This window comes from Streptomyces sp. NPDC018031 (assembly GCF_044327625.1).
Taxonomy (GTDB): Bacteria; Actinomycetota; Actinomycetes; order Streptomycetales; family Streptomycetaceae; genus Streptomyces.
Window position 1 is genome coordinate 224,206 of sequence record NZ_JBIRFT010000008.1, and the last position, 52,261, is coordinate 276,466.

General features: G+C 73.3%; 44 protein-coding genes, 3 tRNA genes, 1 other RNA gene and 1 pseudogene (1 of these 49 cut by a window edge). 25 read left to right on the top strand and 24 right to left on the bottom strand.

Going from position 1 to position 52,261, the window contains the following annotated elements:
* Positions 1–226 carry the end of a metallophosphoesterase gene (locus tag ACH4B3_RS20575; RefSeq protein WP_398464555.1) on the top strand. The gene continues 701 nt to the left of window position 1, outside the view, so only the last 226 of its 927 coding nucleotides appear in the window; its start codon lies beyond the left edge, outside the window; the stop codon is at positions 224–226.
* Between the two features lie 683 nt (positions 227–909).
* A tRNA-Pro gene (locus ACH4B3_RS20580) sits at positions 910–983 on the top strand.
* A gap of 269 nt (positions 984–1,252) precedes the next feature.
* Here the strand turns inward: ACH4B3_RS20580 and ACH4B3_RS20585 are convergent.
* A complete protein-coding gene (locus ACH4B3_RS20585; protein ID WP_398464557.1) occupies positions 1,253–2,254 on the bottom strand; it encodes a hypothetical protein in 1,002 nt (333 codons plus the stop codon).
* Entirely contained in the window at positions 2,238–2,813 is a 576-nt protein-coding gene (locus ACH4B3_RS20590; protein ID WP_398464559.1) for a sigma-70 family RNA polymerase sigma factor, read from the bottom strand. Before ACH4B3_RS20590 ends, ACH4B3_RS20585 begins: the two co-directional genes overlap by 17 nt.
* An 820-nt stretch (positions 2,814–3,633) precedes the next feature.
* On the opposite strand from ACH4B3_RS20590, the gene ACH4B3_RS20595 reads away from it, so the two are divergent.
* On the top strand, positions 3,634–4,908 hold the full coding sequence (locus tag ACH4B3_RS20595; RefSeq protein WP_398464561.1) for a cytochrome P450: 1,275 nt from the start codon (positions 3,634–3,636) through the stop codon (positions 4,906–4,908).
* Between the two features lie 251 nt (positions 4,909–5,159).
* On the opposite strand, the gene ACH4B3_RS20600 is transcribed toward ACH4B3_RS20595, so the two are convergent.
* The gene (locus tag ACH4B3_RS20600) at positions 5,160–6,068 is read right to left on the bottom strand and encodes a class I SAM-dependent methyltransferase (protein ID WP_398464563.1); all 909 of its coding nucleotides are present in this window, start codon (positions 6,066–6,068) and stop codon (positions 5,160–5,162) included.
* Positions 6,069–6,139: 71 nt separating this feature from the next.
* Here ACH4B3_RS20600 and ACH4B3_RS20605 point away from each other — a divergent pair, with 71 nt between their 5' ends.
* A complete protein-coding gene (locus ACH4B3_RS20605) occupies positions 6,140–8,116 on the top strand; it encodes a prolyl oligopeptidase family serine peptidase (protein WP_398464565.1) in 1,977 nt (658 codons plus the stop codon).
* Between the two features lie 130 nt (positions 8,117–8,246).
* Here ACH4B3_RS20605 and ACH4B3_RS20610 read toward each other — a convergent pair.
* From ACH4B3_RS20610 to ffs, 10 genes and pseudogenes are all read right to left on the bottom strand, one after another.
* Positions 8,247–9,227: pseudogene (locus ACH4B3_RS20610) on the bottom strand (SURF1 family cytochrome oxidase biogenesis protein); the annotation flags it as partial.
* A 435-nt stretch (positions 9,228–9,662) separates the two neighbouring features.
* Positions 9,663–11,321: a DUF4232 domain-containing protein gene (locus tag ACH4B3_RS20615; RefSeq protein ID WP_398464567.1), complete on the bottom strand. Its 1,659-nt coding sequence runs from the start codon at positions 11,319–11,321 to the stop codon at positions 9,663–9,665.
* A complete protein-coding gene (locus ACH4B3_RS20620; RefSeq protein WP_398464569.1) occupies positions 11,318–11,977 on the bottom strand; it encodes a SigE family RNA polymerase sigma factor in 660 nt (219 codons plus the stop codon). Before ACH4B3_RS20620 ends, ACH4B3_RS20615 begins: the two co-directional genes overlap by 4 nt.
* Before the next feature lie 655 nt (positions 11,978–12,632).
* On the bottom strand, positions 12,633–13,706 hold the full coding sequence (locus ACH4B3_RS20625) for an aspartate-semialdehyde dehydrogenase (RefSeq protein ID WP_398464571.1): 1,074 nt from the start codon (positions 13,704–13,706) through the stop codon (positions 12,633–12,635).
* Positions 13,703–14,974: an aspartate kinase gene (locus ACH4B3_RS20630; RefSeq protein WP_398464573.1), complete on the bottom strand. Its 1,272-nt coding sequence runs from the start codon at positions 14,972–14,974 to the stop codon at positions 13,703–13,705. Before ACH4B3_RS20630 ends, ACH4B3_RS20625 begins: the two co-directional genes overlap by 4 nt.
* Before the next feature lie 323 nt (positions 14,975–15,297).
* The gene (locus ACH4B3_RS20635) at positions 15,298–15,972 is read right to left on the bottom strand and encodes a DUF5063 domain-containing protein (protein WP_398464575.1); all 675 of its coding nucleotides are present in this window, start codon (positions 15,970–15,972) and stop codon (positions 15,298–15,300) included.
* Positions 15,965–16,564 (bottom strand): recombination mediator RecR, encoded by a 600-nt coding sequence (recR, locus tag ACH4B3_RS20640; RefSeq protein ID WP_398464577.1) that lies wholly within the window; start codon positions 16,562–16,564, stop codon positions 15,965–15,967. The genes ACH4B3_RS20635 and recR overlap by 8 nt, the downstream gene beginning before the upstream one ends.
* Before the next feature lie 82 nt (positions 16,565–16,646).
* Positions 16,647–16,982 carry a YbaB/EbfC family nucleoid-associated protein gene (locus ACH4B3_RS20645; protein WP_398464579.1) on the bottom strand — a complete coding sequence of 112 codons (336 nt, stop codon included), beginning with the start codon at positions 16,980–16,982 and terminating at the stop codon, positions 16,647–16,649.
* A gap of 642 nt (positions 16,983–17,624) precedes the next feature.
* Entirely contained in the window at positions 17,625–20,084 is a 2,460-nt protein-coding gene (locus tag ACH4B3_RS20650) for a DNA polymerase III subunit gamma and tau (RefSeq protein ID WP_398464581.1), read from the bottom strand.
* A 96-nt stretch (positions 20,085–20,180) separates the two neighbouring features.
* Positions 20,181–20,275, bottom strand: an RNA gene (gene ffs, locus ACH4B3_RS20655) — signal recognition particle sRNA small type.
* A 121-nt stretch (positions 20,276–20,396) separates the two neighbouring features.
* On the opposite strand from ffs, the gene ACH4B3_RS20660 reads away from it, so the two are divergent.
* A tRNA-Ser gene (locus ACH4B3_RS20660) sits at positions 20,397–20,481 on the top strand.
* 325 nt (positions 20,482–20,806) lie between these two features.
* Here the strand turns inward: ACH4B3_RS20660 and ACH4B3_RS20665 are convergent.
* From ACH4B3_RS20665 to ACH4B3_RS20680, 4 genes are all read right to left on the bottom strand, one after another.
* Positions 20,807–22,135, bottom strand: coding sequence for a hypothetical protein (locus ACH4B3_RS20665; RefSeq protein WP_398464583.1), 1,329 nt, complete (start codon positions 22,133–22,135; stop codon positions 20,807–20,809).
* On the bottom strand, positions 22,132–24,069 hold the full coding sequence (locus tag ACH4B3_RS20670) for a hypothetical protein (protein ID WP_398464585.1): 1,938 nt from the start codon (positions 24,067–24,069) through the stop codon (positions 22,132–22,134). The genes ACH4B3_RS20665 and ACH4B3_RS20670 overlap by 4 nt, the downstream gene beginning before the upstream one ends.
* A 41-nt stretch (positions 24,070–24,110) precedes the next feature.
* Positions 24,111–24,926 carry a toll/interleukin-1 receptor domain-containing protein gene (locus ACH4B3_RS20675; protein ID WP_398464587.1) on the bottom strand — a complete coding sequence of 272 codons (816 nt, stop codon included), beginning with the start codon at positions 24,924–24,926 and terminating at the stop codon, positions 24,111–24,113.
* Between the two features lie 215 nt (positions 24,927–25,141).
* Positions 25,142–26,386 (bottom strand): helix-turn-helix domain-containing protein, encoded by a 1,245-nt coding sequence (locus tag ACH4B3_RS20680; RefSeq protein ID WP_398464589.1) that lies wholly within the window; start codon positions 26,384–26,386, stop codon positions 25,142–25,144.
* Between the two features lie 398 nt (positions 26,387–26,784).
* Here ACH4B3_RS20680 and ACH4B3_RS20685 point away from each other — a divergent pair, with 398 nt between their 5' ends.
* Complete coding sequence (locus ACH4B3_RS20685; protein ID WP_398464591.1) at positions 26,785–27,426, top strand: TetR/AcrR family transcriptional regulator; 642 nt, start codon at positions 26,785–26,787, stop codon at positions 27,424–27,426.
* A 295-nt stretch (positions 27,427–27,721) separates the two neighbouring features.
* Here ACH4B3_RS20685 and ACH4B3_RS20690 read toward each other — a convergent pair whose 3' ends face one another.
* Together ACH4B3_RS20690 and ACH4B3_RS20695 are read right to left on the bottom strand one after the other, a co-directional pair.
* Positions 27,722–28,849 carry an RNA polymerase sigma factor gene (locus ACH4B3_RS20690; RefSeq protein ID WP_398464593.1) on the bottom strand — a complete coding sequence of 376 codons (1,128 nt, stop codon included), beginning with the start codon at positions 28,847–28,849 and terminating at the stop codon, positions 27,722–27,724.
* The gene (locus ACH4B3_RS20695; RefSeq protein WP_398464595.1) at positions 28,846–29,766 is read right to left on the bottom strand and encodes a haloalkane dehalogenase; all 921 of its coding nucleotides are present in this window, start codon (positions 29,764–29,766) and stop codon (positions 28,846–28,848) included. The genes ACH4B3_RS20690 and ACH4B3_RS20695 overlap by 4 nt, the downstream gene beginning before the upstream one ends.
* A 394-nt stretch (positions 29,767–30,160) precedes the next feature.
* Between ACH4B3_RS20695 and ACH4B3_RS20700 the strand changes: the two genes are divergently transcribed.
* From ACH4B3_RS20700 to ACH4B3_RS20725, 6 genes are all read left to right on the top strand, one after another.
* A complete protein-coding gene (locus ACH4B3_RS20700) occupies positions 30,161–31,054 on the top strand; it encodes an ABC transporter ATP-binding protein (protein ID WP_398464597.1) in 894 nt (297 codons plus the stop codon).
* Between the two features lie 3 nt (positions 31,055–31,057).
* Entirely contained in the window at positions 31,058–32,395 is a 1,338-nt protein-coding gene (locus ACH4B3_RS20705; RefSeq protein WP_398464599.1) for an FtsX-like permease family protein, read from the top strand.
* 211 nt (positions 32,396–32,606) lie between these two features.
* Positions 32,607–33,050 carry an RrF2 family transcriptional regulator gene (locus tag ACH4B3_RS20710; protein WP_398464601.1) on the top strand — a complete coding sequence of 148 codons (444 nt, stop codon included), beginning with the start codon at positions 32,607–32,609 and terminating at the stop codon, positions 33,048–33,050.
* A gap of 214 nt (positions 33,051–33,264) precedes the next feature.
* Entirely contained in the window at positions 33,265–34,512 is a 1,248-nt protein-coding gene (locus ACH4B3_RS20715) for a globin domain-containing protein (RefSeq protein ID WP_398464603.1), read from the top strand.
* 83 nt (positions 34,513–34,595) lie between these two features.
* The gene (locus ACH4B3_RS20720; RefSeq protein ID WP_398464605.1) at positions 34,596–35,447 is read left to right on the top strand and encodes an isocitrate lyase/phosphoenolpyruvate mutase family protein; all 852 of its coding nucleotides are present in this window, start codon (positions 34,596–34,598) and stop codon (positions 35,445–35,447) included.
* A gap of 318 nt (positions 35,448–35,765) precedes the next feature.
* On the top strand, positions 35,766–36,167 hold the full coding sequence (locus ACH4B3_RS20725; RefSeq protein ID WP_398464606.1) for a DUF1992 domain-containing protein: 402 nt from the start codon (positions 35,766–35,768) through the stop codon (positions 36,165–36,167).
* On the opposite strand, the gene ACH4B3_RS20730 is transcribed toward ACH4B3_RS20725, so the two are convergent.
* Positions 36,136–38,400: a family 2 encapsulin nanocompartment cargo protein terpene cyclase gene (locus ACH4B3_RS20730; protein ID WP_398464608.1), complete on the bottom strand. Its 2,265-nt coding sequence runs from the start codon at positions 38,398–38,400 to the stop codon at positions 36,136–36,138. The two genes, ACH4B3_RS20725 and ACH4B3_RS20730, sit on opposite strands and share 32 nt — an antisense overlap.
* Before the next feature lie 221 nt (positions 38,401–38,621).
* Positions 38,622–39,038, bottom strand: a complete 417-nt coding sequence (locus tag ACH4B3_RS20735; protein ID WP_398464610.1) for a VOC family protein — start codon at positions 39,036–39,038, stop codon at positions 38,622–38,624.
* Positions 39,039–39,235: 197 nt separating this feature from the next.
* Between ACH4B3_RS20735 and ACH4B3_RS20740 the strand changes: the two genes are divergently transcribed.
* The 3 genes from ACH4B3_RS20740 (at position 39,236) to ACH4B3_RS20750 (ending at position 42,580) form a co-directional block, all read left to right on the top strand.
* Positions 39,236–39,889, top strand: a complete 654-nt coding sequence (locus ACH4B3_RS20740) for a TetR/AcrR family transcriptional regulator (protein ID WP_398464611.1) — start codon at positions 39,236–39,238, stop codon at positions 39,887–39,889.
* A 273-nt stretch (positions 39,890–40,162) separates the two neighbouring features.
* Complete coding sequence (locus ACH4B3_RS20745) at positions 40,163–40,756, top strand: HhH-GPD-type base excision DNA repair protein (RefSeq protein WP_398464613.1); 594 nt, start codon at positions 40,163–40,165, stop codon at positions 40,754–40,756.
* A 291-nt stretch (positions 40,757–41,047) separates the two neighbouring features.
* A complete protein-coding gene (locus ACH4B3_RS20750) occupies positions 41,048–42,580 on the top strand; it encodes a M28 family metallopeptidase (protein ID WP_398464658.1) in 1,533 nt (510 codons plus the stop codon).
* Positions 42,581–43,013: 433 nt separating this feature from the next.
* On the opposite strand, the gene ACH4B3_RS20755 is transcribed toward ACH4B3_RS20750, so the two are convergent.
* Complete coding sequence (locus ACH4B3_RS20755; RefSeq protein WP_398464615.1) at positions 43,014–44,336, bottom strand: helicase HerA-like domain-containing protein; 1,323 nt, start codon at positions 44,334–44,336, stop codon at positions 43,014–43,016.
* Positions 44,337–44,424: 88 nt separating this feature from the next.
* Between ACH4B3_RS20755 and ACH4B3_RS20760 the strand changes: the two genes are divergently transcribed.
* Both ACH4B3_RS20760 and ACH4B3_RS20765 read left to right on the top strand, forming a co-directional pair.
* A complete protein-coding gene (locus ACH4B3_RS20760) occupies positions 44,425–44,721 on the top strand; it encodes a type II toxin-antitoxin system VapB family antitoxin (RefSeq protein ID WP_003986294.1) in 297 nt (98 codons plus the stop codon).
* A 217-nt stretch (positions 44,722–44,938) separates the two neighbouring features.
* Positions 44,939–45,595 carry a LytR C-terminal domain-containing protein gene (locus ACH4B3_RS20765; protein WP_398464617.1) on the top strand — a complete coding sequence of 219 codons (657 nt, stop codon included), beginning with the start codon at positions 44,939–44,941 and terminating at the stop codon, positions 45,593–45,595.
* Between the two features lie 141 nt (positions 45,596–45,736).
* Here the strand turns inward: ACH4B3_RS20765 and upp are convergent, their stop codons facing one another.
* A complete protein-coding gene (gene upp, locus ACH4B3_RS20770; RefSeq protein ID WP_398464619.1) occupies positions 45,737–46,372 on the bottom strand; it encodes a uracil phosphoribosyltransferase in 636 nt (211 codons plus the stop codon).
* Positions 46,373–46,691: 319 nt separating this feature from the next.
* On the opposite strand from upp, the gene ACH4B3_RS20775 reads away from it, so the two are divergent.
* From ACH4B3_RS20775 to ACH4B3_RS20790, 4 genes are all read left to right on the top strand, one after another.
* Positions 46,692–46,874, top strand: coding sequence for a hypothetical protein (locus ACH4B3_RS20775; RefSeq protein WP_398464621.1), 183 nt, complete (start codon positions 46,692–46,694; stop codon positions 46,872–46,874).
* A gap of 138 nt (positions 46,875–47,012) precedes the next feature.
* Positions 47,013–47,534 (top strand): hypothetical protein, encoded by a 522-nt coding sequence (locus ACH4B3_RS20780; protein ID WP_398464623.1) that lies wholly within the window; start codon positions 47,013–47,015, stop codon positions 47,532–47,534.
* Between the two features lie 365 nt (positions 47,535–47,899).
* Positions 47,900–48,466: a nucleoside deaminase gene (locus ACH4B3_RS20785; protein WP_398464625.1), complete on the top strand. Its 567-nt coding sequence runs from the start codon at positions 47,900–47,902 to the stop codon at positions 48,464–48,466.
* Positions 48,467–48,516: 50 nt separating this feature from the next.
* A tRNA-Ser gene (locus ACH4B3_RS20790) sits at positions 48,517–48,603 on the top strand.
* Between the two features lie 123 nt (positions 48,604–48,726).
* Here the strand turns inward: ACH4B3_RS20790 and ACH4B3_RS20795 are convergent.
* Positions 48,727–49,413 carry an alpha/beta hydrolase gene (locus ACH4B3_RS20795; RefSeq protein ID WP_398464660.1) on the bottom strand — a complete coding sequence of 229 codons (687 nt, stop codon included), beginning with the start codon at positions 49,411–49,413 and terminating at the stop codon, positions 48,727–48,729.
* Positions 49,414–49,588: 175 nt separating this feature from the next.
* On the opposite strand from ACH4B3_RS20795, the gene ACH4B3_RS20800 reads away from it, so the two are divergent.
* The 4 genes from ACH4B3_RS20800 to ACH4B3_RS20815 all read left to right on the top strand — a co-directional run bounded on the left by ACH4B3_RS20800 (position 49,589) and on the right by ACH4B3_RS20815 (position 52,154).
* Positions 49,589–49,753, top strand: coding sequence for a hypothetical protein (locus tag ACH4B3_RS20800; protein ID WP_398464627.1), 165 nt, complete (start codon positions 49,589–49,591; stop codon positions 49,751–49,753).
* Between the two features lie 83 nt (positions 49,754–49,836).
* Positions 49,837–50,130 carry a Dabb family protein gene (locus ACH4B3_RS20805; protein ID WP_398464629.1) on the top strand — a complete coding sequence of 98 codons (294 nt, stop codon included), beginning with the start codon at positions 49,837–49,839 and terminating at the stop codon, positions 50,128–50,130.
* A gap of 171 nt (positions 50,131–50,301) precedes the next feature.
* The gene (locus tag ACH4B3_RS20810) at positions 50,302–51,135 is read left to right on the top strand and encodes an RNA polymerase sigma factor SigF (protein ID WP_398464631.1); all 834 of its coding nucleotides are present in this window, start codon (positions 50,302–50,304) and stop codon (positions 51,133–51,135) included.
* A gap of 188 nt (positions 51,136–51,323) precedes the next feature.
* Positions 51,324–52,154: an RNA polymerase sigma factor SigF gene (locus tag ACH4B3_RS20815; RefSeq protein WP_398464633.1), complete on the top strand. Its 831-nt coding sequence runs from the start codon at positions 51,324–51,326 to the stop codon at positions 52,152–52,154.
* The last annotated feature ends 107 nt before the right edge of the window (positions 52,155–52,261 follow it).

The following is a 52,261-nucleotide window of genomic DNA, read 5'->3' on the forward strand; positions in this document are numbered from 1 at the left end:
CGCCGGGCACACCCACGGCGGGCAGCTGTGCATCCCCTTCTACGGGGCGCTCGTCACCAACTGCGACATCGACACCGACCGGGTCAAGGGCCTCTCCACCCACCAGGCCGGGGGCCACACCTCGTACCTGCACGTCTCGGCGGGCTGCGGCACCAACCGGTACACCCCGATCCGCTTCGCCTGCCCGCCCGAGGCGACCCTGCTGACCCTGACCCCCAGGGACTGACTCCACGGCGCCTGACTCCACGGCGCCGACCCCTGCGACCGGCCGCTGCGGGACCGGCCGCTGCCGCTGGCTCCGCGGGATGGTCTCGGGCCTCCCGCGGGACCGGCCTTCCGTCCCGCAGGACAGCACCCCTCCCGCGGGCCGACGCGCTCGCTCCCGTGGGGCCGACGCGCTCGCTCCCGTGGGACCGACGTTCGCCACGGCCGGCCTTCGCCCGACCGCTGCGGGCCGACCTTCACCGGACCGCTGCGGGCTGACCTTCGCTCCCACGAGTGGATCACCCCGCCCCCGGGCCCGTGCGCCTCCCCCAGGCCCGACCCACGCCCCGGCCGGACCGCGCGCAACCGGGGCGGTACCAGGACGCACGCCCCGCACTCCGTCCGACGCCTCGACCCCGCCCACGCCAACCGTTCTCCAGGCCGCCCTTCCCGACGCCGCTCGGACCCGGCCCGGCGCCGGCCCGGCCCCGCATCCCCCGTCCGGGCCGACGGCTCATGGCCGACCGCACGTTCACCCGTCCGGCCCGCCCACGGTGCGCGGCGGGGCGGGGCGCCCGCCCCGTGGCGGCTCCGTGACGGCTCCCGCGACCAGGCCCCGGCAGGGGCGGCTGACCTGCGAGAGCGTCCCCGCGAAACCGGATTTCGTCTCCAGCGCCTCGTGGGCTAAAGTAGAGCTCGTTGCTTCGGGGTGTAGCGCAGCTTGGCAGCGCGCTTCGTTCGGGACGAAGAGGTCGTGGGTTCAAATCCCGCCACCCCGACTGAAGGAACACCAGGTCAGGGGCCTGATCCGCGAGAGCGGGTCAGGCCCCTGACGCATTCCCCGGAAGATCGCCCGGACGCACCACGGCACCGGCTTTCGTGCCCGGTCCGGATCGGATCGATCCCGGGCCGGTCCGGACCAGGTCGGGATCGGACCAGGTCGGGATCGGACCGGGTCGGCCCGGACTGGCGGTGAACCCGCGGGCCTTGGGGCGCCCGGCCGACCGAGGCTCGCATCCCGGCCGGCCGGCAGGGCCGCACCGGACCCTCAGACGGTGGTGGTGGAGCACCAGTCCCAGCTCACCTCGACGTTCTTCCGCTGTGTGGGAGGACGGTGGCAGGTGCGGCGTTCCGGCAGCAGTTCATGCCGGGGCCGAGCCGCGCCGCCGCCGGCGGTCGCGAGCACCGGACCGGCGAGGTGTTCGATCCGGGCGGCGAAACCGGGTTCCGGCAGCGGCAGGTCGAGTTCCAGGTCGTCCCGGTAGTCCACGGCCTGCGGCACGTACGCGAGCACCGCCTGGACCGAGGGTGACAGGTCCCGTCCCTTGTTGAACCCGCGCAGCACCCGCAGGGCGATCGCCATCTCGTGGTCGGTGGGGGCGTCCTCGTGGAGCGGGTCGGTGACCGGTGGGGCCTGGGCGCATGCCTCCTCGTGCCACCAGTTGAGCCAGCCGTGCGCCTGGGCGTCCTCGCCGAGGGCCATGTGGTGGAGGTAGAGGCAGTAGGCGGCCGCGGGGTCGCCCGCGCCGGCGGCGAACTGCCACCAGAACTGTGCGCAGTCCGGGTGTGACGCGAGCCGCAGCACGCAGCCCAGCACACGGGCACCCGGCGGTTCGAGGATGCGCCGGGCGAAGAGGTCCTGGAGCAGCGTCAGGGCACCGGGGCGGGCGATGATCGCCTCGCACAGCGTGTGCAGATCGCTCGCCATGCGGCCGGCCGCTTCGGCCTGCCGTGCGTCCGCCGGCTCCTGCGCATCGCCGACGCGGCGGGCGCCCGGGCTCGGTGCGCTCTCGCCTGGGGGAGGCGGCGCCGGCTCGCCGCGCGGTAGCCGTTCCGGGACCCGCGGGCCGTACGGGACGGGTGCCTGTGCCGGGGCCGCGGGCACCGCCGACGGTTCACCGGCCGCGGCGTCGTCGCCGCACTCGACACGGCCCCGCGGGTGGCCGGCGGCCAGGCGGGCGGCGATACGGGTCTCCGCGGCGGGTATGTCGGTCGGCGGTGCGGTGCCGACCAGCGCGCGGGCCAGGAGGCGGTCAATGTGCGCGGTCATCAGCACTTCCTTTGCAGTCCAGGGCCTCGTGCAGGGCCCGGCGGGCCGATCGGGCGATGGAGCGGACACCGGCCGGGGTGATACCCAGGTGCAGGGCGGTCTCAGCGGGGCTGTAGCCGCGGAAGTACAGCAGGATGATCACGTCCTGCTGGCGTTCGGGAAGCTCCCGGACGGCCTGGCAGAGGCTGAGGCTCTCCTCGAACTGCCCGATGGGATCGATCGCGTCGCGCAGCGCGATGGTCTCGAACGCGGCGGCCTCCAGGACGTACGGACGCCGCCCGCGCGCCCGGGCGAGGTCCAGCGCCCGGTTCTTCATCACCGTCCAGGCGTACGCGGCGGGGTTCTCCATCCGCAGCACCCGGGGCCAGCAGAGGGCGAGCTGCTCGAAGGCGGCGTCCACGGCCTCCTCCGCGTCGGCCCGGTTGTTCAGGATGGTCTGGGCACGGTGGACATAGGCGCCTCGGTGGATCTCGTGGAACGCGCGGAAGTCCGCGGGGAGTTCGGCCGGCTCTCCGGCCGGCGGTCGCACGGCGCGGCGGTGCAGATGGTCCCGGGTCACCGAGCCTCCTCACCTCGACCACCGCGCGGCCCGGAGGTTCCGCCGCGCGCTCCGGCGGTCGCGCCGGGGCGCGGCAGGGGAAGAAGGTCACTCCCGAACACCCGCACGGCGAGCGCGGCGGCGACGAGGGTCCCTACGAGTTCACAATTCACCGGACTTCGCTGTCCTTCTGATCGTCACGCGGGGCCGCCCCGTCCCGGCCCCGAGGGGACGCTGTTTACGTCCTCTGCCCATCTAGCGTTCGCGGACGTCGATTTGTGCGTCAGATGGTCTGATTTTCTTATGGAAACTGACGCTCCGCCAGGCAGCGGCGGAGGTCCGCCACACGGGGCGCCCGCCGCCAGGCCGGCCCGCCCCGCGCACGCCGTGGGCACCGCAGGGGCGTCCGTCGAGGTCACCGCCGCCGGAGCCGCCAGGGCCACCCCCAGGGGCGCCGCCCGGCGTCCGTCGACGTCGCCGGAGCCGCCGTCCACCGACGCCGCCCCCTCGCCGAGCGCCCGGCCGGGGCTCCGGGCCGGGTGCCCCCCCCCCCCCGCAGCCGATCCGTGGGATGGACGGGCACCGGCGGCGGAGACCCGGGTGCGGGATCGGGTGGGCGCCGACGGCGGCGCGGGCGCGGGCATGAGGCCGAGCCCCACGCGCGGGGGTGTGCGGGGTGGAACAGCCGTGGCAGAAGGGCGGGCGAGCGGGCCGGGACTGGCGGCCGATGGAGCCCCGGCGACGCACCAGGACGGGCCCCTGGGGCACATGTGGCGTATAACACCTGATCGCAACCGGGCCGTGTCACGACCCGCGACCCACGGCAGGCAGTATTGCGCCCATGTCGAATCTCCGCTCAAACATCGTCGCCTGGCTCGGGCGCAAGTATTTTTCGCGCATTCAGCGAAACGGCCTGGACCTGTCCAAGATGTCGTTTCTGCCGGAGTCCACGCTGATGCCGCTGCGCCGCGAAGGCGTGGATCCGGTGCCCGCGCTCGCCAAGCGCCGCGCCAAGGAACCGATCAGCAAGCTGTCACTGCCCTTCGGCATGACCGGATGGCTCGTCCTCGGGCACGCGGAAGCGAAAGCCGTGCTCGGCAAGGCCACCGATTTCAGTACTGACTTCACCAATATCGCCGGTAATGCCGGGATTTCCGCGCAACAGAATCCCGGCGGCCTCGGCTTCAGCGATCCACCGACGCATACCCGATTGCGGCGCCTGCTGACCCCGGAGTTCACCATGCGCCGCCTCAACCGGCTGACTCCGCGGATCCACACCCTGGTGGAGGAACGGCTCGACGCCATGGCCGCGGCCGACGGCCCGGTGGACCTGGTGCAGGAGTACGCCTTCCCGATCCCCTCGCTGGTCATATGCGAGCTGCTCGGCGTGCCCTACGAGGACCGGGAGGAGTTCCAGCGCCTGAGCACCGCGCGCTTCGACCTGTTCGACGGCGCCGGGGCCCCCTTCGGCGTCATCTCGGACTCGCTGTCGTACCTCCGCGACATCGTCAAGAAGCAGCGCGAGAACCCCGGCGACGGGCTGCTGGGGATGATCGTCCGCGAGCACGGGGACGACATCGAGGACGAGGAACTGACCGGCCTGGCCGACGGCGTGCTGACCGGCGGACTGGAGACCACCGCCAGCATGATCGCGCTGGGCACGCTGGTCCTCCTGCAGCACCCGGAGCACTTCGCCGCGCTCCGCGACGACGAAACGGCGGTCGACGGTTTCGTGGAGGAGCTGCTGCGCTACCTGACCGTGGTCCAGGTGGCGTTCCCGCGGTTCGCCAAGGAGGACATGGAGATATCCGGCACGAAGATCTCCCGCGGCGACTTCGTGCTCTGCTCGCTCAGCGGCGCCAACCGCGACGACGCGCTCGGCCCGGACATGGAGCGATTCGACCCCTACCGGGAGGGCCCGTCCCATCTCGCCTTCGGCCACGGCATCCACCGCTGCATCGGCGCCGAACTGGCCCGGATGGAACTGCGCGCCGCGCTGCCCGCCCTCGTCCGCCGATTCCCCGAGATGCGGCTGGCGGTCGCGCCCGAGGAGCTGTCGTTCCGCAAGCTGTCCATCGTCTACGGCGTGGACGCGCTGCCGCTGCTGCTGAAGTGACCGGCCGTACCGGGTCGCCCGGCGGCGCGCGCCCGGGAGACCTCCGGGAACCACCCGGGACGACGGAGTCCCGGGGCGGCCGCCACCGCGCCACACGGCGGACCGTGACCTCTCCCCGCCGAAGCTCCTGCCACCGGCGGTGGAGCGGACGGCGGACGCCCCGCCGACGGGCAGCGGAGGCCGCCTGACCGGTAGGAAGCGGGTCGCTGCGAGCGGCAGCGGACCCGCGGTGCGCTGCCCGCGGTCCACGGCTACGGGCGGGTGGCCTTCAGCGAGTACATCAGAGGGACCCGCGGCCGGTCCGGCGGCAGGCGGTAATACCCGTCGCCGCCGTGCCACAAGCAGGCGAAACGCTGGAACAGCGTGACGTCGTGCTCGTGCAGGAACTCGACGCGCAGCCCGGCGCCCGCCACCGCGGACACCACGTCGCCGAGCGGATGCTGCCACCGGTGGTCCCGGCTTCCGGCCGTCACCGCGTCGAGGTCGGTGTCCGGGCCCGGACTCTCGTCGACCCACGGTTCACGGCTGAAGTAGTCGTGGACGATCCGCGCGCCGCTCTCGTCGTCGAGGACGTCGGTGACCGGGTGGAACTCGGCGAGGTAGAGGAAGCCGCCGGGCGCCACCAGATGGGCCGCGGTCTCGGCCCAGCGCCGGAGGTCGGGGAGCCGGCCCAGCCCGCCCGCGCCCATGTAGACGATGTCGTAACGGGAGTCCGGCACCGCCTCCGCGGCGTCGTGGACGTCCGCGGCCACGAACGAGGCGCGGTCCGGGCCCAGTCCGAGGTCGGCCGCGAGATCGCGGGCCGCCTCGACGGCCGGCTCGGAGACGTCGAGACCGACGACCTGCGCGGCGCCGTGCCGGACCCAGGAGAGGGTGCCGACCCCGGTGTGGCACTGGAGGTGGAGGAGCGTACGGCCGGTGACGTCGCCCACCTCGGCGCGCTCGAAGTCATGAAGGCCGTCCTCGCCGCGGCGGAAGGCCTCCGGGGCACAAGGCTCGCGAGGGTCACCAGGGACGTGGGGGTCGCCGGGGTCGTCGGGGTTGCCGGCGGGGTGTGCGGGGCCTCTCCGCCGAGGCTCGAAGGGTCCGGGAGGCACCCGTGTGTCCCACTGCGCTCGGTCCGGGTCGCGCCGGTCGTCGGGGGGCCCAGGTCGGTGCATGTGCCGGAGGTTATCCACAGGTATCGGGCGACACCAGCGGGTTGTGCGCGCGTCGGCGCAGAATGGGGGGCATGGCTGAGTTCACGGAGTCCATGCCGGACTGGGAGAAGCGCTTCCGGGCGCCGCGGGTGGGGCTGCCCGAATGGGCGGAGGACGCCCCGGACCGCTCGCTGTTCGTATCGAACGCCACGGGCACGTACGAGCTGTACGCGTGGGACCGGGCGACCGGTGAGCAGTGGCAGGTGACGGACCGCCCCAACGGCACCACCAGTGGTGTGCTGTCCCCGGACGGCGAGTGGATCTGGTGGTTCTCGGACACCGACGGCGACGAGTTCGGGATATGGATGCGGCAGCCGTTCCGCGGCCGCCGGGACACCGGTGCCGGTGCCGGTGCCGGTGCCGGGACGGGGACGGGGCACGACAGCCTCGCCGGGACGGGGACGGAGCACGGCAACGTCGCCGGGACCCGGACCGCCGAGAGCGTCGACGGGCACGCCGGCGGGGGCCCCGGGGCTGCTTCCGGCGGGGAGAAGGGCGGCGGGGACGAACCGGCCACCCCCGGCCTGGCGCCCTCCTACCCGGCCGGCCTCGCCCTGGGACACGACGGTACGGCGGTCGTCGGCCGGTCCACCGACGAGCACGGGTCCACGATCCACGTGGTGCCGCCCGGCGGCGAGCCCCGCGAGATCTACCGGCACCGCGAGTCGGCGGGGGTCGGCGACCTCTCCCGGGACGCCACGCTCATCGCGATAGAGCACACCGAGCACGGTGACGCGATGCACTCGGCGGTCCGGGTGGTGCGCCTGGACGGGACCCCCGTCGCCGAGCTGGACGACACCAAGGGCGGCAGCGAGGAACTGGGGCTGTCGGTCATGGGGTTCGCGCCGTCCGCGGGGGACGCGCGGCTGCTCATCGGCCACCAGCGGCGCGGACGCTGGGAGCCGATGGTGTGGAACCCGCTGACCGGCGAGGAGACCGCGCTCGCCATCGACCTGCCCGGCGACGTCGGCGCCGAGTGGTACCCGGACGGCTCGGCGCTGCTGATCGAGCACGGTTACCAGGCGCGCAGCGAACTGTGGCGGTACGACCTGGCCACCGCCGCACTCTCCCGCGTCGAGACCCCGGTGGGGACCGTGTCGGGGGCGACCGCCCGGCCGGACGGCACGGTGGAGTTCCTCTGGTCCTCGGCCGCCGAGCCGCCGCAGGTCCGGTCGACCACCGGCCGGGTGGTGCTGGATCCCCCCGGGTTCACGGCGCCGCGCTCGGTCCCGGTGGAGGACGTCTGGGTGGAAGGGCCCGGCGGGCGGGTGCACGCGCTGGTGCAGCGTCCGGCCGGTACGGGGCCGTTCCCGACCGTCTTCGACATCCACGGTGGCCCGACCTGGCACGACAGCGACGCGTTCGCCGCGGGACCGGCGGCCTGGGTCGACCACGGCTTCGCGGTGGTGCGGGTCAACTACCGCGGCTCCACGGGGTACGGGCGGGCGTGGACGGACGCGCTCAAGCACCGGGTCGGCCTGATCGAGCTGGAGGACATCGCGGCCGTCCGGGAGTGGGCGGTGGAGTCGGGGCTGGCCGATCCGGCGCGCCTGGTGCTCGCGGGCGGCTCCTGGGGCGGCTATCTCACCCTGCTCGGGCTGGGCACCCAGCCGGAGGCCTGGGCGGCCGGCCTGGCGGCGGTGCCGGTGGCCGACTACGTCACGGCCTACCACGACGAGATGGAGGCGCTGAAGGCGATGGACCGCACGCTCCTCGGCGGGACCCCGGAGGAGGTGCCGGAGCGGTTCGAGGCGTCCTCTCCGCTGACCTACGTGGACCAGGTGCGGGCGCCGGTCTACATCTCCGCCGGAGTGAACGACCCCCGCTGCCCCATACGCCAGATCGACAACTACGTCGCCCGGCTGGAGCGGCGCGGCGCCCCGCACGAGGTGTACCGCTACGACGCGGGGCACGGCTCCCTCGTGGTCGAGGAACGGATCAAGCAGCTCCGGCTGGAGATCGCGTTCGCCCAGCGCCATCTGGGTCATCCGGACCCTGCTCGGGGGTGAGGCCGGGACGCTCGCCCCGCGGCTCCTGACTCCGGCGGTCCTCCGGCCCGGGCTCCGGACCCGGGCCGGCCCCGGACGGGTCCGACCCGGATCCGGAAGGACCCTGATCGGTCCCGGCCGGGCCCGGGTCGGTCTGGGACGGAGCCTGGTCGGACCCGGACGGATCCTGGTCGGACTCGGACTCGGACGGGCCTTGGTCGGACTCGGACGGACCTGGGTCGGACTCGGACGGGCCTTGGTCGGACTCGGACGGACCCGGGCTGGCCCCAGACGGACCCGGGTCGGATCCGGACGGGCTCTCCGGCATGATCCCGAGCGCCAGGTCCCGCGCCACCTCCGCCTCCCGGCGGAACAGCCGGAACCACATGAAGATCACGAAGCCGGAGAAGACGAACCACTCACCGGTGTAGCCCAGGTTCTGGAACGCCTTCAGGTCCAGCCCGGTGCCCTCGGCCGCGGTCGGGGGTACCGGGGTCAGCCCCCCGGACGCCGACGACGCGGTGATCCAGGCGTCGTGCACCTCGTACGGCACCAGGTTGACCAGCGAGGCCGCGCTGATCACACCGAGCTGCCCGGCCGGCAGTCCGCCTCCGGGGCGCGCCCCCTGGCTGCCCTGGTGCTCGGACGCCTGGAGCGCCCCGGTCACCGTCACCTCACCGCCCGGCGGGGCGGGCACCTTCGCGGCGTCGGTCCGGGAGTCGGCATCGCCGGGGAGCCACCCCCGGACCACCGGTACCGCCGCCCCTCCGTCGGTGCCCGGTCGGTCATCACCGCCGGGACCGTCCTCGGTACGCAGCAGGTTCAGCACGTAGAACCCGTCGCGTCCGTCGAGTCGGCGGTCGGGCACCAGCAGTTGGTGACCGGTGTCGAAGCGACCGGTCACCGTGGCCAGCCGCCCGGAGGTCTCCTTGGTGACCGGCAGCAGGTCACCCAGCGGTGTCGCGGGCTCCTCGTCGACGTGCTCGGCGTGTTCCTTCTGCTCCTGGTGCGAGTCGACGCGCGCCTCGAAGCGGCTGAGCTGCCAGCTGCCCATGAACAGGCACACGGGGACGGAGAGCGCGACGAAGACGTTGATCGCCCACCAGCGGGGGGTCAGCAGAAATCGATACACACCACCACGGTACGGGCCGCCGCAGGCACCCTCGGCACGGCCCCCCGACGCGGGGAGGGACACCTGGTGGCGGAGGCACGGCACGGGACCCTGGCGGCACCGGCGCCGGGTCACAGCGGACGAGAGCGAGCCACTGGTGCCGGCCGGGCACGGGGCAGAGCCGGGCGGGGCGGGCGGTCGGTACCGGCGGGAGGGACGGTGTGGAGCTGGGCAGGGGCAGGGCCGGTGCCGGCGCGGGCACGGGCGGAGCCGGGCCGGGCCGAGCCCCCGAGCACCGGGGCGGGACGGCCGGAGCCGGGCGGGGCCGGGCGGGGCAGGGCCAGAGCCGGCCGGAGCCGGCTTCCGAGTGCCGGGCGGGCACGAACCTGGTGGTGGGGCCGCACCGCCCCCTCTGCGGTACGGCCCCACCACGAGGGGCCCTGGTCGGCAGGCCGGTCAGCCCGCCAGCACTCCGGTGCGGTAGACCGTCCCGGCACAGGCGTTCGACACCGTGGTGCCGGCGGCAACCGGGTCACCCGCCGCCGGGGTGTAGTTGATCTGGACGCTCGCCTCCGGCGGCTCCTCGCCGCCACCGCCGGCGTCGCCGCCCGGCTCCCCCGAGCTGGGCTGCTCCTCGGGGACCGAGTCCGGGCCGCCGTCCTGAGTGGGCTCCGGGGTGGGCGTCGCTCCGGTGGAGGTGCATCCCGACGGTCCGCCGCCGGACGCGGGGATCCAGGCGAACCTGACCTCGAACGCCTGGCCCGGCTGGATGATCAGCTGCGTCGGCGTGGTGGGGGCGTCGGGCAGCTGGGTGGCCGCGTCCCCGGGGGTGTGGTCGACCACCGCGATCTGGGTGGCGTCGGCACTGCCCTGGGCGACCGCGCTGACCACACCCGAGCCGTCGATGGTGCAGGCACTGGTGGAGATGTTCACGACCTGGAAGGAGCCGTAGACATGGCCGTTGGCGTCGGCCGGACCGGCGGAGGCACTGCTGCCGCCGAGCTGGGCGCGGGTGCAGATAGGCGAGGTGGCGTTCAGCGTGCTGGACGGATCCGGACCCGGTACGTAGGTCGGGCTCTTGGAGTGCTTCTCCTTGTCCCCCTTGCCCTTCTCGTCCTTCTCCTTGTCCTTCTTGTCCTTGTCACCGGGCTCGGACGGCTTGCCGCTCTGCTTGCCGTCGCTGCCTTCGCCGTGCGAGCCGCCGTGCACACCGGGGGTGCGCTCACTGCTGGCGGCGTTGGCCGGGCGGTCGTTGGATCCGCTGCTGGTGGTGGCCACATGGAACAGCGCGGGCAGCGCCGCGCCACCGAGGAGCACCGCGGCGGCCGCGCCGACCAGCGCCTGACGCCTGCGTGCCCGGCGTGCGGGCACGGCACGGCGCAGGTGGTCCAGGGCGTCACGGGACGGCTCCAGGTCGTCGACGGCCACCCGGAGCAGCTGCCGCAGCGCCTCTTCGTCGATGTCGCCGTCCGTACCGTCGGCGCCCAACGCGGATCCCGGGCCGAAGGGCGCACCGGAACCGAACGGAGACCCCTTGCCGAACGGAGACTCCTTGCCGAACAGGGACTCCAAGCCGGGCGGGGACTCCGGGGTGGCACCGCCGGCCAGGGGGTCGGCCTCCGGGGCGCTCTCGCCCCGCTCCTCCTCGCCGCCCCGCGCCGGGCCGGGCTCGCGCCCCCGGTCGTCTCCGTGTCCCCGGTCCGCGGCCGCACGGGCCGCGTCACTCACATCAAACCCGTCACGCTCACCGACCGCGCCACTCTCGTCGGCCCCGTCACGCTCGCCGACGACGCCACTCTCGTCGGTCGCGTCACGCACACCGGTTGCGTCGCGCACATCGGCCGCGTCGCTCTCGCGAGGCTCGGCGCCCCCGCGGGGGGCTTCGCCGTCCTCGGGCGCCCCGTCCTCAAGCACCCCGCCGCCCTCAGACGCCTCGTCGCCCTCTCGCATCGCGTCGTCCCGTCGCGTCACATCGTCGTCAGACCGGGCTTCGGGAGCCGCGGGGGTCTCGGACGCGTCAGGGGCGGCGGACGTCTCGGGGCGCCGGGACGCCTCGGTATCGGATGAGCGGTGGTCGGGTTCTTCCTGGCCCGGATCGACGTTCTCGTGGTTCATACCGGAGCCTCCATGGCGACGCGCAGCGCCGCGATGCCACGCGACCCGTACGCCTTGACCGAACCGAGCGATATGCCGAGAGTCTCGGCCACCTGTGCCTCGGTCATGTCGGCGAAGTAGCGCAGCACCAGGACCTCACGCTGGCGGCGCTGCAGTCCCCTCATCGCCTTGATCAGTTGGTCGCGTTCCAGTTGCTCGTAGGCGCCTTCCTCGGCGCTCGCCATGTCGGGCATGGGCTTGGAGAGCAGCTTGAGTCCCAGGATGCGGCGGCGCAGCGCGGAACGGGACAGGTTGACGACGGTCTGCCGCAGGTACGCCAGGGTCTTCTCGGGGTCGCGGACCCGGCTCCGCGCGGAGTGGACCCGGATGAACGCCTCTTGGACGACGTCCTCGCAGGAAGCGGTGTCGTCGAGCAGCAGCGCCGCGAGACCGAGCAGCGACCGGTAGTGGGCGCGGTAGGTCTCGGTCAGGTGATCGACTGTGGTGCCCACTGCCATCGCGTCGTCAGTTTCCCCGCGTTGTGACGGTACCTGCGCAGGGCGGGCAGCAGGCCACGGCGCGATCACCGGCATGCCGCCTGACGTGCGGGAACGCGACGGATGCAATGCTGTACGGCCCCGCCTCGGGGCCGTTGCGATGCCGAATACCTCTGCCACGCCTGTTGGACACGCCTCCCCCTGCCAGGGTTGTACGCGAGAGGCACCGCTTTTGACGATGCATCAAATGCCCCCATGCGCACCCGCTCTTCCCTTATGCACCGATTTGACCAGGGCCCCCGAGGGGCGGTTACGAAGACGCTCTCCACTTACCGCCGGTTGCAGCGGAACAGGGAGCGTTTGGTCGAACAGAACGTCCGCCCAGTTCGATTGGCCTATGCCATCGTAGTGGCCACAGAACCTTCACAGACCCCGGCCCGGTCCCCGTACCGGGACCGCCACCGGCGGCCGGCAGGCCGGGGCACCGGGCCGCGCCCCGCACGATCACGGTTCCGGCCGACTCCCCCGCGCCGGCCGGCGGTCCACCACACCCGGAGGCGGCCCACCGCTCCCGGGGCCGACGATCCACCATTCCCGGACCGACGGTTCATCGCTTCCCGGGCGGCCGGTTCATCGCCCCGGCCGGCCGCCCGCGGGGGCCACGGGTCCACCCGGTCCACGGGGGCCCACCCGGTCCACGGGGTCCACGGGCGGGGTGCGGTCCGCGCCCAAGGGGCTGCCGCACCCGGCCACGGCCACGAAAGGCCCCGGGGTGTGCTCACCCCGGGGCCGCGACTACGAGGTGCCCGGGGCGTTCCGCACCCGGGGACCGCGGCTAGGAGACCGGCAGTTCCGCGGCCACGACCTCCGCGATCTGCACGGTGTTGAGTGCCGCGCCCTTGCGCAGGTTGTCACCGCAGACGAACAGTTCCAGGGCGCACGGGTCGTCCAGCGAGCGCCGGACCCGCCCCACCCAGGTCGGATCGGTGCCCGCCACGTCCGCTGGGGTCGGGAACTCGCCCACCGCCGGGTCGTCGCAGAGCACCACGCCCGGCGCCGCCGCCAGGATCCCGTGCGCCGCGTCGACCGTGACCTCGTTCTCGAAGCGCGCGTGCACCGCCAGCGAGTGCGTGGTGATCACGGGTACCCGTACGCAGGTCGCGGTGACCCGCAACTGCGGCAGCCCCAGGATCTTCCGCGACTCGTTCCGTACCTTCAGCTCCTCCGACGTCCAGCCGTCCGCCTCCAGTGACCCGGCGAACGGCACCACGTTGAGGGCGAGCGGCGCGGGGAACGGGCCGGTGTCCCCGATCGCCCGGCGCACATCGCCGGGCTGGGTACCCAGTTCGGCACCGGCGATCTTGACGGTCTGGTCGCGCAGGGCGTCGATGCCGGCCTTCCCCACCCCGGAGGCCGCCTGGTACGAGGAGACGATCAACTCGGTCAGCCCGAACTCGGCGTGCAGCGCGCCGACCGCGACGATCATGGCCAGGGTGGTGCAGTCGGGGTTGGCGATGATGCCCCGGGGCCGCACCCGGGCGGCGTGTGCGTTCAGCTCGGGGACCACCAGCGGGACGTCCGGGTCCATCCGGAACGCGCCGGAGTTGTCGACCACGACCGCGCCCTTGCTCGCCGCGATCGGCGCCCACTGGGCGGACACCTCGTCCGGCACGTCGAACATGGCGAGGTCGACGCCGTCGAAGGCGTCCTCGCTCAGCGCCACGACCTCGACCTGCTCGCCGCGCACGGTCAGCTTCCGCCCGGCCGAGCGGGCCGACGCGACCAGCCGGATCTCTCCCCAGATGTCGGCGTGCTCGGACAGGATGCCGAGCAGTACGGTGCCGACCGCGCCGGTCGCCCCGACCACCGCGAGTGTGGGGCGACCGGCGCGGCCGGCATCCGGAGTCATCGCCCGGTCCCTCCGTAGACGACGGCCTCGTCGCTGTCGGAGTCCAGCCCGAAGGCGGTGTGCACGGCGCGCACCGCGCCGTTGACGTCGTCGGCGCGGGTGACGACCGAGATGCGGATCTCGGAGGTGGAGATCAGCTCGATGTTCACCCCGGCGTCGGACAGCGCCTCGAAGAACGACGCGGTGACTCCCGGGTTGGTCTTCATACCGGCGCCGACCAGCGAGATCTTGCCGATCTGGTCGTCGTAGCGGAGGGAGTCGAAGCCGATCGCCGCCTGCGCCTTGGTCAGCGACTCCATCGCCCGGTGGCCGTCGGTCTTCGGCAGCGTGAAGGAGATGTCGGTCAGCCCGGTCGACGCGGCGGAGACGTTCTGCACCACCATGTCGATGTTGATCTCGGCGTCGGAGATCGTCCGGAAGATGGCCGCGGCCTCGCCCGGCTTGTCCGGGACCCCGACGACCGTGATCTTCGCCTCGGAGGTGTCGTGGGCGACACCGGAGATGATGGCCTGCTCCACCTTCTGATCCCCTTGCGGCTCGTTGCTGACCCAGGTGCCGCGCAGTCCGGAGAAGGACGAACGGACGTGGATCGGAATGTTGTAACGGCGTGCGTACTCCACACAGCGGTGGAGCAGCACCTTGGAACCGGAGCTGGCCAGCTCCAGCATGTCCTCGGACGAGATCCAGTCGATCTTGCGGGCCTTCTTCACCACCCGCGGGTCGGCGGTGAACACGCCGTCCACGTCGGTGTAGATCTCGCAGACCTCGGCCTCCAGCGCGGCGGCGAGCGCCACGGCGGTGGTGTCGGACCCGCCACGCCCCAGCGTGGTGATGTCCTTCTTGTCCTGGGACACACCCTGGAAACCGGCCACGATCGCGATGTTGCCCTCGTCGAGGGCGGTACGGATCCGGCCCGGCGTGACATCGATGATGCGCGCTTTGTTGTGGACCGAGTCGGTGATGACTCCGGCCTGGCTCCCGGTGAACGACTGCGCCTCGTGGCCGAGGTTTTTGATCGCCATCGCCAGCAGGGCCATGGAGATACGCTCTCCGGCGGTCAGCAGCATGTCGAACTCGCGACCGGCAGGGATCGGGGATACCTGCTCGGCGAGATCGATCAGCTCGTCCGTCGTGTCGCCCATCGCGGAAACCACCACGACGACCTTGTGGCCGTTCTTCTTGGCTTCCACGATCCGCTTGGCGACGCGCTTGATGCCTTCGGCATCGGCAACGGATGAGCCTCCGTACTTCTGCACGACAAGGCCCACGTGCGCTCCTCGCAACTGTTAGTAAAACGGTCGACTCAGTCTATCGAGCAAGCGGAATGCGCCATCCGGATATCACATGGCGAGACGATCCGCTCACCATGCACAGCCGTCGGGCCACACCCCGTACATCCCGGGTGCGGCCCGCGCGTCCGGCGCCTCCCGCTCCTGCTCAGCCAGCACCCTGCCCCCGGAACAGCACAGCACACGGGAACGTAAGCCAGCTCACACGGTGGTGTGGTCGCCGGGCCCCGCGGTGGCGGCCCGCCCGGTCCGCGGTGCGCGGCCCGCCGGGCCCGGGCCGGAGTGGCCGGAAGCGACGAGGATCAGTGTTCGGGTGCGGCGGACCGCAGCCCCAGCGGCCCGGCGATCTCCGCCGCCATCACCCGCCCGGCCTCCTCCGCCAGCGCCTCGTCGCCGCCGTCCCCGCCGTTGTCGGTGTCCAGACCGTCGAGCTCGTCCAGGGGGCTGTTCAGCCGCACGTGTGCCACCAGCGACTGCAGCGCGCGCAGCGCGGCGGAGGCCGTCGGCCCCCAGTTGGACAGGTACGAGAACTGCCACCACCACAGGGCCTCGCTGACCCGTCCGTTGCGGTAGTGCGCCATGCCGTGCCGCAGGTCGGTGACGATGTCGGCCAGGTCGTCGGAGATCCGGCAGGCGACGGGCGCGCTGCGCGGCACGTACGGGTCGAAGACCTCCGAGTAGACGTCGATCGGGTCGAGCAGGCGGGCGAACCGTTCCCGCAGTTCGTCCACGTCCGGCTCGGGGCCGACGTCCGGCTCGTACCGCTCGTCCGGAACGATGTCCTCATGCGCGCCGAGACGGCCGCCCGCGAGCAGCAGTTGCGAGACCTCCAGGAGCAGGAACGGCACCGCGCTGTCCGGCTCGTCCCCCTTCGCGACCTCGGTGACCGCGACGAGGAAGCTTTCGATCTGATCGGAGATCTGTACCGCGAAGTCGTCCGGGTTCTGGTGGCTGTCGTGCAGCGTTGCGTCAGACATCGAGAAGTCTTCTCCCTTCGAAGGCCCGCCCCAAGGTGACCTCGTCGGCATACTCCAGATCGCCCCCGACCGGCAGCCCGCTGGCCAGACGCGTGACCTTCAGCCCCATGGGCTTGACCATCCGCGCGAGATACGTGGCGGTGGCCTCCCCTTCCAGATTGGGGTCCGTCGCCAGGATCAGCTCGGTGACCGTGCCGTCGGCGAGCCGGGCGAGCAGCTCCCGGATGCGCAGATCGTCCGGCCCCACGCCCTCGATCGGGCTGATCGCCCCGCCGAGCACGTGGTACCGGCCACGGAACTCACGCGTCCGCTCGATCGCGACGACGTCCTTCGGTTCCTCCACCACGCAGACGACCGCCGGGTCGCGGCGCGGGTCCAGACAGACCCGGCACTGCTCGGCCTCGGCGACGTTCCCGCAGACCGAGCAGAACCGGACCTTCGCCTTCACCTCGGTGAGCGCGTGTGCCAGGCGCCGGACGTCGGCGGGTTCGGCCTGCAGGATGTGGAAAGCGATCCGCTGCGCGCTCTTGGGACCGACGCCGGGCAGCCTGCCCAGCTCGTCGATGAGGTCCTGGACCACGCCTTCGTACACGGAACGCTCTCTCCTTCTTCGATTGACCTCCGGCGCCGCGCCGGCCGCCGGTCGTTACTGCTCCATGCCGCCCGGGTGCGCCTCAGAAGGGCAGACCGGGCATGCCGCCGAGTCCCTGGGCGAGCGGGCCGAGCTTGCGCTGCTGCAGCTCCTGCGCGGACTGGTTCGCGTCCCGGACCGCCGCGACGATCAGGTCGGCGAGGGTCTCGGTGTCCTCGGGGTCCACCGCCTTGGGGTCGATGACCAGGCCCTGGAGCTCTCCGGCACCGGTCACGGTCACCTTCACCAGCCCACCGCCGGCCGAACCCTCCACCGGCGTCCTGGCGAGCTCCTCCTGGGCCGCGGCGAGGTCCTGCTGCATCTTCTGGGCCTGCTGAAGCAGCTGCTGCATATTGGGCTGGCCACCACCGGGGATCACGAGCGCGCTCCTGGCTGTCGAGTGTGTCGGGCTTTCGTTTTTCCGATAGCCCGAGCCTACGTGCTCCCCCGGCACTGCGCGCTACCCCGTACGAACGAGTAGGCCAACCTCCCGCTACGCCCCGGGAACGAGCCGGAACCGCGTTCCGGGGACCGGCGCACGCCCTGGTCCGGCATGAGCAGGCCCTCGGTCTCGTCCGGCGACGCACCCCGGCCCGCGGCCCGCGCCGGCTCCCGGACAGGGGACAGGAGCGGCCGCCGCCCACCCGCGCCCCCGGCGCGACCCGGGCCGGGCGCCATGCGCCCCCGCACCCGCCGGCGGAGCCGGGGCGTGCGCGGCGGACCGGGCCACGCCCGGTACAGCATCGGGGACGTCGCGCCGGCCCCGTACCCGGCACCGACCGCGCCGGCCCCGGCAGCCGGCGCTGTCGACGGACCGGGGCGACGGCCCCGGGCGGACGGGGCGGCCGAAGCGGACGACGGATACGGCGGCGGCCGGGTCCCGGCGGGCGGAGCCGGGCAGCCCCGCGGCCCCGGCGACCGGCGACCCGAGCCGGATAGGCCCACGCGGCCCGGCGACCGGCAACCGGCGACCCCGCCAGCCCACCGGACGGCCCACGACCGCACCCGCGCCGGGCGCCGGCTATTCGTTCGTGATCTCCTCGATCACCGTCGCCCCGAGTTCCCGCACGATCAGGTCATGGCCGCTGAGCGCGGTCTCGTCGAGGTCCGGGTCGTCCTCGTCCGGGATGTCGTCCTCCGGCGCGACCGGGGCCGGCCGGGGCTCGCGGTACACCGGTGCCGGGGGCGCGGGAGCCGGAGCGGGCGGAGCGGGTGCCGGGGCGGCCGAGGGCGCGGACCCCCCGGAGCCACCGCCGAAGCCACCGCCCCCCGCGGCCGGTCCGGGCGCACCGGCCGCCGCGGGTCCACCGCCGGTCCCCCCGGGGCCGCCGAAACCGCCGGCCGCACCGGGACCGGGCGCACCGCCGCCGAATCCACCGCCGCCCCGGGTGTCCGCGAAGCCGCTCGCACCCTGGGGCCCACCGAACCCGCCGGCACCGCCGAAGCCGGCCGACGCGCCGCCCGGCTGCCCGGCGCCGCCCGACGGGTCGACGACCGCCTCGATCCGCCACTGCACGTGGTACTGCTCGGTGAGCGCCTGCCGCAGGACGTCCTCACTGCCGCTGTTGGCGAAGCTGTCCCGGGCGCCCGCGTTGGAGAAGCCGAGCTGCAGGGTGGTCCCGTCGAAACCGGCCACCGTGGCGTTCTGGCTCAGCAGGATCCACGTGAAACGTCGACGGTTCTTCACCGTCTCCAGGATGTCCGGCCACATCTGCCGGACCTGCCCGGCGCCCTGTGCCGCCGCCTGACCGACCGGCGCCTGCTGCACCGCCGGCACGGCCGGGCCGGCGGCGGGCTGTGCCGGGGCCGGGTGCCCAGGGCCGTCCGGCGCGCCCGCGCCGCCGCCCTGTCCCGGGGCCGCCGCCGAGGGCCAGCCTCCGGGACGCCGGGCCGCCGGGGCCTCCGCGCCTCCCGGAGCCGCCGCCGGGGCGCCGCCCTGACCGGGCGCGGCCGCGGTGGGCCAGGCGCCCGGCGCACCGCCGCCGGACTCCGCCGGACCGCTCGCGGGGCCGGTGCCCGCCGGAGCCGCGCCGGCTCCGGCCGCCGGGCCGCCGGGCCAGGCGCCGGGCCGCTGGCCGCCGCTCTCGGCCGCCGGAGCGGGCACGCCGGACGGCGCCGGCCGCTCCACCGCGTTCTCTTCCGGGCCGGGCCCGCCGGGCGGCGCGCCCTGCGGGGCCCCCGTGCCCGCCGGCCCCGCCATGGCCGCACGCGCGGCGGCCGGGCCGGCCGGGCCGGTGGCCGGGACGTGCGCGTCCGGCCCCGGTACGTATCCGAGTGCGGGGCCGGGCGCCATGGCCGCACCGGCGGCCGGGCCGCCGGTGAGCGCGCCCCGTTCCAGCCGCTCCAGCCGCGCCTGCACCGACCGCTCGTCGTCGAACGCGGCGGGCAGCAGCACCCGCGCGCAGATCAGCTCCAGCTGCAGCCGGGGCGAGGTAGCGCCCCGCATCTCGGTGAGGCCCTGGTTGACCAGGTCCGCGGCCCGGCTCAGCTCGGCCGCGCCGAACACCGACGCCTGTGCCTGCATCCGCTCGACCACGTCGGCGGGGGCGTCGATCAGGCCCTTCTCCGCGGCGTCCGGTACCGCCGCGAGGATCACCAGGTCCCGCAGCCGCTCCAGCAGGTCCGCGACGAACCGCCGCGGGTCGTTGCCGCCCTCGATGACCCGGTCGACCATCTCGAACGCCGCCGCTCCGTCCCCGGCCGCGAACGCCTCCACCACCGAGTCGAGCAGCGAGCCGTCCGTGTAGCCGAGGAGCGAGGTCGCCATGGCATATGTCACACCGGCGTCGGCGGCACCGGCGAGCAGCTGGTCCATGACCGACATGGAGTCCCGGACGGATCCGGCGCCGGCCCGGACGACCAGCGGCAGCACCCCGTCCTCGATGGGGATCGCCTCGTGCCCGCACACCTCGCCCAGGTAGTCGCGCAGCGTCCCCGGCGGGACCAGCCGGAACGGGTAGTGGTGGGTGCGCGACCGGATCGTCCCGATGACCTTTTCCGGCTCGGTGGTCGCGAAGATGAACTTCAGATGCTCCGGGGGCTCCTCGACCACCTTCAGCAGGGCGTTGAACCCCGCCGAGGTGACCATGTGCGCCTCGTCGATGATGTAGATCTTGTAGCGGCTGGCGGCGGGCCCGAAGAACGCCTTCTCCCGCAGCTCACGGGCGTCGTCCACGCCACCGTGCGACGCCGCGTCGATCTCGATCACGTCGATCGAACCAGGGCCGTTCCGCGCCAGGTCGCGGCAGGACTGGCACTCGCCGCACGGCGTCGGCGTCGGTCCCTGCTCGCAGTTCAGGCAGCGGGCGAGGATGCGCGCGCTCGTCGTCTTGCCGCAGCCACGGGGCCCGCTGAACAGATAGGCGTGGTTGACCCGGTTGTTGCGCAGCGCCTGCTGCAACGGGGTGGTGACATGCTCCTGCCCGATGACCTCGGCGAAGGTCTCGGGGCGGTAGCGGCGGTAAAGCGCAAGGGACGACACGCCTACGACGATATCCGCCCACACTGACAAGTGGTGTCGATCACATCGGCCCCCGCGGCCCCGGAAGCGCCGGAGAACCCACCCGCCCCCGCAAACACAAGGGCCCCCCACGCACCCGCCAGAGCCCACTTACCCTTGCTGCCTTCCGGCCCTGGGGGAGTTGGGTGAGATAGCGCCACGTGAGGGGCTGGCCCCTACCCTAGCGGATCCCGACGGGTGGTGAAGCACCCGGACGACTCCCGGGGCACCCCGGAGGGGTCCCCCGGGAAGAGGGTTCGCGAGCACTCCTTCCGGTCTTGTATTGTTTGCGGCGGAGGATTCGCCTAGTGGCCTAGGGCGCACGCTTGGAAAGCGTGTTGGGGGCAACCCCTCACGAGTTCGAATCTCGTATCCTCCGCCCGAGCGAAGGCCCGGACTGCTTGCGGTCCGGGCCTTCGTCGTTTCCCAAGGCAATTCGCCGAGCGGCTGGACCAGGACGGGGACCGGCTGCCGCTCCCGGCGCGGGCCTGCCCGGAAAGGTGTCACGGAGCGCTGTCGGCCCTTCCGCCGGCGTGCTGCTCCATGCCGGTGCGTCCGGGCCGGCCCGGCCCCGGAGACGGCAGCGCCCCCGGAAGGCGCTCACCGTTCCCGTTCGCCGCCGGCGAAAGCGGGCGCCTGATCGCCGGCACAGCGGCTCTCCAACCAGCAGGCGCGAAGGAAGACATCCTCCGACGACTGCATCGTCACCCTAGGTGACCGCCTGCGTCATCAGGCTCGGGGGCGACGCCGTTCGGAGCGGGTTGGTGCTGCTCCGCAGCGTGGTCCGGATACGTCGGCGACGTACCCCACCGAAGCGGAGACGTCCCCGTCTCCGCCCCGTCGAGGGGCTCGGTGGCACCTTGCCTTCCCTCCGGTTCTTCGGAGCCGAAGGGAGACGAGAAGCGGCCCGGGCCGCTCACCCGTGGCTCCTGGGCGGGTGTATCAGGCTCCCCGGTCTGGGGCTCGGTGGGGCGCAAACCGTCGATGAGGTCCCGTCGCATGTCCTCCGCCACGTCCGGCCGGCCGGCCTTCTCCGACATCCGGGCTAGGCGGTCGACGAAGACCGCCCGCGCGTCCGAGCCCGGGGCGAATCCCATCTCGTCGAGGAGGGCCGAGACACGCTCGCTGGGCGCCCACCGCTGACCGCTCCGCCCATGCCCCGGCGGTTCCTCCGACGCCGAATGCCCTTCCGGCGGCTCCGGGTGGCGGAAACCCCCCACCGGCTCGCTCTCGACCGGCGCTCCCGGCGGCGGGCACAGATGACGGAACACCTCGGGCACCTCCTCGTCGTTGGCTGCCGCGGAAAGGCAGGCCAGCGGGCCGATCAGCTCCACCGCGCGCTCGATCTCATCCTCGTGTCGGGACAGCCACCACACCACGGCGCTGCCAGGCGAGTGCAGGACGTCCTCGCCGAGATAGCTACGGCGATTGCGCTCGTGCTGCAGGCGTCCCTCCCACACCCCGACGGACTTGCGGAGCGCGTCGATTTCATCCAGGTGCTGCTGGTCCGCGGGCCTGAGGCTGAGCCGCACGTCGGTGGCATAGGCAGTCACCAGACCGGAATCATCGGTCATGGGGACGCCGAGAGTGCTCTCCAGCCAGTGCTGTAGGAATCCGCAGCGGTTGGGGTGCTCCACCGCAGCGATGCTCTGCACGCGCTGCAGGACGGACGCCACCGCGACGCTTGCCGGATTACCGTGCGGCACGGTGGTGGTTCCGTCGGCGTACCGCCACCGGACGGCGGCGGAGAACAGGAACGGGTAGTCCGCCATCGCACTGGAAACGGGGACACCCGTCACCGGGCTTGCGAAGGGAACGGGGTCGGGCGGCGGCTCGGGAGCGACGTGGTCCGCTTGGACCCCCTCCGGCGCGCCGCCGTCCGCCCTGCGCAGCCCCCGCAGGAGCGCTCCTGCCAGGAGGGTGGGCAGCAGGATCCCCATCCAGATCGGCCATTCGAAGACAGCGCCCAGCACCAGCGCCACCGTGACGGTCAGCGCCAGGAGGCCGAGCCGCGGAACATGTCGGGAATTCATATGCTCTCCGTCGTGCTGTGAGCTTCAGGGCCGGGGCCCCCTTCATCGACGCCCTGCACCAGGTCGATCTCCCGGCAGAACCGTTCGGCGATCTCTTCACGGTGACGGCGCTGCGAGTGGTGCTCCTGAGCCATGCCGGGCGACGGGCGGCCGGCCCACGTGCGGGTGGCCATATAGAGGCGGTTCAACAAGGCGTCATCGCCGGCAGCCGCAAGGAGCAGCGCGTGGAGGATCCGGTTGCCCTCGGGGCGCTGTTCCAGCTCCGACAGCCACCGTTGCACCAACGGCGTCCAGTCTTCCGGCGGAACCGCCGCCATGACCGTCCGCCAGCCAAGGCTGATCTCCACCCATGGCGGCGGTATCCGCAGTTCGGTCGGGTCGAGTAGGCCCACGAGGAGCTCCGCGTTGCGAGGACTCGACAAACCGGCGTTGACCAGCCGGTCCGCAAGCCGCCGGAACAGACGTCGGTTTCCACGCGCCAGTTCCAGCAGTGCGGACCGGGCGGCTGCGGCCTCCGGGCCCCGCTGGCGGATCGCGAGATGCCGGAGTCTGACCATCGCCTGGTCGGGATGGGTCGCCGCCATCACCTGCTGGCAGACGTCCGTCAGCACGCGCGCGAGGTCCGGGGGCAGGGGGCCTCCGGTCACCCAGCCGTACACGCGGGAGCGGAGATGCGATCCGTACTGGTCATGACTGAGGCCGAGCTCGAGTACCGCCGCCGCCTCGGGCCGCAGCCGCCCGCCCACGTCCGGATCGGTCCATCGCTGGGCGAGCACACACAGGTCTTCCGGACGGCCGGTGGCCAGGGCCTGCTCGGCGAACCGAGCGACCAGGCGCATCCGGTCCTCTCCTCGGAGTTCCGGCAGCCCCATGCACCGTCCCACCCAGTCCCGGAAGGACGACCGCAGATCGGGGAAGTTGCGCCAGAAGTGACGTCTGACAGCGCTGTCGTACGCGAGCTGTGAGAAGCCGACGCTCCCGTCCGCCCCTCTGGCGATGCCGAGTCTTTGCAGTTGCTCACCCAGATCGGCCTGGGCGATCCGCGGAGTGTCGTCCTGCTGGTGGCGCAGCACATCGAGCAGGCAGTACGCACCGCTCAGTACGGCCTCCGCCGCCGCGCCGCTGGCCATGGCCGCAGCGAGCAGCAAGGCTCGGTCGAGGCCGTCGCGGTGGTCACGGAGCTGCCGAGCCACCTCGTCCGAGACGTCAGTGACGGCGGCCACCGCCACCTGGCACCAGTCGTCGAAGGTCCTGCCGTACTGATGGCTGTCCCGTGCCTGGACGACGAGGTCCGCCAGGCGCGCGAGTTCCCGCATCGGCAAGCCCGAGAACAGGTCGGCCAGGGCTTCGGTGTCCAGTTGTTCCGGCTCGAAGGCGACCCCGTAGACGCGCAGGTACCTGCTGAAGACCGCGCGACCGCGTGGCCGTTCCAGCTGCACCAGCAGAGGTGACAGGGCACTGTCGAGCATCAGGTCCAAGCCGGCCGGGAGTACGACGACCAGCCGCGCGCCGCATTCCTCCACGCTCGCCCGGTAACGCATGAGCGAACGCTGGGCGTCGGGGAAATCCGTGTCGGACACACCCGACAGGTCCAGCAGGTAGCGGTCGTCGGCCGATGCGTCGAGGGAATCCTCCTCCCACCGCAGCGGCAGTTCCTCGATACGGCTCGCGGGCACCGCCGCTTCCTCGAGCAGCATGGTCGCGGCCGCGTGTCGCCCAGTGCCGGGAGGGCCGTTCAGCAGGACCACCGCACCGGGAACGCCCAGCCGTTCGGCGGCTCGGCCGTAGTGACGCGGCCGGACGAAGCACCGCGTCAGCCGGCGCCGGTGCTCCTGCACGATCCGCAGGCGGGGCGCGCCGGCTCTGACCAGGCCCTGGTTCGCGCCGATCATCCAGGCGGTGACGTTGAACTGGTTCCCGCTGCCGCTGTGCACGGGACCTTGCGGGTCGTTGACGCAGGTGTGTCCTGGGCCGGTCACCGCTCTCCGTCCACGGGAGTCTCTCCCTCAGGGAACTCCCGCCGGTGGGTCGGAGCACCGTTGTGCGCCTCGGTACGGTCGACGGCCGGCCCGTCATCGAGGAAACGGGCCCCCCAGTGCTGCTCACGGGCGTGGTAGACGTGCCCGCTGCCGGTATGGACGGGCCCCTGGGATTCGCTGATGAACGTACCGGAGAAGTCACCGTTGAGGCTTCCGATCCCGCCCCGCTGGCGGTGTTTGATCACCTGTGACGGGACGCGGGTCTGGTCGCCCTGGTCTCCGGCCGGTACGCGGTTCCCACCCCGCTCCGTCGGTGCCTCACGCCCCTGGGTGTCTGCGATATCCGCCAGTTCGGGGACCAGCAAGGCAAGATCCGTGGCCAGTCGGTCGAGGTCCGCTGCGGCATTTCGGTGGTCGAACCGTCGGTACTGGCAGTCCGCGAGCTCGCCGAGGGCCGCCGGGAGGGCTTCCGGCCGGAGCGGCTCCGTGCGACCCACCAGGAGCGGGATCACGATCGCTCCGGTCTCGAAAGCCTCCAGGATCTCCCGCCTGGTCCAGTCGTCCGGTTCATCCAGTGCGGCGCGGCCATCGGCGGTCCTCGCTTCCAGCCATCGGGCCCCGATCACGGCGAGCAGCACGCTGCTCCGGCGGACGGCCGTGATGAGCTCCCGGGGATAACGCTGTCCCGGTCCGATCGACTTGCTGGCCCGGAAGACGTTCGTATCGCCGAACCTCCGGGACAGCTCGCGTTCCACGAGGGTTGCCGTGGATTCCTCATCGCCGGTCCGGTAGTTCACGAAGATCAGCGGCATGGTGGATCCTCCTGAGTGTTCACGGGGGTTCGGCACGGCGGCACGGGTGCGTGCGCCGAGGGTTCACAGGGCCGCGCGAGCCCTCTCCCGGCCCTGGAGCGGAATGCGGGCCGGTGAAGTACGCGGGCGTGCCGGGGGAAGTCCAGGCGGGCCTGGAGAGGGCGGGCGGTCGAAGAACGGCTCCTGCCGGCCGGCAGGAGGGGCCGACAGAAGTGTCAGCTGGCGCTCAGCGCACGCAGTAGCGCTGGTTGGAGATCGCTCACGGCACGATGTGCGCGGAAGCGGGAGAGTTCCCGTTCGAGCCGGCGCACGTCCGCGCGGACTGTGGCGGAGGGAACCAGGTCCAAGCACGGGAGCAGTTCCCGAGCCAGCTCGCACGAGTGCTCGATCTCTCCCGAAGAGGCATGGGCCAACGCCCTGCGGAAGCCGTAGCGCGTACGGGTGCGCAGGGCCTGCGGGGCGATGCGCCGGCACTCCTGGTCCAGAATCTCCGCCGCCTCCCGAGGGCGTCCCAGGTCATAGAGGCACCAGCCGGTCACCATGGACGCCGGGTCAGCGAGATGCGTGGTGCCCAGTACAGGGGCTTCGGTCGTCGTTCCCTGGGCGCGGAGCAGCAGGTCGCGTGCCCGGTCCAGCCCACGCAGACATGCCGTTTCCGCTCCGGCGAGAGCATGCCCCTGAGCCTCTCGCTGCGCCGCCAGGCCCCGGATCCGGGGCGGCAACGCACTCTTCTGGGCCTGTTGCGCGAGGGCGATCGTCTCCGCGGCAGCACCGTTGTAGAAGGTGACGAGCGCCCTGCGGACCAACGCGTAGTCCGCCAGGTGTTCATCACCGCCTGCCTGGGCCAACGTCACCGCATCGGCCGTCCACCGCATGGCTGCCACGTCGTCGCCTGCCTCTTGGGCCATCCACCCCGTGTATTCGGCGAATCGCGACGCGAGGGTCAGCAGCCCGGCCCGGGTGGAATCGGCGGCCCTGGACGCAAATTCCGCGACCGTCCGGGTGTGCGTCGCCAGGACGGGCAACAGCAAGGCGGGGTCGGTGCTCTGGCCCAGCAACCTCATGTGGTGCAGCTGATCCCGGAAGACGGCCAGAGCGGGCAGCGCCACACCGGGCACTTGGTCACCGCCGCCGGGCAATCCCATGCCGAACAGCGAACCCACACCCGTGGCGATCGCGTCACGGCGCGCCATCGCCGGGCCGCCGCCACCGGGTTCAGCGACTTCCCCCTCAGGCTCGACCAGACATCGCAGCGCCCCCTCCGCGGCGAAGAGAGCATCGCAACGCAGCACAAGGGCCATCGGCGGACGCTTGTCACCCCGTTCGATCTTGCAGAGATAGCCTTTGCTGTAGTGAACGACGTGGGCGAGCTGCTGCAACGTCATGCCGGCTTCCTGCCGCAACCGGCGCAGCTCCGCCCCGAACGCTAACCGCACTCCCGTTCCCCTCCTTCTCGACACGATCTCCTGCGAGGCGACCTGTTGGTATACCGCCCGCCGTCACCGTCGAGTCTGGCACCCCAGACCATGCCTCCGCCGGGTTGCACGGATGTTTCCTGTTTCCTCTTCTTCCCGTCCGCAATCACGCCCGCGGAGCTACCACGACGCCGCCCCACCCCTCCGGACGACGGCAGACAGCCCACCACGGCACTGTGGTGGGCGGGCGCTCCCGGTTCACCGGGAGCAGTGACCCGGGGCTCCGAACAGGCGTGACGGGCGCCCGCGGGCTGTTGTGTACGATGTCCACATTCGGGTGGTACGACGGTTCCCGCTCCGGAGCCGGCCCCCGGAGGTGATCCGGCGACGCGGACGCCGACCACGGCGGCCCGGTCCGCCGGCGATCCGCATCGGGAGGGACGATGACGCCGCGAGCCGACGCTCCGAAGCGGAGCACCTACCGGCACGGCAATCTGCGCCACGCGCTCATCGAAGCCGGCACCCTGCTGGCCCGGGAAGGCGGGCCCGAGGCGGTCGTGCTGCGTGAGGCCACCCGCCGCGCCGGAGTGGTGCCCAACGCGGCGTACCGCCACTTCGCCGACCGGGCCGCCCTGCTGCACGCCGTCTCGCAGGCCGCGATGGCCCAGGTGGCGGTCACCATGGAGGCCGAGCAGGCACGCCTGCCGCGGACCGACGACCCGGCCGAGACCGCCCGCGCCCGCTTCCGCGCGGTCGGCACCGGCTACCTCCGCTTCGCGCAGGAGGAACCGGGGCTGTTCCGGGCCGCCTTCCACGTGCCGGGCGACATGACGTCCGCCGCCGACGAGACGGCCGCCGGCGGCACCGGGCTGACCCCGTTCGAACTCCTCGGCGCCGCCCTCGACGACCTCGTGGAGGCCGGTGTCCTGCCGGCCGACCGCCGCCCGGGGGCCGAGTTCCTCGCCTGGTCGGCGGTCCACGGACTGGCGGTGCTGCTCATCGACGGGCCGCTGCGCGGCCTCGCCCCCACCCAGGCCGACGACGCCGGCCGGCACCTCATCGACATGATCGAGCGGGGCCTCTAGCGACACCGCCGGCCCCGGGGCCGCTCGCCGGTACGGGAGCGGCCCCGGGATCCGGCGGGTTCCGGGGGGTTCGGCGGGCCCCGGGAGTGCGGCGGGTCCCGGGCGGTGCGGCGGGTCCCGGGGGTGCGGGGCGTGCGGGGGTGCGGGGGTGCGGCGGGCGCCGAAGGTCCGGGTGGGGTGGCGGGGGCAGTACGCGCCGGGCCGAAGGGGGAGAGAGACGGCCGGGGCGGGTGGGCCGGGCGCGGGGCCCGGCCTGTCCTCGCCCGGTGCGTCCCGCGCTCCGGCGGGTGTCGGTTCAGTCCAGCAGCGGGAAGCGTCCCGAGCCCAGCAGGGCCAGCACCGCATCGGTCCTGGCCTGCGGGGCCGCGTAGTCGGGGTGGGCGCGCAGCACCGCCGCGGCGTCGCGGAGCCGGTGCAACTGACCGGCCGTGTCCGCCAGTTGGCGGCCGCCTGGGGCGACGGGGTGGGTGGCCAGCGCCGGCCGGCGGGGATCGACGCGGCCGACCGCGACCGCCTTCTCCACCCGACGGGCACAGCGGCAGAACGCCTTCGGGTCGGCGAGGCCGCAGGTGGACCCCATGAACGCCCGGATCCGCCGCCGGGCACGCTCCAGCCGTTTACGGAATCCCGCCGGGGTGGTGCCGGCGATCCACGCCGCCTCACCGGACGGCAGCTCGAAGATCTCGCCCAGCACGAAGGCGACCCGCTCGGTGCGCTCCAGGCACTGCAGCATCGCCTGGGAGCAGGTGAGCCGGACCTCCTGTGCGAGCAACTCGGCCTCCGGGCCCGCGTAGTCCGCGGTCGCCAGCCCGTCGGTCAGGTCCTCCCGGAACTCCTCGAGGCTGAGCCCCCTCGCCTCCTGCGGGGTCTGGCGCCGCAGATTCAGCAGGTAGTTGACGCCGACCCGGTACGCCCAGGTGAGCAGCCGGGCCTCCGCCCGCCAGGTGGCGAGCCGGGTGATGACGCGGACCAGGATCTCCTGCAGCGCGTCCTCGGCGTCCGCCGGCCGCCACACCATGCGCAGGGCGAGGCGGTACAGGGGGTCCTGGATCAGGCGCACCACCTCCTCCAGGGCGGTCCTGTCGCCGTCCACCGCGCGCGCCACCAGCACGCGTTCGCGGCGGAGTTCATCGTCCGCTTCGGTCGCCCCCAGGGCCGCCGGGACGGGCCGGTCGGCCCCGCTCCGGGTGCCCTGGCCGTCCGCCGGGTCGCCCCACGGCTCGTCCGCCCGGTCCGTCGCGCTCACAGGCTCGTCCACCCCGTCCGCCGCGCTGGGCTCGTCCGCCCCGTCCGTCGCGCTCAAGAGCTCGTCCGCCCCGTCCGTCGCGCTCATGGACTCGTCCACCCCGTCCGTCGCGCTCACGGGCTCGTCCACCCCCTCCGTCGCGCTCAAGGGCTCCCGTCCGTCCAAGGGTCTGCTCACCGCTCCAGGATCCGTTCGTGCCGGCGCAGCCACCGGGCGATCGCCGCCCCGATGGCGTCCGGCTGGTCCTCCACGATGTGGTGGCCGCCCGGTCCCACCGACTCGACCTCGACGCTGGTGAAGGTCTCCTCGGCCCACGCCGCCGTCTCCGGGGACCCCATGCCCACCCCGGCTTCCACGGTCATCAGCAGCTTGGGGACCTCCGGGGACTCCGCCATCCAGCGACCGTAGGCCAGCATCCGCTGGTGCACGTCGACCGGCTCGCCGTCGAAGGGGATCTCCCGCGGCCACACCAGCATCGGCTTGCGGGACGCGGCGTCCGGGAACGGCGCCCGGTAGGCGTCGTGGTCCTCGGCCGCGAGCCCGCTGACCACCCCGTACGAGAGGTTGTACTCGATGAACAGGTTGTCCCGCAGGATCATCTCCTCCCCCTTCGGGGACCGGACCGCCTCGAAGAACTCGCGGCCCCTCGGCGGCATCTCGTCCCAGCTCAGCGGCCGCAGGAAGGTTTCCACCAGGGCCAGCCCCCGCACCCGTCCCGGCCGGCGGGCCGCCAGGTCCATGGCCAGCGCCCCTCCCCAGTCGTGTCCGACGATCACCGCCTCGGTGAGGCCGAGCGCGTCGAACCACGCTTCCAGGTACCGCGCGTGGTCGGTGAACCGGTAGTCGCTGTCCGGCTTCCCCGACGCGCCCATCCCGATCAGGTCCGGCGCCAGGCACCGGGCCTCGCCCGCCACGTACGGGATCACCTTCCGCCAGGCGTACGAGGAGGTCGGATTCCCGTGCAGGAAGACGACCGGGATCCGGTCCGCTACCCCGGCGGGGGTGGTCCCGGCGGTGTCCGAGTAGGCCATGAACGAATCGTGCACCTCGACAGTGGTCATGTGCGCTGTGTCCTTCCGGGTTGTCGCGTTCATCGGTGTGAACCGCTCTCACCTGGTTGGACACAGCCCTGCCGGCCGCTGTGACACCGGATCCGGCATTTTTTCCCGGAGATCTCCGGGACGGCCGGCCTCACCACGGTGCGCCGGTACGACCGGTTCCGATGGTCCGGTGCCGTCACGCCGGGCGGCCCGGTACGGGCGGAACGGGCACCCGGGTGCCCGTTCCCGGGGGGCCGGTGCCCGGTCCTGGGGCGCCGGTGCCCGGTCCCGGGGCGCCGGGTGCCCGGTCGTGGTGTCGCGGTGTCCCCTCGCCGGGTGTACCCAGCACCACCACGGAACCGGGTCGTGGGCCCCATGTGCCCGGCCCTCCGCGTCCGTAGCTTCGTGGATGTGGCGCGATGGGCGCCTGACGGGAACGGCGAAGGGGATGACGATGTTCCGTCGTACGGGCCGGACCGGCCCCGCCGGCAGCGCCGAGGCTCTGCGGCTGGTCAAGGTCACCAAGGTGCACGGCTCCGCGGAGAACGCGGTGACGGCGCTGGACGGGGTGAGCCTGACCCTGCCGACCGGCAGCTTCACCGCGGTGATGGGGCCCTCCGGGTCCGGCAAGTCCACCCTGCTGCAGTGCGCGGCCGGACTGGACCGACCGGACAGCGGAGTGGTCATGGTGGACGGCGAGGAGATGACCGGCGGCGGCGAGACCGCCCTGACGAAGTTCCGCCGCAACCGGATCGGCTTCATCTTCCAGCAGTACAACCTGCTGCCCACCCTCACCGTCGCGCAGAACACCACGCTGCCCGCGAAGTTCGCCGGGCGGCGGGTCGATCCGGCCCGGGTGCGCGAGATCCTCACCCAGGTCGGTCTCGGCGACCGCCTCGACCACCGGCCGGACCAGCTCTCCGGTGGGCAGCAGCAGCGCGTCGCGATCGCCCGGGCGCTGGTCACCGAACCACCGGTGATCTTCGCCGACGAGCCCACCGGCGCACTGGACATGCGCAGTGCGCGGGAGGTGCTGCGGCTGCTCCGGGAGACCGTGAGCGTCCACGGCCGGACCGTGGTGATGGTGACCCACGACCCGGTGGCCGCCTCGTACGCGGACTCCGTGCGGTTCCTGGCCGACGGCCGGCTCGCCGGGGAACTGACCGCGCCCACGGTGGACTCGGTCGCCGAGCGCCTCGCGCACCTGGGGGACGGCCTCGCCCCCACACCACCCGGCCGTCACCCGGGCGGTGGGCCGGCGGCGCACGCACCGGCCTACGGCCCGGCGGGGAACGGGCCGGGTCACGGCCCGGCGGGCCACCAGCGTCGGACGGGGGCCTGAGCCGTGTTCACCCTGGCCCTGCGCTCGGTCCGGCAACGCCCGGGCCGGTTCCTCGCCACCACGCTCGCCGCCTTCCTGGGCGCCGCGATCATCATGACGTTCAACTCGCTGCACGACACCGCCGGGGCGGCGGACCTCGACGACGCCAGTTCGGAGACGCTCACCGTCTCCGCGAGCGTGGTCGGCGGCTACGGCACGCTGCTGGTGTTCTTCGCCATCGCCTCCACCCTCACCGTCAACGTGCGGCAGCGCACCGACGAGATCCACCTGCTGCGCTGCACCGGGGCCACCCCGGCGCAGATCACGTGGATGGTGGTGGGCGAGTCGGCGGTGGTCGCCCTGGCCGGACTGGTGCTCGCGGTCGGACCGGCGGTGCTCGGCGGACGGGCGCTGCTGGGCATGTTCCAGGACAGCGGCCAGGTCGCGGACGAGGTGGACTTCGTCTTCGGCCCGATCGCGCTGTCCGCGGGCATCGGCGTCACCCTGCCGGCCGCCGTGGGCGCCGCCTTCCTCGCGGTGCGCCGGGCGACGAGGGCCGCGGCCGGTGCCCGCGCGCCCCGGAACCGGCTGCGGAACCTCGGCGGTGGCGCGGCGCTGCTGGCCGGGGTGGCGGGAGTGGGCGCCACCTTCGCGGTGGACGCGGAGGACCCCGCGCTGATGGCGGCACCGGCGTACGGCGCCATCCTGCTGTCGATCGGGTTCGCGGTGTTCTCGCCCGGGCTGCTGCGGGTGCTGCTGGGCCGGCTGGAGCGGCCGATCACCGCCCTCGCCGGGGCGAGCGGGTACCTGGCGGTGCACAACCTCCGGCAGCGCGCCGCCCAACTGTCCGCGGTGCTGATGCCGTTGATCCTGTTCACCGGGGTGGCGACCGCGACCCTGTCCATCCAGGCGGTGGAGAACGACGCGATCGAGGCCTCCGGCCTCACCAGGTCGGTGGACGACAAGAACCTGGAGACGCTGAACCTGGTGGTCGTCGGCATCATCGTGGTGTTCTCCTGCATCATGCTGATCAACAGCCTGTACGCCGCGACCTCCTACCGCAGCCAGGAGTTCGGCCGCCAGCGTCTCGCGGGTGCGGTACCCGGGCAGGTTCTGGCGACGGTCGGCACCGAGGCGGTGGTGCTCACCGCGACCGGGCTGTTCTTCGGCTCGGTGGCCGGACTGGCCGGGATCGTGCCGTTCACCCTGGTCCGCAGCGACGACACGTTTCCGCACCAGGCCCCGGTGATCTGGCTGGTCACATCGGCGATCGCCGCCGCCGCAACGGTGATCACGAGCGTGGTGACGGCCCGCCGCACGCTGCGCACGCCGGCGGTCGCGGCGGTGGTGGTGACGGCCTGACCACGACGGGACGACGGCTCTCCCCGGTACTCCGCCCGGCCCCGGCCCGGGTGGTCCCCGCCCGGCCCCGGCCACGGCGCGCCGGGGAGGACGCACTCCGCTCCGGCAGCCGAACGGCCCGGACCGCGACCCTCGCGGTCCGGGCCATTCGGCTGTCGGAAAACCCACCCCCAAATTCTCATCTCACATACCTATTTGTTAGCGTCACGGTGTGCGGCTCACGAAGTTCACCGACCTGGCGCTCCGCGCCGTGATGCGCCTCGCCGTCCCCGGGGACGACGAGGCGGTGACCACGCGCGCGGTGGCCGACGTGATGGACGTGCCCTACGCGCACATGGCGAAGGCGATCACCCGCCTCCGGCAGCTGGGCGTGGTGGAGGCCCGGCGGGGGCGCGGCGGCGGACTCACGCTGACCGACTTCGGCCGACACGCCTCCGTCGGCTGGCTGGTGCGTGAGCTGGAGGGCGACGGCGAGGTCGTGGCCTGCGAAGGGGACCCGCCCTGCCCCCTGCGCGGGGCCTGCCGGCTCCGCCGGGCACTGCGCGGCGCCCAGGAGGCGTTCTACGCCGCACTGGATCCGCTGACCGTGGCCGACCTGGTCACCTCCCCCACCGGCCCGGCCCTGATCGGGCTGACCGGCCGCCCCTCCGGATGACCGCGCCGCCGCCGGCCCGGCCGGCCACACCCCCTCCCTGACCACCCACACCCCCTGACCACCGCCCCCGGGCCGCCGGATCCCCTCCGGTCCACCGGGACCACTCGGGCGGCAGCCCGCCGCGGGCTGCCCCCCGGGTTGCCGGGCTGCCCACCAGCAGCCGTAAATACGAAGATCATTAACCAATTAAACGCTCAAGAATCGAGGAGTCGCCATGCTGTCCGAGCAGTCCGCTCCGGTCGTCCGCGCCACCCTGCCCGCCGTGGGCGCCGCCATCGGCGAGATCACCGAGCTCTTCTACCGGAAGCTGTTCGCGGACCGCCCGGAACTGCTCCGGGACCTGTTCAACCGCGGCAACCAGGCCAACGGTGAGCAGCAGCGGGCGCTCGCGGGCTCCATCGCGGCCTTCGCGGGCATGCTGCTGGAGCGGCCGGACACCACACCCGGGGCCCTGCTCTCCCGGATCGCGCACAAACACGCCTCGCTCGGCGTCACCGCCGACCAGTACCCCCTCGTCCACCGGCACCTCTTCGCGGCGATCGCGGAGGTGCTCGGCGACGCCGTCACCCCCGAGGTCGCCGCCGCCTGGGACGAGGTCTACTGGCTGATGGCCGAGGCGCTGATCGCCCTGGAGACCCGCCTCTACCAGGAGGCCGGCGCGGCGGACGGCGACCTCTGGCGGCGGATGGAGATCACCGAGCGGCACGAGGAGACCCCGGACGCGGTGTCGCTCGTGCTGCGGCGCGCCGAAGGGCAGCCGACCGGCCCGTTCCGGCCCGGCCAGTACGTCAGCGTGCAGGTCGAACTGCCCGACGGCGCCCGGCAGATACGCCAGTACAGCCTCTCCGCCGCGCCCGGCACCCCGCAGTGGCGGATCACCGTCAAGCGCGTCCGGGGCGGGGCCGGGCCGGAGGGCGAGGTCTCCTCCTGGCTCCACGAACGGGCCCGGGTGGGGGACGTGCTGACCGTGTCCGCGCCCTTCGGCGATCTGGTGCTGCCGGACGGCGACGGCCCGCTGCTGCTGGCGTCCGCCGGCATCGGCACCACCCCGATGCTCGCGATGCTCGGCCATCTCGCCGAGACCGGCTCGGCCCGCCCGGTGACCGTGGTGCACGCCGACCGCGGCCCCGGCCACCACGCCCACCGCGACGAACTGCGACGGCTGGTCGGCGAGCTTCCGCAGGCGGCACTGCACCTGTGGTACGAGGAGCCCGGGGACACTGCCCCGGCCGGCCTGACCGGCGCCGACACCGGCGGGGCGACCGAGGCGACCGGGGTGACCGTGTCCACCGGCCTGGCCGACCTCGGCACGCTGGAGCTGCCGGAGGGGCTGACCGCCTACCTGTGCGGGCCGCTGCCGTTCATGCGGGCGGTCCGGGGCGAGCTGCTGCGCCGGGGCGTCCCGGCGGCGGCGATCCACTACGAGGTGTTCGGGCCCGACCTCTGGCTCGGCCAGTCCTGACACCCCGCCGCGCCGCGCGCCGGGTACGCAGCTGTCGGAAATCCGCCAGACGCCCCCGGCGCGCGGGTGCTGGACTCGTCCACATGACCGAGCTGCACGACAAGGCCGTGGCCTTCCGCTCCCTGCACCGGACCGGTGCCCCGCTCGCCCTCGCCAACGTCTGGGACGCCGCCGGAGCGCGCCTGGTGGAGGACGCCGGCGCCCCCGCCGTGGCCACCACCAGCGCCGGGGTGGCCTGGGCCCTGGGGGCGGCCGACGGCGACCGGCTCGACCGCGACCGCGCCCTGGCCCTCGTGGCCCGGGTGGCGGCCGCCGTGTCGGTGCCGGTCACCGCCGACCTCGAGAGCGGCTACGGCGAGACCCCCGAGCAGGTCGCGGAGACCATCGCGGGGGTGCTGGACGCCGGCGCCGTGGGCGTCAACATCGAGGACGCGCTGCCCGCCGGCCCCACCCCGCTGCGCGCCGTCGGCGAACAGGCCGAACGCGTCGCCGCCGCCCGCGCCGCGGCCTCCGCCGCCGGGGTCCCGCTGTTCCTCAACGTCCGTGTCGACACCTGGCTGCGGGCCGTGGGCGCCCCGGAGACCCGGCTGCGGGAGACCCTGGACCGGGCGCTGGCCTATGTCGCGGCGGGCGCGGACGGGATCTTCGTGCCCGGTGTGACCGACCCGGCCACGGTGGCCGCGCTCGCCGAGGCCCTGCCCGTCCCGCTGAACGTCCTGGCGGGCCCCGGAGCGCCGTCGGTGGCGGAGCTCGGCGCGCTCGGCGCCGCCCGGGTCAGCCTCGGTTCCTCCGTCGCCGAGGCCGCCTACACGCTGGTACGCGGCGCCGCCCAGGAGTTGTACGCCACCGGCACCTACCAGGCGGTCGCGGGCCCGGCCACCGACCCGGTCGACTACCAGCGGCTGAACGCCCTGATCGGCACCGCGGCCCGCTGAGCCCGGCCAGGGCCCCGCCGAACGACCGGCCCGGCCGGCTCCGGGCGGGCGGCCCGGAGCCGGCCGCAGCGTCCCCAGGCTCAAGGCCGCGGGCCGCACGCTTCCGGCCCGCGACGGTCCGGCCGCCCGGCGGCCCCGAGACCCGGACCGGCCCCGAGACCCGGACCGGCCCCGAGACCCGGACCGGCCCCGAGACCCGGACCGGCTCCGAGACGCGGACCGGCCCCTCGGCGCACGGCGTACGCTCGGAGGGAGACCAGGCCGCCCGGCCCGGCCCGGCGGCCCCGGCCGTCCGGACCCGCGGAGGAGGAGCGTGCGTTGACCGAACGGAAGCCGCCCGGCGTCAGCTTCGAGTCCTGGGCCGACCGGCAGATCCGCGAAGCCGAGGAACGCGGCGAGTTCTCCGGTCTGCCCGGCTTCGGCAAGCCGATCCCGGACCTGGAACGGCCCTACGACGACGAGTGGTGGGTCAAGGAGAAGATGCGCCGGGAGCACCTCTCCTACCTGCCGCCCGGCCTGGCCCTGCGCAAGGAGGCGGAGGACGCGCTCGCCTCCGCCGCTCAGGCCCGGTCCGAACAGCGGGTGCGGCAGATCATCGCCGACATCAACGAGAAGATCGGCGCGGCGCTCCGGCATCCGCCACCCGGACCACCGCTCCGGCTCTCCCTCTTCGACGTGGAGCAGGTGGTCAACGACTGGCGTGCGCGACGCCGGGACTGAGTGCGGCGAGCAGCCGGGCCGCCGAGGTCCCCAGCCCCGTCGGTCCACCGACCCACGGCGGCGGGCACGCGTCGGCCCGCAGCTCGGCCTCGCCGTAGCGACGGCACTCCCGGTGCCAGACGAGAATCCCGGACAGCCAGTTCCGCAACTCGCCGACATAGCCGTCCAGGACCTCCCGCGCCTCCCGGGACAGCTGGAAGTCGTCGTAGAGGACCGGTAGTTCATGGGCCGCCACGTGCTGGAACTGCCGCATCCGGGACGTCATCAGGTCGTCGACGATGGACAGCGCCGTCGGGTAGTCGACGTCGAAGAAGTTCTGGACGACGAGGACACCGTTGTGCACCTCGCCCTGGTACTCGATCTCCTTCTGGTACGAGAAGACGTCGTTGAGCAGGCAGGCGTAGTCGGCGGCGGCGTTCTCCAGCGACCGCATCGGTCCGCTGCGGTAGATCTCCGGCGGGACCCGGCGCCCGTGGCCGAGCCGGCACAGGCTCATCGTCAGGTCGGAGCCGAAGGTCAGCCGGCGCATCTCGATGTAGTCGACCGGGTCGGGGATGCGGTTCTCCGCCTGGTTGGCGAGTTCCCACAGCCAGCTGTCCGTCATCCGCTCGATCGCGGTGCGGAAGTCACGGCGGGCTTCCGGGGTCATCGGACCGGCGGTCCGCGCCCACAGGTCGGCCAGTCCGCGTTCCAGTGCGTCGGCGGGCTGCGGCGTGCCCTCCGCGGGGTCCAACGGCATGAAGAGGGAGAGCCGTTCGGTGGCCAGCCGCGCCCCGGCCAGGTCGCCGGTCCGGCCGAAGACCACCGGGTAGTAGTCGTCCCCGTAGGTGCCCCAGGTCAGCCACCCCGAGCTGAGGTCCAGTGCGGCGGGTGTGGCGTCGGGGTGGATGCCGGCGGCGCACAGCGGCAGGTCGTAGCCGATGAGCTGCTCCTCACTCCACACGTCGGAGCCGGGCACCCCCGGCTGCGCCCGGAGCAGGCCCATCCGGTGCGCCCAGTCGACGAGGTTCCGCCGGGCCCCGTCCAGGTGCGGGCTGAGCGCCGGGGTGAACGGCATGAAGAACTCGGGCAGCCGGGACGGGCCGACCTTCTGGTACGGCACATGGGAGTGGCGGCGCAGCCGGTCTCCGCCGGTGGCCGCGATCAGCGACCTGATGCCCAGCGACGAGGTGCCCAGGCCGGTGGGGCCGCCGAGGGCCGGGACGGCGCCGCCCGGCAGGGGCGGCCCGGCCGCGGCCGCCGCGCCCTCGTTCATGTAGCGGCTGGACCGCAGATGCCATTCGTGGCCGCCGGACTGCCAGTCCTGCAGCCCCTTCACATAGGCGAGCACCCGGGCGCAGGCGTCGGGGGCGAGCCCGGTCTCCAGGAACAGCGGGCCGAGTTCGGCCAGCGCGGTGTGCTCGAACTGCTGGAGGCGGGAGGTGAGCAGGTCGTTGACGGCGTCCGCCGCTTCCTGGGTGGTGCACCCCAGGAACTTCTCCAGGACCAGGACGCCGTTGCTGAGCTCCCCCTCCTCCTCCGTCTCCCGCTGGTACGAGAAGAGGTCGTTGCGCAGGTGCACGGCGTCGGAGAACGTGTCCTTCAGCACCCTCAGCGGCCGTGTCGCGGCCACCGCCGCGGGCACCTCGGCGCGCGCCGCGTACTCGACCAGCCCCGCCGACCAGGGTGCTCCCCCCACCTTGCGGCGCATCTCGATGTATTCGACCGGGTTGGGCACCCGGTCGGCGTTGATGTTGGAGAGCTCCCAGAGCGATTCGTTGAGCAGGTTCTCGGTGCTCTCCGCGAACCGTGCCCGCCACTCGGCGGACATGCTGGGCACGGTACGGGCCCAGAGATCGGCCAGCCCCGCTTCGACGGGGTTCCGCGGCTCGGGGACGGGGGCGGACAAGTCCATCGGCATGAAGGCGGGGAGCCGGTCGAGGTACTCCTTTCCGCCCGCCCGGTCCTGGGTGCGCTTGAACACTTCCAGGAAGTGGTCGTCGAAGAAGAACACCCATACGTACCAGTCGGTGACGAGCGAGAGCGCCGGTCCGTCGCAGTCGGGATGGGTGTAGGCGCAGAGCAGGGCGTAGTCGTGGGAGTCGAGGTCGCTCTCCTCCCAGATCCCCGAGCCCTCCAGCATGCCCTGCTCCCGGGCCCACTTCTTGGTATGCGTCCGCGCCTGTTCCAGGTGCGGGTTCAACCGCGCGGGGTACGGCACGTAGAAACTCGGCAACGTGAACGGCTGACTCATCGGCATCCGGCCCTTCCCAATGTGCGCCCGGCGCTCACTGGGACGAGCGAGCACCGACGACCACGGACGACGGAGCAGCGCTACCCATCCCCCACGGGACCACTCGGTTCACCCGCCAGGTCGACCTTTCCGGGTGAAGTACCGGAGAACGGCTGGACATCCGGCCCCGCCACCGGGGCGCCCCTCATGCCTTCCGAGCCCCGCCCCCGCCGGAGCGCTTCTCATGCATCCTGGGCGTCCGCCGGGGCGCCCTCGCCGGCCGGGGTGACCCACTCGACCAGTTCGACCAGGACGCCGTTCGGGTCGGTGACCATGAACAGCCGCTCGCCCCAGGGCTCTTCCCGGAGCGGCAGGGTGATCTCCACGCCCTCGGACCGCAGCCGCGCTTCCTCCCCGGCCAGGTCCTCGACCGTGAAGACGACTATCAGGCCCTGGGCGTGCTGCCGGCGGATGTCCTCGGGCAGCACCTCGGCGCCGGTCTGGAGGAACACCAGGTTCGGTGCGGCGTCGTCCCTTCCCAGCGAGGCGAAGCCGTCCGCCTCCATCTCGGTGCGGAAGCCGAAGTGGTCGGTGAAGAAGCCGACGGACGCACGCACGTCGTCGACGGTGAGCGAGATCGCGGAAGCGGTGATGCGCATGGAGCTCCTTGCAGAAGGGCGACGGGGCGAGAACAGCGGCACGGAAGCCTCCACGCTCCGCCGAGCGACTTCCTGTGCTGAACATAAATTTAGGCCGAACCCATCGCGGAGTCAACATAAAATGAGGTCGGACCCAAAAATTTTTCCGGCCGACCGCCGCGTTCTCCGGCCGACCGGCGAGAGGGAGGCACCCATCCATGAGCCCATCCATGAGCCAGGACACCCCGGGCCTGCGGGAACAGAAGAAACGGGAGACCCGGCAGAGCATCTCCGACCAGGCCACCCGGCTGTTCGTCGAGCGCGGCTTCGACGCGACGACGATCGCGGACATCGCCGCGGCGTCCCGGGTCGCCAAGATGACGGTGACCAACTACTTCCCGCGCAAGGAGGACCTGGCCCTCGACCACCACGAGGCGTTCGTCGACGGTCCGGCCGCCACCGTCCGCGACCGGCGGCCGGGTGAGTCCGCCCTCGCCGCGCTGCGCCGCGCCTTTCTGGCCGGCGTGGACCGCCGGGACCCGGTCATCGGCTTCTCCGGGCCGGTGTTCGCCCGGATGGTCGCCGACAGCCAGACCCTGGTGACCCGGCTCCGGGAGCTCCACCGGCAGCGGGAGGAGGCGCTGGCCGAGGTGCTCGCGGCCGAGACCGGCGCGGGCCCGGAGGACATCGTGGCCCGGGTGGCGGCGGCCCAGCTCGGCGGCGTCCACCGGGTGCTCTTCGGCGAACTGCAGCGCCGGGTGCTCGCCGGGCTGGGCGACGACGAGGCGGCGGCCGAGCTGGCCGTACTGGGCCGGACCGCCTTCGGCATGCTCGAACCCGGGCTGGGCGACTACGCGGTGCGGGCGGTCTGACCACCCGCCCGGCGGCGGACCGGCCCGGACCGGCCGACCGCCGCCGGGAGCCGCTGGACGCCATCGCCGGCCGGCCTTCGCCATGCGTCCCCCGCCGGCCGTCCTCCGCCGCCCGCCGTCCGCCGTTTGCCGTGCGGGGCCCCCGTCCGACGTTCACGTTCGGGGGCCGCCGTTCGCCCTCCGGGCCGGCCGTTCGCCGTCCGGGATCCGTTGAGTGGCGGGGCTCCGGGGCCCCGCCGACAATGACCGCAACGGAGAGGGACGGGAGCGCCCATGAACACCACCGTTCGGCTCGCCCAGCAGCCGGAGGCCGACGATCTGCTCGGCCGCAGCCCGCTGGCCATCCTCACCGGCATGCTCCTCGACCAGCAGGTCCCCATGGAGTGGGCGTTCTCCGGCCCGTACACCATCGCGCGCCGGATGGGCCGGGACGACCTGGACGCCCATGAGATCGCCGTGTACGACCCCGACCGGTTCGGCGCGCTGCTCGCCGACAAGCCGGCCGTGCACCGCTACCCCGGCTCGATGGCCAAACGGGTGCAGCAGTTGTGCCGGTACCTGGTCGAGCACTACGACGGCGACGCGGCCGCGGTGTGGCGGGACGTGGGCAGCGGCGAGGAGCTGCTGCGGCGGCTGACCGCGCTGCCCGGGTTCGGCACCCAGAAGGCGCAGATCTTCCTGGCCCTGCTGGGGAAGCAGTTCGAGGTGCGGCCGACCGGCTGGCGGGAGGCCGCGGGGGCCTACGGCGAGGCCGGCTCCTACCGTTCGGTCGCCGACATCACCGGCCCGTCCTCGCTGGAGAAGGTGCGGGCCTACAAGCAGGAGGCCAAGCGCGCGGCCAAACAGGCCGACGCCAAGCGGAGCTGACGCTCCGGCGGCGGGACGGGACCGGCGCGCCGCGCACAACCGCCCCGCCGACCGGCCCGACCGGCCCGACCGCCCGCCAACGGGCCCGACCGCCCCGTCGGTCGGGCCGTACGGCCCTCGCCGGGCGACCGGAAGGGCCGTACGGACGGGCTTTCTTGACTCGGTTCGAACCGTTGAACCCCGGGCTTCCCCGGGGCAGGATGCAGCGACCCGGGGCGTACCGCGCCCCCGCTGTTCGCCGGAAGGACCACTTCTGTGGACATACGAACCCTGCCCGCCACCCGCCGGGCGATCGCGGCCCTGGCCGCGGCGGCACTCGCCACCCCCCTGCTGATCTCTTCCGCCACCCCGGCGGCGGCCACCCCGCCCGCGTCCGGCGGCGACTCGGCGAAGCGGGCGGCGCAGCTGTCCCGCCAGCTGGTGAAGAACTCTTCCGCCAAGGACGCCCGGGCGCATCTGGAGAGATTCCAGGCGATCGCCGAGCGGTCGGGCGGGCACCGGGCGGCCGGCTCGCCGGGGCACGACGCCTCGGCCGCGTATGTGTACCGGCTGCTGAAGAAGGCGGGTTACCGCGTCAGCTACGACCCCTTCGAGTTCGTCTACACCGAGACCCTGGCGGAGAAGCTCTCCGTGGTGTCGCCGACGCCGCGCGAGGTGTCGGTCAAGGCCATGACGTACACCCGGAGCACGCCGGTGGGCGGGCTGAAGGCGGCGGTGGCGGCGGTGCCGGTCGACGGCACCACCGGCTGCGAGGCGAGTGACTACGCCTCCGGGACCTTCACCGGGAAGATCGCCCTGATCAAGCGGGGCGGCTGCGCCTTCGCCGAGAAGCAGGCCGCGGCGGCGGACGCGGGCGCGGCCGCCGCGATCGTCTACAACAACGTGCCGGGGGCGCTCTCCGGCACCATCGGCGACCCGACGGCCGGGCGCATCCCGACCGGTGGCGTCAGCCAGACCGACGGCGAGGCGCTGGTGGCCGAGGCGGGCCGGGGTGAGGTCACGGTCAACCTGGAGGTCCGCGAGTTCCAGGAGAAGCGGGTCACCAACAACGTCATCGCCGAGACCCGGGGCGGCGACCCGGCCCAGACCGTGATGCTCGGCGCCCACCTCGACTCGGTGTCCGCGGGCCCCGGCATCAACGACAACGGTTCGGGCTCGGCGGGCCTGCTGGAGGTCGCGCTGGAACTGGCCGAGACGCACAAGAAGCCCGCCCACAAGATCCGCTTCGCCTGGTGGTCGGCGGAGGAGCTGGGGCTGCTCGGCTCCAAGGCCTACGTGGCCGAGCTCAGCGAGGCCCAGCGCAAGCAGATCCCGCTCTACCTGAACTTCGACATGATCGCCTCGCCCAACTTCGGGCAGTTCGTGTACGACGGTGACAACTCCGACGGAGTCGGCGAGCCCGCGGGCCCCGAGGGATCGGCGCAGCTGGAGAAGCAGATCAACGACTTCCTCGACCGGCGGGGCGCGGCCCACGAGGGCACGGACTTCACCGGCCGCTCGGACTACGGCCCGTTCATCGCGGTGGGCATCCCGTCCGGCGGCACCTTCACCGGCGCCGAGGGCGTGAAGACCGCCCAGCAGGCCGAGAAGTTCGGCGGCACGGCGGGCCAGGCCTACGACGCCTGCTACCACGCCGCCTGCGACGACATCGACAACATCCACATGGGCGCGTTCGAGACCAACATCGACGTGATCGCGCACTCCGTGGGCACCTACGCCTACGACCTGCGCTCGCTCCGTGAGCCGGTGGTGACGGTGCCGACCGAGGGTGACGCGGGCAGCGGCGGCGGCCTGCACGACGACCACGACCCGGTGACCGAGTGACCACCGGCTGACCGCGCGTACGGCCGGCCGGACGGCTGCCGGGTACCGTACGCACGGCCCGGGCCGGGGGCCGGGTGACGCCCGCCCCTACCGGACCGGGCCATGGAACATCGAGGTGCCCGGGCGCCGAGCGGATGTCCGCTCGGCGCCTGCGGCGTTCCCGGGACCGGGATGCGGATCCGGTCGGTGCGGGCGGGCAGCGCCGAACCCGGCCGGCCGCCCGACCGGGCGGGGCACGGGAGAACCGGACCGGTCAGCCCCACCGAATGGGCACACCAGTCCGGGTGGCCGCACCAGTCCGGGTGGTCAGGCCGGTCCGGATGGTCAGGCCAGTCCTGTCGGCCACACCAGTCCCGTCGGCCACACCAGCCCGGATGGGCGCGCCAGCCCGGACGGGCACGCCAGTCCGGGTGGTCAGGTCGTTTCCGGGTGGTCAGGCCGTTTCCGGACGGCCGGGCGATTTGTTGTCCACAGGCTGTGCATAACGTTCACGCAGTCGCGATCCGGCCACCACCCGGTCCAGTTCCGCCACGTCGAGCGGCTCCATCAGCGACTGCGGCGGCCGTATCCGTACCGCCGCGGGCGGCATCGGCGCGCCGCGCTCGTCCAGCGAGGTCACCACCGCCTCACCGATGCCCAGGTCCGGGCCGGTACCCAGGTCCGGGCCGGCGGCGGCTCCGGGCGCCGCGTCCGCGACAGGCCGCCGGGCCGGCCGGCCGAGGTGGACCCGGTGCGCGAGCCGGCCGAGCACCTCCGGCGGCAGCTCGCCCGGGGCCCCGGCCACGAGGAAGACGCCCACCCCCTTCGCGCCGAGCAGCCGCAGTGTCCCGGCGAGCGGCTCCGGGTCACCGGCGGCCAGCGGCCCGGGCCCCTCACCGGCGCAGTCGACGAGGCAGACCAGGGCCGGTGCGGCGTGCTCGGCGGCGTCCGGCAGCATGCGTCCCACCCCGGCCAGCAGCCACATCAGGAACGCGGAGGCCAGCCGCGGCCGGTCCCGCGCTCCCTCCAGAGCCAGCACCGAGATCAGTCCGCGTCCCTCCGGGGTGGTGTGCAGCAGGTCGCCGGGGTCGAATTCCGGCTCGCCGAAGAAGCGGGCCGCGCCGCGCCGGGCGGGGTCGGCGAGCGAGTGCAGCACCGCGCGGGCCGCGGCGACCGGTGGCCCGCCGGCGGCCGGCGGGGTGGCGGGGGTCCCGGCCGCCCCGGCGCAGCGGACGGCCACCTCCCGCAGGTCGTCGAGGGTCGCCGGGGCGCCGCCCCCGCTGCCGGCGTACCCGAGGAGGAGCCCCAGTGACCGTTCCGCCGCGGTACCGAGCCCGAGCGCCCGGGCGAGCAGCCGCGGTCCGAAGCCGGTGACGGTGGCCCGCAGCGGGATGCCGGGGCCGGTGCCGCCGAGTGCGTAGTACTCGGCGGGGAACCCCAGTCCGGCCCACTCCTCGCCGGTCTCCGCGGCGCGCCGCTCCACCCGTTCGCCGCCGCGGCCCGGCGCGCCGACGCCGGTGAGTTCGCCCCGGGGGTCGGCGAGGAGCACCGGTACCCCGTGTGCGGAGAGCCGCTCGGCCATCAGCTGGAGGGTGCGGGTCCTGCCGCTGCCGGGCCCGCCCGTGACGAGGCCGTGTCCGGCCAGCATGGAGAGCGGGATCCGGACCGGCACGCCGGGCAGGCACTCCCCCTCCCGGAGCAGCGCGCCGAGGTCGACGGCGGGGCCGGTCACGGCGTATCGCGCCGTGTTCTCGGCGGGCGAAGGGGTCTCTTTCATGGCTCGCTCCCGATTTGCGGCTGTTTGACACCTTTGCACTCCTGCGCCTTGGCTGCGCCGGAACCCCCTTGACCGGTAGGCTTTCCGTGTGATCTTCAAGCGCATCGGAAACGGGCGGCCGTACCCCGACCACGGCCGGGAAAGCACCCGCCAGTGGGCGGATGTTGCCCCACGCCCGGTACGTCTTGACCAGTTGGTCACCACGAAGCAGCAGCTCGACCTCGAGACGCTGCTCGCGGAGGACTCGACGTTCTACGGGGACCTGTTCGCCCATGTGGTGAAGTGGCAGGGCGACCTCTATCTGGAGGACGGGCTGCACCGTGCGGTCCGGGCCGCCCTCCAGCAGCGCCAGGTGCTCCACGCCCGCGTGCTCGAACTGGGCTGACCCGGCGCCCGGCCGCGGCCGCCGGTCCCGGCGCCGCCTGCCCCCGGACGGGTCCGGTCCGGGCCTTCCCGCACGCCCCGGTCGCGAGCCCTCCGCTCGTCGCGCGCACCCCGCCGGGCCGGCGTCCCGGGCCGTGCCGTGACTCTTTCGGGTAGGCCACACCCGAACCGTTGATCATTTAGTAGGCATGAGGTGCCCGCGGCATTACGCTGCGCCCATGAGCATGCTCACGCCTCCTGGAATGGGCGGAAAGTACCGCATCACGGGCAATCGTTACCCTCGTATGCGTCGGCCCCGGGGTCGGCGCAGAGTCGTGCTCGCCGCCGCCGGCGCGACCGTCGCCCTCGGTCTGACCGGCTGGGGGACCCTGCAGCTCATCGACGTCTTCTCGGGCGGCAGCGACAAGGCGCAGGCGGCCGGGCGGAGCACCTCGGAGTGCGCCCGGCCGGCCACCCGGAACGCCGCCGGGGACACCCAGGCCGGCGCCGCCGCCAGGAAGCTGCCCAAGCCGTCCGACATCACCGTCAACGTCTACAACGCCACCAAGCGGACCGGGCTCGCCAAGGAGACCGCCGACGCGCTCAAGAAGCGCGGCTTCGCCATCGGCAAGGTCGGCAACGCCCCCGCCGCCTACGACAAGAAGGTGAAGTCCACCGGGCTGCTGCTGGGCGCCCCGGCCGCCACCCGCGGGGCGTTCGACGTCCTGGAAACCCAACTGGCGGGCGTCGGCACCAGGAACGACGCCCGCACCGGCAAGGACGTGGACCTCATCATCGGGGACCGGTTCACCGACCTCACCGCGCGGAAGGACGCCGACCGGGCGCTGGCCGCGCTGACCGCACCCCGGCCGAAGCCCTCCGCCGGGCACTGCTGACCGCGGCACCCCGCGTCCCGGCCGACCGGGTCGCCGGGACGCGCCGCGGCACGCGGTCCGCGCAAGGCCGCGGCGGGGCCGCGGGCCCCGGACCGGCCCGCTGGGCCCGGGTCCGGGACGATGCGCGCTCGCCCGGCGCGCTCAGCCCGCCGCGCCGTACATCCGGTCGCCCGCGTCGCCCAGGCCCGGGACGATGTACCCCTGCTCGTTGAGCCGCTCGTCGACGGAGGCGGTCACCACGGTGACCGGGGTGCCCGCCAGCTCGCGCTCCATCACCTCGACGCCCTCGGGCGCCGCGAGCAGGCAGAGCGCGGTGACGTCGTCCGCACCCCGCGAGATGAGTTCCTTGATCGCCGCCACCAGCGTGCCGCCGGTCGCCAGCATCGGGTCCAGCACGTACACCTGGCGGCCGGAGAGGTCGTCGGGCATCCGGGTCGCGTAGGTCGACGCCTGCAGCGTCTCCTCGTCCCGGATCATGCCGAGGAAGCCGACCTCGGCGGTCGGCAGCAGCCGCACCATGCCGTCGAGCATGCCCAGACCGGCCCGGAGGATCGGCACCACCAGCGGACGGGGCCGGGCCAGCCGCACCCCGGTGGTGCCGATCACCGGGGTCTCGATGTCCACCTGCTCGGTGCGCACGTCACGGGTCGCCTCGTACGCGAGGAGGGTGACCAGTTCGTCGGCGAGCCGCCGGAAGGTGGGGGAGTCGGTGCGCTTGTCGCGCAGCGTGGTGAGTTTGTGCGCCACCAGCGGGTGGTCGACGACGTGGATCCGCATGACAACGACATTAACCGAGCTTTGCGGCCCCGGCGTCCGCCCTGCCCCCGCCCTCGTCCCCGGCCCCTCCCCGGGCCCCTCCGCGCCCTCCGCGCCGGCCCGTCCCCGTCCTCCGCTCCGGTCCGTCCCCGGCCGACGGCGGCTCTCGCCCCCGGCCCCGGCCCGGCTCCTCGCGGCGGCGGCGCGCGGCGGCCGGCGGCGCCGCGCGGGAGGGCGCCCGGACGCGCCGGTGGCATCAAACCGGTGGCCGGGGGGAAGGTGGGCACATACGCCCGGCCTCCCCCGGGCGGAGACCTCGGGACGAGGTGGTGTGCGGCACATGGCGGAACGGGACGAGACCGGCGACCAGACGGCACGAATAGACGCGGAACGGCGGCGGCGGCGCGCCCAGTTCCTGCGCGAGCTGAACGAGGCCAAGGAGCTCCGGGACCGGGTCCAGCCGCGGCGCGCCCGTAGCGCACGCATGCGCCAGGCCATGCGCATGCGGACGTTTCGGTGGTAGTGGGCCACATCTCCTGGGTCAGGCTCACGACGCAGCGCGGAAGACCTCTCGCGACGCCGTTGTTTCTGCCACGATTCCGAATGGGCGGGGCATTGCTCCGCCCGCCCCGGCACGCCTCTGACCAGTGGGAGAGTCACGGTGTACTTCGCCGCACTGCTCGCGCGCACCGAAGACGGGTGGCAAGCGAGCGACACAGAGCTCGACGATGTGGAGACCCTGACGGACCTGACCGAGCTGGCCCGCGCGGCCTCGGTCGACGACGACACGGTGCTGGCACTCATCGAGCAGGAAGACGCTTGGTTCGGTGTGGTCCGCCTGGACGGTGAGGACGACCCGCGCATCTACGTCTCGGACGCCGCCGCGGCCGCGCGCAGCTCGTACGGGTCCCTGCTCACCGACGAACTGCTCGGCCAGGACGACGACCCGGACGCCGACCTCGACAGCCTCGACCTCGACGGCACCGAGGAGGGCGAACCCGAGCACGACGAGGACGACGACCCGGCGGCCGACGGGCGGGCCCCGCACGGCCCGCTCGGCGACATCGCCCTGCTGGTCGACCTCGGCGTCGACGAGAAGGAGTTGCTGTCCCTGGACGGCGACGCGCTCAGCGCGATCGCCGACGCCCTGGGCTGCACGGACGTCCTGGAGGCGGTGCGCTGACCCCGCCCGCCGGCACCGTGGTCCGGCGCGCGGGACACCGCACCGAACACACCGCGATACGCCCCGGCGGCGGGGGTGCGGGCAACCGGCACGGTGCGGCCGGGGCCCGCACCCCCGCCGCCGTCCGGATGCCCCGCGCCGACCCCTGCGCCCGCGCCGCCCGGCACCCCCGTCGCCGACCCGAACGCGCCGCCGTACCCGACCCGAACGCCGCCGTGCCGCACACCGCCGTGCCGTCCCGCGCGGCCGGCGCCGTCCCGGATGCCCGGCGCCGGGGCCGCGCGTGGTCGGAGCGTCCCGGATGTCCGCCGGGCTCCCGGACGCCCCGCGCCGTCCCGGGTGCGGCGGCGCGGCACACTGATCACATGACCGCACCCCACTCCCCCGACCCGGTACGCGACCCCTGGCGCGACTCCATGCGGCGCGCCCTGGCGGAGGCCGCCCGGGCGGTGGACACCGGCGACGTACCGGTGGGCGCGGTCGTGCTCGCCCCGGACGGCACGGTGATCGGCACCGGCCGCAACGAACGCGAGGCGACCGGCGACCCCACCGCGCACGCCGAGGTGCTCGCCCTGCGCGCGGCGGCCCGCACCCTGGGCGCCGCGGCCCCGCACCCCACGGTCCCGGCGGACGGCCCCGCGGCCCCGGTCGGCGGTCCCCCGGGCGGCGCCGCCCGCCGGGAGTGGCGGCTCACCGGCTGCACCCTGGTGGTGACGCTGGAGCCGTGCACCATGTGCGCCGGAGCGGCGGTGCTCTCCCGGGTCGACCGGATCGTCTACGGCGCCGTCGACGAGAAGGGCGGCGCGGCCGGCTCGCTGTGGGACGTCGTCCGCGACCGACGGCTCAACCACCGCCCGGAGGTGATCCAGGGGGTGCTCGCCGAGGAGTGCGCGGCCCTGCTCACCCGGTTCTTCCGGACGGGCGACCGCTGACCGGGGAACCGATTTAGGAGCATGGCCCACTGTCCGCTAAGCTCTCTCTCGGTAGCGTGTCCGAGCGGCCGAAGGAGCACGCCTCGAAAGCGTGTGAGGGGGCAACTCCTCCGTGGGTTCAAATCCCACCGCTACCGCTCTTCACGAAGGTCCCACCCGGTCGGGTGGGACCTTCGTCGTTCTCCGGGGCCACGCCCCCGGCCCCCCAGGGTCCGGGCGGCAGCCGCCGGGCTGCGGCCCGGCCCGGCCGGCTCCCCGGCTCAGGTCCCCGGGCCGCCGGCGCGCGCCGCTCCCGGCCTGTTCGGACCCGCCAGTGCCCGGTCCACCCGGGGCGGCAGCGGGCCCAGGCCGAGCAGGCCGGTGACGGTGTCCCGGGTCAGTGAGTGCCAGGCCGAGGCCCGCCGGAGCATCGCGTGGTCGCCGCCGGGCAGCAGCAGGGCGCACACCTCGGCCCCGGCTTCCCGGGCCCGGCGCGCGAGTTCGGTGGTGGCGCGGGGGTCGGTGGTGCGGTCCTGGTCGCCGTGGAGCAGGACCAGCCGCCGGTCGCGGAGCTGGGCCACCGGGTCCTCGGGCGGGCACCAGGGGGCCAGGCCGACCACCGCACGGACCGACGGGTGGCCGGCGGCACGCAGGGCGGCCCGGCCGCCCATCGAGTGACCGACCAGGATCACCGGGATCCGCCCGGCCCGGTCGGCGAGCTCGTCCAGGGCCTGCTCGGCGTCGCGGGCCGCGTCGTCCCGCCCGCCGTTCCAGCCGCGGTGGCGGTAGCGCACCCGGGCGGTCACCACACCGTGCGGCCGGGTGGCGCGGCTGATCAGCTGCTCGAACGGGCGCATCCGGGCGTCGGGGAGGTTCCAGGCCCGCGGGCGGGCCAGGCCGTGCTCGGCGCCGCCGTGCAGCAGCAGCACCGCGGCGCGCGGCGGCCCGTCGGCGGGTGGCAGCGCCAGGGCGAGGTGCCGGGTCTGCCCGGGAACGTGGGGTACGGACACGTGATCGGCCCTTCCTCTCCGCGGCGTCCGGCGCCACGCCGCTGAGAGAATGATCGCACCATCAGCCCGGACGGCCGGTGCGTGTGGATAGACTCACGCGACCGCGCAGGGACCGTTGGGGAGGCGGCACGGGATGGCACAGGCGAAGAAGATCGCGCTCTACATGATCATTGTCTTCGTGCTGTACACCATCATCAAAACCCCGGAGGAAGCGGCCGATCTGGTCCAAGTAGGCTTCGAGGGCATATCCGATGCCGCACAGAGCATCGGCGACTTCATGACCGCCCTGATCCGCTGACCGCGCCGAACCGCCGATCGTCCGATCCGCTGCCGCGCTGCCCCTGATCCGCTCCCCCGGCCGACGCCGCACGGAGGTTCCCAGTGATACGCCACCTGGTCCTGTTCAAGCTCAACGACGGTGTGAAGCGTGACGAACCGCGCGTGGCCGCCGGAGTGCGGGCGTTCGAGGAGCTCCCCGGGGTCATCCCCGAGCTGGAGTTCTGGGAGTGCGCCTGGAACATCACCGACCGGCCGATCGCCTATGACTTCGCGATCAACTCCGCGGTGGCCGACGCCGAGGCGCTGAAGCGCTACCTCGAGCACCCGGCCCACCAGGCGGCCGCCGGGCAGTGGCGGGAGTTCGCCACCTGGGTGATCGCCGACTACGAGGTCTGAGCGCGCCCGCCCGGAGCTTCCGGCCGCCGCTCCCCAGTCCCCTCGCCGATCCGGCGGGGGGTCCTTTTTGTCGCCAACACGGCGTTATGTAGTGCTTGCGCACAGTGGACATCTCTTGTGATGCTATGAGCGCTCTTGCCGGGAGTATGGACCGCGAAGGGATGGCGAACCGTGTCGGCCCGTACTGTGCCCAGCCCACCCGCCCCCGGCGAGAACGGGCCTGCTCAGGGCACTCCCAAGAGCCGCGGAGCCGACGCCCGGGCACTCACCCAGGTGCTCTTCGCCGAACTGTCCGGACTGGAGCCCGGCACCCCGGAACACACCCGGGTGCGCGACGCCCTCATCGAGGCCAACCTGCCGCTGGTGCGCTACGCCGCGGCCCGCTTCCGCAGCCGCAACGAGCCGATGGAGGACGTCATCCAGGTCGGCACCATCGGCCTGATCAACGCCATCGACCGGTTCGACCCGGACCGGGGGGTGCAGTTCCCGACCTTCGCGATGCCGACCGTGGTCGGCGAGATCAAGCGGTACTTCCGGGACAACGTACGGACCGTGCACGTGCCGCGCCGGCTCCACGAGCTGTGGGTCCAGGTGAACAGCGCCACCGAGGACCTGACCGTGCAGCACGGCCGGTCCCCCACCACCGCCGAGATCGCCGAGCGGCTGAAACTCGGCGAGGACGAGGTGCTCGCCTGCATCGAGGCGGGCCGCTCGTACCACGCCACCTCCCTGGAGGCGGCCCAGGAGGGCGACGGGATGCCCGGCCTGCTGGACCGGCTCGGCTACGAGGACCCGGCCCTCGCCGGAGTCGAGCACCGCGACCTGGTGCGGCACCTGCTGGTCCAGCTGCCCGAGCGCGAGCAGCGGATCCTGTTGCTCCGTTACTACAGCAATCTGACGCAGTCCCAGATCAGCGCCGAGCTCGGCGTGTCGCAGATGCACGTGTCCCGGCTGCTGTCCCGCAGCTTCGCCCGGCTCCGGTCCGCAAATCGAATCGATTCCTAATCACCGCGGGGGACCCGTACCCACCGGCTTCCGGGCAAGAATGTCGATATGGCGCTACAGCGCGTTGCCGACATGTGACATTCTGCGGAAACCGCGTTTGCCGCGGCCCGACCTCCGGTATTCAGGGGGAGGCTGCGCTCAACGCACGGAGCGCTGCTGAGATCCGTCCGCGACCTCAAGGGGGTGGCATGTCCGCAGAACTGGGCAGCTCGAAGGTGCTCACCAATGATGCACCGCATGTGCTTGACGAATGCGACGCCATCGACACCCGCACCCTCTCCCGCACCCTGTTCCTGCGGCTCGCCGCACTCGACCGGGACAGCGTGGAGCGTACCTACGTACGTGACACCCTCATCGAGCTCAACCTCCCGCTGGTGCGCTACGCGGCGGCCCGCTTCCGCAGCCGCAACGAGCCGATGGAGGACATCGTCCAGGTCGGCACCATCGGCCTGATCAAGGCGATCGACCGGTTCGACTGCGAGCGGGGCGTGGAGTTCCCGACCTTCGCGATGCCGACCGTGGTCGGCGAGATCAAGCGCTTCTTCCGGGACACCAGCTGGTCGGTGCGGGTCCCCCGCCGCCTCCAGGAGCTGCGGCTGGCCCTCACCAAGGCCAGTGACGACCTCGCCCAGCAGCTCGACCGCTCCCCCACCGTCACCGAACTCGCCGCCGCCCTGGGGGTGTCGGAGGAGGACGTCGTCGACGGCCTCGCGGTCGGCAACGCGTACACCGCCAGCTCGCTGGACTCCCCGTCCCCCGAGGACGACGGCGGCGAGGGCTCGCTGGCCGACCGGCTGGGCTACGAGGACACCGCGCTGGAAGGCGTGGAGTACCGCGAGTCGCTCAAGCCGCTGCTGGCCAAACTGCCGCCCCGGGAGCGCCAGATCATCATGCTGCGCTTCTTCGCGAACATGACGCAGTCGCAAATCGGCGAAGAGGTCGGCATCTCCCAGATGCATGTCTCGCGGCTGCTGACCCGGACCCTGTCGCAGCTCCGCGAAGGGCTGATCTCCGACTGACCGGCCCCCGGCCCGGGGCGTCGGCGCGTTCCGGGGCCGCGTCGGCCGGTGTCGGGCGGGTGCCGGGCGCGCCGACGGCGGTACGCCACCGGCGGGACCGGCCCCGG

Bases quoted from the DNA above. Each gene is read 5' to 3' on its own strand.
- ACH4B3_RS20635 (WP_398464575.1), bottom strand. From the start codon at position 15,972: ATGTCTGACGCAACGCTGCACGACAGCCACCAGAACCCGGACGACTTC.
- ACH4B3_RS20625 (WP_398464571.1), bottom strand. From the start codon at position 13,706: ATGACTCCGGATGCCGGCCGCGCCGGTCGCCCCACACTCGCGGTGGTC.
- ACH4B3_RS20755 (WP_398464615.1), bottom strand. From the start codon at position 44,336: ATGAAAGAGACCCCTTCGCCCGCCGAGAACACGGCGCGATACGCCGTG.
- ACH4B3_RS20775 (WP_398464621.1), top strand. From the start codon at position 46,692: ATGGCGGAACGGGACGAGACCGGCGACCAGACGGCACGAATAGACGCG.
- ACH4B3_RS20665 (WP_398464583.1), bottom strand. From the start codon at position 22,135: ATGAATTCCCGACATGTTCCGCGGCTCGGCCTCCTGGCGCTGACCGTC.
- ACH4B3_RS20740 (WP_398464611.1), top strand. From the start codon at position 39,236: ATGAGCCCATCCATGAGCCAGGACACCCCGGGCCTGCGGGAACAGAAG.
- ACH4B3_RS20765 (WP_398464617.1), top strand. From the start codon at position 44,939: ATGAGCATGCTCACGCCTCCTGGAATGGGCGGAAAGTACCGCATCACG.
- ACH4B3_RS20675 (WP_398464587.1), bottom strand. From the start codon at position 24,926: ATGCCGCTGATCTTCGTGAACTACCGGACCGGCGATGAGGAATCCACG.
- ACH4B3_RS20730 (WP_398464608.1), bottom strand. From the start codon at position 38,400: ATGAGTCAGCCGTTCACGTTGCCGAGTTTCTACGTGCCGTACCCCGCG.
- ACH4B3_RS20785 (WP_398464625.1), top strand. From the start codon at position 47,900: ATGACCGCACCCCACTCCCCCGACCCGGTACGCGACCCCTGGCGCGAC.
- ACH4B3_RS20615 (WP_398464567.1), bottom strand. From the start codon at position 11,321: ATGAACCACGAGAACGTCGATCCGGGCCAGGAAGAACCCGACCACCGC.
- ACH4B3_RS20735 (WP_398464610.1), bottom strand. From the start codon at position 39,038: ATGCGCATCACCGCTTCCGCGATCTCGCTCACCGTCGACGACGTGCGT.
- ACH4B3_RS20700 (WP_398464597.1), top strand. From the start codon at position 30,161: ATGACGATGTTCCGTCGTACGGGCCGGACCGGCCCCGCCGGCAGCGCC.
- ACH4B3_RS20685 (WP_398464591.1), top strand. From the start codon at position 26,785: ATGACGCCGCGAGCCGACGCTCCGAAGCGGAGCACCTACCGGCACGGC.
- ACH4B3_RS20600 (WP_398464563.1), bottom strand. From the start codon at position 6,068: ATGCACCGACCTGGGCCCCCCGACGACCGGCGCGACCCGGACCGAGCG.
- ACH4B3_RS20715 (WP_398464603.1), top strand. From the start codon at position 33,265: ATGCTGTCCGAGCAGTCCGCTCCGGTCGTCCGCGCCACCCTGCCCGCC.
- upp (WP_398464619.1), bottom strand. From the start codon at position 46,372: ATGCGGATCCACGTCGTCGACCACCCGCTGGTGGCGCACAAACTCACC.
- ACH4B3_RS20585 (WP_398464557.1), bottom strand. From the start codon at position 2,254: ATGACCGCGCACATTGACCGCCTCCTGGCCCGCGCGCTGGTCGGCACC.
- ACH4B3_RS20595 (WP_398464561.1), top strand. From the start codon at position 3,634: ATGTCGAATCTCCGCTCAAACATCGTCGCCTGGCTCGGGCGCAAGTAT.
- ACH4B3_RS20745 (WP_398464613.1), top strand. From the start codon at position 40,163: ATGAACACCACCGTTCGGCTCGCCCAGCAGCCGGAGGCCGACGATCTG.
- ACH4B3_RS20800 (WP_398464627.1), top strand. From the start codon at position 49,589: ATGGCACAGGCGAAGAAGATCGCGCTCTACATGATCATTGTCTTCGTG.
- ACH4B3_RS20815 (WP_398464633.1), top strand. From the start codon at position 51,324: ATGTCCGCAGAACTGGGCAGCTCGAAGGTGCTCACCAATGATGCACCG.
- ACH4B3_RS20605 (WP_398464565.1), top strand. From the start codon at position 6,140: ATGGCTGAGTTCACGGAGTCCATGCCGGACTGGGAGAAGCGCTTCCGG.
- ACH4B3_RS20695 (WP_398464595.1), bottom strand. From the start codon at position 29,766: ATGAACGCGACAACCCGGAAGGACACAGCGCACATGACCACTGTCGAG.
- ACH4B3_RS20720 (WP_398464605.1), top strand. From the start codon at position 34,596: ATGACCGAGCTGCACGACAAGGCCGTGGCCTTCCGCTCCCTGCACCGG.